Below are 55,987 nucleotides of genomic sequence, written 5' to 3'. Positions count from 1 at the left end.
CGGGGGCGGGTGGGGCTGCCTCCTCGGCCACGGCGGGGTCAGGCGCTGAGCAGGACCACGACGGCGAGGAGCAGCGAGACGCCGACGACGGCGGCGGTCATCAGCAGGCCCAGGCCGAAGGCGGGCAGGGGGCGGCCGGTGCGCATCGCGCGCTCGACGCGCGCCCAGCGGGCCAGCGCGACCGCGGTGGTCAGCCCGCCGAGCAGCACCAGCACCACGACGAGGGTCAGCCGCAGCCACGTCGGCTCCGGCACCCCCAGCGACGACAGCGCCACGCCGCCGGCGAGCAGGGCCAGCGAGGTGCGCACCCAGGCGAGGAAGGTGCGCTCGTTGGCGAGCACGTAGCGAGGGTCGGGCTCCTGGCCCTCGCCGTAGACCCACGCGGGGCGGCGCGGGCGCTCCTGCCCACGGGGGCTCTCGCCGGGAGCGGGGGAGGCGGACGCGGGCACGCGACCATCGTGCCGCACGACCGCGGGCGCGGGAGGGTCGGCGGCGGGCGGTAGCGTCCGGCCATGACCGCAGGCCTCCCCCCGACCTCCGAGTTCGACACGCAGACCGCCGTCACGGCGCAGGGCGAGGGGCGCTACGCCGCCGACCTCGCCGCCGGGTGGAAGGTCGGGGGCGGCCTCAACGGCGGCTACCTGCTGGCCACCCTCGGCACCGCCGTGCGCGCCGAGCTGGCCGAGCGCGGCAAGCCCGACCCGCTGGTCATCAGCGCCTACTACCTCTCCGCCGCGACCGCGGGGCCGGCCGAGGCCCAGGTCGGCGTACGCCGCGACGGCGGCCGCGTCGCCACCGTCGCCGCCGACCTCGTGCAGGACGGGCAGACCCGCATCACCGCGCTGGCCACCTTCGGCGACCTCGCCCGCGCCGCCGACGACGTGCGCACCACCGCCGTCGAGCCCGAGCTCCCGCCGCTGGAGCAGTGCGTGCGCAACACCGACGCCCCGCCCGAGGTGCGCGCGATGGCGCCGCTGATGGAGCGCTTCGACATGCGCTTCGCCCCCGAGAGCGCCGGCTGGGCGGTCGGTGCGCCGAGCCGCCGCGGGGAGATCGCCGCGTGGTTCCGCCTGCACGACGACCGCGAGCCCGACCCGCTCTCGCTGCTGCTCGTCGTCGACGCCCTGCCGCCGGTCACCTTCGACCTCGGGCTCATGGGCTGGGCCCCCACCGTCGAGCTCACCGCCCACGTGCGGGCCCGGCCCGCCCCCGGCTGGCTCAAGGTGCGCCACGCCACCCGCAACCTCGCGGGGGGCATGTTCGAGGAGGACTGCGAGGTCTGGGACTCCTCCGGGCGCCTCGTGGCCCAGGCGCGCCAGCTGGCGATGGTGCCGCGCGGGGCCTGAGCCGCCTGCGGGCGCGGGCGTCAGCGGGGCACGCGCAGCTCGCAGATCCAGCGGCGGCGGGGGTGCTCGGTGACGGTCCACAGCCGGTCGTCGGCGGGGGTGTCGCCGGGCCAGACCGCCAGGTCCTCCGGACCCATCGGGGTCGCCCAGCGTCGGGGCCGCCACGGGTCGGCGGCGTCGGGGGAGGCGCCGGTGACCAGGGTGCCGGGGGTCCAGGGGCCGTGGGAGGTCGTCACGTGCCAGCGCCCGCGCGAGACCACCGCGCCCTGCATGCCGGCCACCCCGCTGTCGTGCACCGACAGTGGCCGGGCGCGGCCGTCGTCACCGACCACGGGGGCGCCCTCGGGGGTGAGGGCGAAGCGGGCCAGGCGGCGGGTCCGGCGGCCCCGGGCGTACTCGCCGACCACCAGCTCCGGGCCGGTCCCGGGTGCGGCGGACGACGACGCGGGTGACGCGGGGGAGGCGTCGACGGAGAGGAACGAGTAGCGCAGCGGCTCGACGCCCTCGCCCGAGCCGGCGGCGTGGCCGCGCCGCACGGGCAGCACCCAGCGGTGGCCGAAGGTCTCCGCGCGGCGACCGGCCGGCACCTCGACGACGTCGTCGACCCGGGCGCTCCAGAAGCCCTTCGCGGTGGCCGCGACGTGCAGCCACGACCCCACCCACGCGATGCCGCCCGCGTGCACCTGCAGCGGCTTCCACGCCCCGTCGGCCTGCGCGCGCACCAGCAGGACGTGGTCGTAGCGGCGCGCCTCGAGGTCGACGACGCTGATCCGCGAGCCCTGGTTGCCCGGCGGCGTGGGCTCGCCCGGCATCGTCTTGGCGTACCAGCTGACCATCAGCACCCGCCCCGGCACCGGTGCCTCGGCCGCCCCCGCCGCGGCGTCGGCCGACGAGGTCACCCCTTGCGGCCACCAGCGGGGGTCGCGCCGGTCGGGCCCCTGCCACGTCCACGAGCGGCGCGCCGCGAGACCCGGCGACAGGGTCCGCCGCAGCCGCCGGCCCTCGCGGGGCAGAGCCGCCACCAGCCCCGCGAGACCCGCGCGCCGCCCGCCGTACGACGAGACGAACGCGTCGATCGCGGGGCCCGCGTCGCGGCCCGGGGTGAGCCAGAGGTCGGGGTCGGTCACGGGGTCCTCCTGGTCGACGGGCGGGGCTCCAGCCTGGCAGGTCGTCCTGGTCGGGCTGCCCGGGACGGGTGGTCGAGGAGGAGGAGCGCCAGCGACGAGCATCTCGCGATCACCGTCGGGCCGGTGGTTGAGGAGGGAGGAGCGCCAGCGACGAGCGTCTCGAAACCACTGTCCCCGGGCGGACGTGGTTTCGAGACGGTCGCTGGCGCTCCCTCCTCAACCACCGGGGCTGGGGCTCCCTCCTCGACCACCGGGGCTGGGGCTCCCTCCTCGACCACCGGGGCTGGGGCTCCCTCCTCGACCACCGGGGCTGGGGCTCCCTCCTCGACCACCGGGGCTGGGGCTCCCTCCTCGACCACCGTCGGGGTGAGAGCGGGCGGAGCGGGTGGCGACGGCGACACCGAGCACGGCCACGACCAGGCCGACGAGCTCGCGGGCGTCGAGGGTGTCGCCGAAGCAGAGCCAGGCCATCACGGCGGTGACGGGGGGCATGAGGAAGAAGACGCTGGCCGAGGCGCCGGCGCCGCCACGGCGCACGACGGCGCCGAGCAGCAGCAGGCCGACGATGGAGTTGACGACGCCGAGCCAGGCCACGGTGGCGACCGCGACGACGGGGTCGTGCACCGGGCGGGTGCCCTCGAGCAGCAGCCCGAGCACCACCAGCGGCACGGCGCACACCGCGAACTGCACCACCGCCGCCCACACCGGGTCGATCGACTCGCCGGGCGGCGTGGCGCCCGCCTCGGCCGCGCCCGCCTCCTCGAGGGAGTCGGAGGGGCGGGGGGACGCGGGGGTGGTGGCCGTCCAGCGCTGGCCGAGGGTGCCGAGGCAGAGGCTGAGGGTGCTGAGCACGCCGAGGGTGAGGCCGACCGCCCCGCCGGCCTCCTCGACGTCGGGGCCGAGGATCGTCACGACGCCGGCGACGCCCACCACCAGGCCGACGACCTGCACACGGGTGACCCGCTCGCGCAGCAGCACCCCGGCGAGCACGACGGTGAGCACGGGGGAGAGCGAGTGCATCAGCGCGCCGAGGGTGGCGCCGAGGCCGACGTCGAAGGCGAGGTACATGAAGACGAACTGCAGCCCGTTCATCATCAGCCCCACCGCGCCCAGCCGCACGAGCACGCCCCGCGGCAGCCGCATCGGCCCGCGGCGCCACCGCGCCCAGGCCCCCAGCAGCAGCGTGGCCACCACGAAGCGCAGCGCCAGCAGCGTGATCGGCTCCACCGCCTCGACGCCGAGCGGGCCGGCGATGTAGCCCGAGGACCACACGACCACGAAGGCCGCCGCCGGCACGAGCGGCACCTGCGGGTGGGCCGGGCCCGGGGCGTGCGCGGCGCCGGCCGGCTGCGCCGCCGACGGGGCGGGCGCGCGACGAGGTCCCCGAGACAGCATGGGCCCACCCTGCACCACCGGTGCGCGGGAGACCTAGAGTCGCGCTCGTGGACGGGCAGCGGGAGCGGCTGGTGGTGGGCGCGGCGCTCGTGCGCGGCGGGCGGGTGCTGGCCGCGCGGCGTACGGCTCCGCCGGAGGCGGCGGGACGCTGGGAGCTGCCGGGCGGCAAGGTCGAGGCCGACGAGACCCCGGGCGACGCGCTGGTGCGCGAGGTCGCCGAGGAGCTGGGCTGCGAGGTCGAGGTGGTGGCGTGGCTGCGACCGCTGACGGGGCCGGCGACGGGGCCCGCAGCGGGCGCCGCCGGGGCGACCGCCGACGGGGTGGCGGTGCGGCCCGGGCTGACGTTGCGGGTGGCCACGGCGCGGCTGGTGCGCGGCGAGCCCGAGCCGGGCGAGCACGACCTGCTGGCCTGGGTCGGCCCCGACGAGCTCGACGACCTCGACTGGCTCGAGCCCGACCGGCCCTTCCTGCCCGAGCTGCGCCACGTGCTGCTCACCGCGCCGGTGGCCTCGGCGCGCGCGGTGTTCTTCTCCGACGACGACGCCCGCGCCGTGGAGCGCCGGCTGCGCGCCGACGGCTACGACGCCCACGTCGAGCGCGAGCGCCTGGCCGGGGAGGACGACGACGAGGACCACCCCTGGGCCGTGGTCACCGACGCCCCCGCCTTCGTGCTCGACGTGCTCTGCGACGAGCACGACGGCTGGCTCGACGAGGGCCTCGACGCCCCCGACGCGCCGCCCGCGCCGCCGCTGGACCTGCCGAGCGCGCCGAGGCGGATCAAAAAGCCGCAGTGAGGTGTTGGGGCCACTGACCGGCCGGTGCGCCGGTCGCGGTGCACGGCGGCGGGACCCTCGCGGCCGGGCACCCTCCGCCCCTGTCGGACCTCGTCCCTAGGATCCTCGCCATGCCCGCAGCGCCCGCCCACGCCTCCCAGCAGCCGCCCGCCGCCACGCCCGCCGAGCAGCGGCTGCTCCTCGTGCACGCCCACCCCGACGACGAGACGATCGGCCAGGGCGCCACGATGGCGCAGTACGCCGCGCAGGGCCGCTCGGTCACCCTCGTCACCTGCACCGCCGGCGAGATGGGCGAGATCCTCGTGCCCGAGCTCGAGCACCTCGCCGCCGACAAGGAGGACCGCCTCGGCGAGCACCGCCGCGGCGAGATCGCCGACGCGATGGCCGCCCTCGGCGTCACCGACCACCGCTGGCTCGGCGGCTTCGGGCACTACCGCGACTCCGGCATGCAGTGGCACGCCGACGGCCACGCCGTCGCCGCCGACGACGTGCACGACAACGCCTTCTCCCGCGCCGACCTCACCGAGGCCGCCACCCTGCTGGTGGAGGTGATCCGCGAGGTGCGCCCGCAGGTGCTGGTGACCTACGACGAGTTCGGGGGCTACGGCCACCCCGACCACATCCAGGCCCACCGCGTCGCGATGTACGCCGCGCAGCTCGCGGCCGTGCCGTCCTACCGCCCCGACCTCGGGGCGGCGTGGGACATCGCCAAGGTCTACTGGGGCGCCATGTCGGAGAGCCGCATGCGCGCGGGTCTGCGCGCCCTGCGCGACGCCGGCGACACCACCTCCTTCGAGGGCATGGACCCCGACGGCCCGCTGCCGCACTTCGTGACCGCCGACGACGACCTCTCCTGCGCCGTCGACGCCCAGGACCACGTCGAGCGCAAGATGGACGCCCTGCGGGCCTACCCCACGCAGGTCACCCTCGACGGTCCCTTCTTCGCGCTGTCCAACAACGTCGGCGCCGCCGCCTGGGGCGTCGAGTTCTACCGTCTGGTCAAGGGCGCGCTGGGCCCGGTCGGCGACGACGGGCTCGAGAGCGACCTCTTCGCCGGGCTCGCCGGCGACGCGGGCTGACCCCGCCCGTGGTGGCCGAGGCGCCGGCGCACCCCGGGGCGCCGGGGCGAGCGGCCCGACCGGGGCCGGTCGGGCTGGTGCTGCGCGTGCTCGCGGCCGCGCTGCTGGCCGCGGTGGGCGCGGCCACCGCGACCGCCGTCGTGCTGGTGCACCCGCTGTGGTGGGGCCTGCTGCTCGGCGCGGCCGCGACCCTGGCCACGGCGTGGGCGCTGCCGCGGTCGTGGTGGGCGCGCCCGCCGTGGGCGCTGGGCTGGGTGGTCGTGCTCGGCGTCGTGCTGCAGAGCTCCCCGGGGTCGGGCTACCTCGTGGCCCAGGACGTCGCGGGCTACCTGCTGCTCGGCCTCGGGCTGGTCGTCGTGGTCGTCGTCGTCTCCGACGTGACCACCCTGGTGCTCCGTCCGCGGGGCGCCGGACCCGATGACCGGCCCGGTGACCAGCCCGGTGACCGGACCTGTGCTCGGCCCCCGGCCGGCGCCGCCGCGGACGACCTCGCGCCGCCGGCGTAGGGCCGGGGATCCCGACCCGGCGCGGGCCCTTCCTTAGGATGGGGGTCGTGAGCCCGCGAGACGACGCCAAGCCGCCCCGCCCCGACCGCGAGGGGAGCGGGGGCAAGGTCGTCGCCGCGGTCATCGGCGGGCTGGCGCTGCTCGCCGGCGGCGGCTACGCCGCACTGGCCCTCACCGCCGGCGACAAGGTGCCGCGCGGCACGGCCGTCTCGGGCGTCGACATCGGCGGGCGCACCCAGGCCGACGCGGTCGCCGCCCTCGAGGAGGGCCTCGCCGAGCGCGAGAGCGGCCGGCTGCGGGTCTCGGTGGCCGGCTCCGACGCCGAGCCGCTGCGTCTCAGCCCCGCCGACGCGGGGCTCTCGGTCGACCACCTCGCCTCGGTCGAGGCCGCGGGCGGCGAGCGCACCTGGGACCCCCGCCGCCTGTGGGACTACTACACCGGCGGCGACGACCTCGAGGCCGTCGTCGACGTCGACCCCGCCGCGCTCGACGCGCTGGTGACCCGCCTCGACGACGAGGCCGGTGCTCCCGCGGTCGACGGCGAGGTCGTCTTCGGTCCCGCGGGCGTCAGCACCGTCTCCCCGCAGCAGGGCCGCGCCCTCGACGCCGAGGAGGTCCGCGAGGCGCTGGAGGCGGCGTACGTCGCCGAGCGCCGCGCCGACCGCCGCGTCGAGCTGGAGCCGGTCGTGGTGGAGCCCGACATCGACGCCGCCGACGTGCAGGCCGGCCTCGACGACTTCGCTAACCCCGCGCTGTCGGCCTCGGTCGTGCTGCGCTTCGACGGCACGCCGCTGCGGCTGCAGCCGGCCGACTACCGCGAGGCGCTCTCGATGGAGCCCGTCGACGGGGAGCTCGAGCCGCGCGTCGACACCGAGGCGCTGAGCGCGCTGGTCGACTCGATGACCACCACCGACGACCCCGTCGACGCCACCGTCGCGCTGGTCGACGGCCGCCCGCAGGTCGTGCCGGGCCGCCCCGGGGTCTCCTACGACCCCGACGACGTCGCCGCCGACTTCCTCGACGTGCTGACGCGCCGCGAGGGCAGGCGGGAGGTCGACGTCGAGGCCACCGTGGCCCGGCCCGACTTCACCACGAAGGACGCCCGGGCGCTGGGGATCCGCGAGCGGGTGTCGTCGTTCACGACGTACTTCCCCTACGCGGAGTACCGCAACGTCAACATCGGCCGCGCCGCGGAGATCGTCGACGGCACGGTCGTGAAGCCGGGCGAGACCTTCTCCCTCAACGACATCGTGGGTGAGCGCACGGTCGAGAACGGCTTCACCACCGGCACCATCATCAGCGACGGCGTCTTCGTCGAGGACCTCGGCGGCGGTGTCTCGCAGATGGCGACCACGACCTACAACGCCGCCTTCTTCGCCGGCCTCGAGGACGTCGAGCACAAGGCGCACTCGGTCTACATCGACCGCTACCCCGTGGGCCGCGAGGCCACCGTCGTGTGGGGCGCGGTCGACCTGCGCTTCCGCAACGACACCGACCACGGCGTGCTGGTCGACACCGCCTTCTCCGACAGCACGCCGTCGTCGCAGGGCGTGCTGACGGTCTCGATCTGGTCGACGAAGACCTGGGACATCACCACCCGGACCTCCGAGCGCTACGACTACACCGCCCCGGCCACGCAGACCCTGCGCACCGAGAACTGCCTGCCCAACACCGGCTACTCCGGCTTCTCGGTCGACGTGTGGCGCTACTTCCGTCGCCCCGGGGAGGAGCAGCTGGTCAAGCAGGAGAAGATCCACACCGACTACATCCCCTCCGACACCATCATCTGCCGCCCGCCGGCGGGCGCCGGGCGCGGCTGACCCGCGCTTCCTGCCACGGGGCCGGCCTGGGTCCGGCCTGGGTCCGGCCAGGGCCCCGACCTCAGGCCGGGGAGACGCGGAGCCGGTCGCGACCCACGTCGTGGCGACGGCCGCGCGAGTCGGTGGCCCGGGCGAGCAGGGTGTGCACGCCGGGGGCCTCGGGCACCCAGGGGTGCTCCCACTCGACGGGACCGGCCGGCTCGTTGGGCCCGGTGAGGGTGGCCTCGTGCCAGCTCTCGCCGCCGTCGGTGCTGACCTCGACGATGGCCACGGTGGCGTCGTGCACGCACGCCGTGCCCCGCAGCACGCACATCCGCCCCTCCTGCGCCTCGACCGCGGTGTCGATCGCCACGCGGGGGTCGAGGGGCTGGCAGCCAGACGGCTGGGGGAGGCCGGCGTCGGTCATCATGCGCGTAACCATACTGACCTAGGTGAGTTAGGCGAACTACTGGCTCGGCGTGTCCGGCGCGCACCCGGGCCCGTCGGAGCCGACGAGGTCGGCCGCTCTAGCCTGGGCGCGTGCTGCTCCACCTGCGCGTGACCGCGCCCGCCGACCTGACCGAGTCGGTCTGCCAGACCCTCTGCCGCCACGACTGGATCACCAACGTGACCCTCCAGCGCGGCGTGGTGCTCGAGCCCGCCGGCGACCTCGTCGAGGCCGACGTGGCGCGGGAGAAGGCCGGACCGGTGATCCGCGAGCTGACCCGTCTGGGGCTGCGCGAGCGCGGCGGGATCGTGGTGACCTCGCCCACCGGCACGCCCTTCGACGCCGCCGACCGGCTCGAGCGCGCCGCCCCGGGCCACCCCGACGACGCCGTGATCTGGGAGTCGGTCGAGGCGGCCGCGGAGGCGGGCGCCGTGCCCACGGTGTCCTTCCACGTCTTCCTCGTGCTGGCGGTCGTGCTGGCCGCGGTCGCGGTGATCACCGACTCCGCGGTGCTGGTCATCGGGGCGATGGTGGTCGGCCCGGAGTTCAGCGCGATCGCGGCCACCTGCGCCGGGCTGCTGCTGGGTCGCTGGGGGCTCGTCGGCCGCGGACTCCGGCTGCTCGTGCTGTCGTTCCTGCTCGCCATCGTGGTCGTGACGCTGCTGGCGGTGCTGGCCCGGGCGACCGGGCTGGTGACGCTCGAGGAGGTCGTGCGCGAGCGGCCCAACACCGGCTTCATCTGGCACCCCGACCGCTGGTCCTTCATCGTCGCCCTGGTCGCCGGCGCCGCCGGCGCCCTCGCGCTGGCCATCGAGAAGACCGCCACCATGGTCGGGGTGTTCATCAGCGTCACCACCGTGCCGGCCGCCGGCAACCTCGCCCTCGGCCTGGCCTTCCTCGACGGCGGCGAGATCCGCGGGTCGCTGGCCCAGCTGGGGCTCAACGTCGCCGGCATGATCATCGCCGGCACCCTGGTGCTGGTGGTGATGCGGCTGTGGTGGACGCCGATCACCGTGGCCAGCGAGCGGCTCTTCCGCCGGCTGTCGTGACCGGGCTCAGGTCCCGCTGCCCGGGCCGCCGCCGGTGAAGCCGTCGCCCGGCCACGCGGCGACCCCGGGGGGCACGAGGTAGCGCGTGAGGTGGTGGGGGAGCAGGCCCAGGCCGTCGTAGAGGGCGAGGGCGGGCTCGTTGTCGGTCTCGACGTGCAGCCACACAGTGCTCGCCCCGCGCTCGGCGCCCCACTCCAGCAGCGCGTCCATCACCTCGCCGGCCAGGCCCTGGCGGCGGTGCTCGAGGCGGACCTTGAGCGCGTGCAGCCCCAGCCAGTCGCCGTCGAGGATGGCGCGGCCCTCGGCGATGCGGCCCGCCGAGGTCGCGACCACCGCGAGCGCCCGGTCGCCGGTGACCTCCACGTGGGTGCGGTCGACGGCGGGGGCGAGGCCGCGCCGGCGCCGGCGTACGGCGGCCAGCGAGCCGAGCCGGAACTCGACCTCCCCGTGCGGCAGCAGCCGCCAGCCCGCGGCGAGCGCGTCGGCCTCGACCGGGCCGTCGGCCTCGACCTGCAGCAGCGGTGGCCGGTCGCGCTCGGCGTAGAAGGCCTCGACCCGGGTCAGGGCCTCGGCCACCGGCACGCCGGGGTCGCCCACGGCCAGGCAGGAGTTGGCGCGCTTGAAGGGCCTCCCCACCGGCATCGGGTCGGTGCGGGCCACCCAGTCGCCCAGGTCGCGGCGCTCGACGTCGGGGAAGGCCGAGAAGGAGTGGCCCTCGGCCTCGCGGGCCGAGACCCGCTGGCGCACCGACGCGCGAGGTGGCACCGGCTTGCCCGAGACGATGTCGCGCAGCGCGATCTCGACCGGCTCGCCCCGCTCCGGGGCGATCGTGCAGGTCTCGGCGCCCCAGGCCGTGCACGTGCCGAGCAGGTCGGTGAAGGCCGGGCCGCCCGTGGGGCCGGTCTCGGGCTCGTCGCCCGAGGCGCCGCCGCCGCGCACGATCCGCCTCACCACGACCCGCGTGCCCACGACGTGCGGACCCAAGCGGTGGGCGGGGGCGGCGTCGGGCACGCCGGGATACTAGGCTGTGGGAGTCCATCAGCACCCCCAGGCCCCGGCCTGGATCTCCACTCCCAGGAGGATCCCGGTGACCTACGTCATCTCCCAGCCGTGTGTCGACGTCAAGGACCGCGCCTGCGTGGACGAGTGCCCCGTCGACTGCATCTACGAGGGCAAGCGGATGCTCTACATCCACCCCGACGAGTGCGTCGACTGCGGTGCGTGCGAGCCGGTCTGCCCGGTCGAGGCGATCTTCTACGAGGACGACACGCCGGAGGAGTGGAAGGACTACTACGACGCCAACGTGAAGTTCTTCGACGAGCTCGGCTCGCCCGGCGGCGCCGCGAAGATGGGGGAGATCGACCACGACCACCCCTTCATCGCCGCCCTCCCCCCGCAGAACCAGGACCACTGAGCGACACGGCCGGGCCGGGCGCGCGGGGCACCGTCTCCGCGCGCCTGCCCGACTTCCCCTGGGACGCCCTCACCGGGCACGCCGCCCGGGCGCGCGCCCACCCCGACGGCGTCGTCGACCTCTCCATCGGCACGCCCGTCGACCCGACCCCCGAGGTCGTGCGCCGCGCCCTGGCCGGCGCGACCGACTCGCCGGGCTACCCGACCACCGTCGGCCTCGAGCGCACCCGCCAGGCCGTCGTGGACTGGCTGGCGCGCCGCCACGGCGTGAGCGGCCTCGGGGCCGACCAGGTGCTGCCGTCGATCGGCTCCAAGGAGCTCATCGGCGCGCTGCCGCTGCACCTGGGCCTGGGCGCCGGCGACCTCATCGCCTACCCCGCGCTGGCCTACCCGACCTACGAGGTCGGCGCCGCCCTCGTCGGGGCCCGCGCCGTGGCCACCGACTCGCTGACCTCGCTGGGCCCCGAGACGCCGGCGCTGGTCTGGCTGAACTCGCCGTCCAACCCCTCGGGGCGGGTGCTGCCGCCCGAGCACCTGCGCAAGGTCGTCGACTGGTGCCGCGAGCGCGGCGCCCTGCTGGTCTCCGACGAGTGCTACCTCGAGTGCGCCTGGGAGACCACCCCGGTCTCGGTGCTCCACCCCGACGTCAACGGCGGCTCGCTCGAGGGGATCCTCGCGGTCCACTCGCTGTCGAAGCGCTCCAACCTCGCGGGCTACCGCGCCGCCTTCGTCGCCGGCGACACCGCGGTCGTCGCCGAGCTGCTCGCCGTGCGCAAGAACCTCGGCCTCATCATGCCCGGCCCGGTGCAGGTCGCGATGGCCGCGGCCCTCGACGACGACGACCACGTCGTGGCCCAGCACGCCGTCTACGCCGCCCGCCGCGCCCGGCTGCGCGAGGCGCTGCTGCACGCCGGCTTCCGCGTCGACCACTCCGAGGCCTCGCTCTACCTCTGGTCGACCCGTGACGAGGACTGCTGGGACACCGTGTCCTGGCTCGCCGAGCGCGGCATCCTCGTGGCGCCCGGGGCCTTCTACGGCGTCGCCGGTCGCCAGCACGTGCGCGTCGCCTTCACCGCCACCGACGAGCGGGTCGACGCCGCCGTCGAGCGCCTCACCCGCTGACCCGGCGGCGGGCGACCTGTCGCCATGGCGGCCTCCACGGCCCCGTCGCCGCAGCGCCGGCACGGCAGCCCGGGCGCCGGGCCTCGTCGGAGCAGACCTGTCGCGTGCCAGGGGGAGGGGCACGGTCGTGCCCCTCCCCCCAGCACGGAGGAAGCACCAACCGAGGGGGTCGTCGCCGACCGGGGCCCGGGTCCCGGGGCCGGTTCCGGGGTCGGCCGGGACGAGGAGCCTCCTCAGTCGTCGGGGGCCTCGAGATCGCCCAGCCGCGGCACGGCGAGCAGGCCGGTGAGCAGCGCTCCCAGCACGCTGGCGGCCAGCCCGACGGCGGCCAGACGGAGCGCCCAGCCCGTGCCGGCGACCTCGGCGAGGACCCCGCCCAGGGTGGCGCCCAGCGGACTGCCGCCCCACGCGATGAGTCGGGCGGTGGTGTTGACCCGCGACTGCAGCGGCTCGGGGGTCAGCACCTGGCGGGTGACGATCCCGTTCACGATGAGGGACGTGGTGGCGAGGTGGAAGAGCGCCACCGCGACCAGTGCCGGCGCCAGCGAGGCGCTCCACGACAGCGCCAGCAGCATCACCAGCGCGAGCGCGAAGCCACCGGTGGTGATGACACCCACGCCCAGGCGACGCTGCAGCCGGGGCAGGGCCAGGCTGGCCACGAAGGTGCCGGCCGCCGCAGCGGAGTAGAGCCAGCCCAGCTGCGGCGCGTCGTCGGCGAGCCCGAGCTGCTCGACCCCGACGACGACCAGGAGCCCGGTGGTGGCCCCGCCCGCCAGGCTGGCGCCGATCCCGAGCAGCGTGAGGCGGCGTACGACGGGCTGCTGCCACAGGTGCCGCAGGCCCTCGCCGATCTCACGACGCAGGCTGGGGCCGGGCCCGTCGGCAGCGAGGTCGGCGGGGGTGTCGCCGCTGCCGGGCGCCGAGGCGCGGCGGTCCTCGCTGCCGGGCCAGCGCAGGCGGGCGAGCACGGCGCCGGAGAGGAGGTAGGCCGCGGCGTCGACGCCGAGCACCCACGCAGGATCGACGACGGTGACGAGCACGCCGGCGACCGCGGGGCCGACCAGGGCGATGGCCGTGCCGACGCTCACCAGCGTCGAGGTCGCCGAGGCGACGCGGGCGCGCCCGACCATCTGCGGCACGACCCCGAAGGACGCGGCGTCGGAGAAGACGAAGAGAGAGGCCAGCGTGGCCCCGACCGCGAGCAGGTGGGGGAAGGTCAGTGCGTCGAGGGCCTGGGCGAGAGGCACGGTGGCCATCGCCAGGCCGCTGCCGACCGCGGTCACCACCATGACCCGCCGCCGGTGCCAGCGGTCGACGAGGGCGCCCGCGGGCAGGCCCACGACGAGGTAGGGGAGGGTCTCGACCGCGGTCATCGCCGCGGTGAGCGCCGCGCTGCCGGTGAGGCGGTAGACGAGCACGGGCATCGCCACCAGCGTGAGCGCGTTGCCGACGAGGGCGACGCTGCGCGCGAGCAGGAAGAGCCGGTAGGCCGGCACGGCCCACGCGCTGTCCTCGCGGTCCCGCCCGACGGACGCTGTGGCGCTCACAGGCTCGGCGGGGGCAGCAGCAGCAGGGAGGCCGGGTCGTCGGGGTCCACGACGCCGGTGGAGGACCCGGATGACCCGGATGACCCGGCGGACTCGGGGAGCCCGGGGCGCAGCGTGCGCGCGACCTGGCGCCACCGGGGCAGGCCGAGGTAGGTGAAGGCCGCCGGGGCGTTGGGCACCAGGCCTCGGGCGCAGACGCGCACGACCCGCAGCGGGGTGAGCGCGACGTCGGGGGTGGTGAGGTCGACGACGACGACCTCGTGCCCGCCGGCGCGCAGCGCGGCCCGCAGGTCGGCCTCGTCGGGGTGGGGCAGGTCGTGCACCGACACCGTCCGCCCGGGGTGGGTGAAGCGGGGCAGCAGCCGCTCCTGAACCCGCGGGTCGAGCCAGACCTGGGCCTGGGCCCCGAGGTCGCGCACGCGGCTGCAGTGCTCGCCAACCAGGTCGAGGTAGTCGCGCTGCGGGCGGTGGGGGAAGTAGAGCCCGGAGGACAGCACGCCGGCCTCCATCGCCCCGAAGACCCAGCCGTCGGCCTCGAGCATGCCGCGGGTGAAGACCCAGCTGTGGATGGCCTCGAGCACGGCCTTGGTGGCGGTCTCGACCGGGTCGAGCTTGGCCGAGAAGCCGCCCGCGACGATCCCGGTCTCGCGGTCGTGGACGACCGCGGCGACCACGGGCACCCCGAGGTCGGTGGGCAGCGCGAGCAGGTGGGCCTCGAGCCGGCCTCCGGCGAGGTGCTCGCGCAGGCCGGGCACGGAGTCGACGTCGATGCCCGGCGCGGGTCGACGCAGGTGCCACCACAGCGAGAGCGCGTCACGCTCGACGAGCTCGAGCAGGCCGCGGCGGGTGGCGTCGGCGAGGTCCTGGCCGGTGGCGATGCCTGCGTAGTTGAGCGGGTGCAGCCACGGCTCGCGACGACGCTCGCCGCTGCGCCAGTTGAGGTGCACCCACGAGGCGGGCACGAGCAAGGGCCCCTCGTCGCCGACCCCCTCGGCCCAGGCGATCTCGACGTCGTCGGTGAAGGGAGTGAAGGGGAAGCCGGGGGTCGCGTGCTGCCAGTCGGCGAAGAAGCGCAGGTCGTCCGGCCCCAGCAGCCGGTGGCCCTCGGCCCGCAGGGTCGCGGCGCTGGCGCGGCGCAGGCCGTGGGGCACGTGGTTGCCGCAGTAGCGCTCGACGGCCTCGCCGATCGCGGCGATGCGCGCCCCGGCGGGGTCGGCGAAGGTGGTGCCGAGTGAGACCAGGTCGTTGGGCCACGCGCCGGCCCCGAGGGCCCGGGCGTCGGCGACCTCGGCGGTCAGGCCGACGTAGGCCGGGGGCATCCCGTCGAGACGGTCGACGGGGTGCAGGCCGCGGACCAGGCCGCAGACGGGGTCGACGAGGTCGTCGACGGACAGCAGGCTCATGCGGGGACCTCCAGGTCGATGCTGTGCACCCGGCGCCGCAGGACACGGGTGGTGGCGCCGGCGAGGGCGTCCTCCCCGGTCTGCAGGTCGCGGGCGTGGCGGGGGAAGGAGTGGGCGGAGACGACCAGCACGAGGCGGTCGACGTCGTCGGCGGGCACCGCCACCGGACCCAGCCGCACCCGCGGCCCGACGGCCGCGCCGTGGGCCACCTCGAGCAGTCGCACGCCCGGGTCGGTCGCGGGGTCGGTCGCGGGGTCGGCCTCGGGGTCGGTGGTGGCGGTCGTCGGGTCGGTGGTCGGGTCGGTGGTCGGGTCGGTGGTCGGGTCGGTGGCGGGAGGTGCCGGGGGTGCGGTGGGTGGCGTGGGTGCCGGGGATGCCGCGGCTCCGTGGGCGGGGGCCGGGGCGGGCGTGCGCTCGCGCAGGGCGAGGGACACGCACCAGTGCTCCTGCTCCGGGTCGGCGCCGGCGGTGGTCGCGCCGGTGGTGGTGGCGCCGTCGGGCGTGGCGGCACCGGCGTGCACGGTGACGGCGACCTCGCCGACCAGGCCGCGGGGCCCGCCGAGCCCGGCGGGCAGGGCGAGGACCAGTCGGTCGACCCGGCCGGCCGGCAGCACGCGGCTGCCGAGCGGCGGGGAGGGGTGCGGGTCCTCGGGGTCGGCGGGGAAGGAGCCGCCCCGCAGTCGCACCGACCGCGCGGGCGTCGGCCACGACGCGAGCTCGTCGACGCCGCCGCGGGCGTCGACCAGGTGGACCCCCGCGGGGCGGTGGGCGCGCCGGTCCTCGCGCGCGGGGTCGGGCAGGACCGCGTCGAGCCAGTCGAGGGTGCGTCGGGCGCGCGCGGAGCCGCGCAGGTCGTGGGCCCACGGACCGAGCACCAGCAGGGAGGGGCCGCCCCAGGCGCCTGCGACGTCGACGGCGTCCTGGGCGAAGAAGTCGCGGAGCCCGCCGATGACGAGCAGCGGCGCCCCCAGGGCGCCGAGCGCCGCGAGCCGGTCGTCGTCGCGCCGGGCCGCGACGACGCGCGACCACGACGGCAGCGCGACCCCCGCGGCCCGTGCGGCGGCGTCGAGGTCGCGCACGGGGAGGTGGCGGGCGAGGTGCCGCAGCGTGACGTCAGCGGCCGGAGGCTCCCCGCCCCGGCGGTGGGCGTGCTCGCTCCACCACCCCAACCGCGACTCCAGGCAGAGCACGCCGTCGCGGGTGCGCGCGGTCTCGCCCAGGCCCAGCGCCGGCACGGCCAGCGACACCCCCGCGAGCGCCGCGCCGCGGTCCGCGACGGCTCGGGCGGTCTCGACCGCGCAGTGGGCGGCGTACGACGCCCCGTGCAGCACGACCGGCGCCTCCCACCGCCGGCCTACCCAGTCGAGCAGCCGCAGCCCGTCGGCGGCCTCGCCGGCGTAGGGCGTGAAGTCGCCGTCGGAGCCGTGGCGCCCACGGACGTCCTGCACCACCAGGGCCAGGCCGTGCGCTGCCCAGCCCGCGCCCTCGGCCCGGTGGGCCTCGGCGCCGTAGGGGGTGCGGACCACCAGCACGGCGCGGGGCGCGCCCGCCGGTCGCCACGCCCACGTGGCGAGGCCGCCCAGGTCGTGGCGGGACTCCAGGGGCGCCGCGTCCTCCTCGGGCCGCGCCGGGAGCGGGGTCGGGCGACTCACGCCGAGGCGGCCGGCACCGGCAGCACCGGGTGCTGGGTGACGCGCAGGGCGGTCAGGTCGACGCGGGTGAGGAGCAGGTCCTGCCGGTCGGCGGCGGGGGTGCCCCCGAGGAGGCGGGCCCGCTCCGCGCGGCGCAGCAGCTCCAGGGCCAGCGTGGTCGCGGCGAGCTCGACCGCGCGCGGCGAGGGACGGTGGGGGTCGTCGCCGGCGAGGCCGGTGGCCGGGACGGGCTCCGGGGCGGGGGTGACCGGGCGTCGGCGCGACGTGGCCCGGCAGCGGGCGGCGGCGTCGACCGCGGGCACCGCGGCCGGGGCGAGCAGGAGGTGGTCGGCCTCGGGCCAGCAGGTCAGCAGCGGCTCGACCCGGCCCGGCGGGGGGCGGAGGCCCCCGGTCGGGCGGGCCGGCGGCGGACCGGTGAGGATGCGCAGCTCGATCGTGTCGCCGGTGCCGGCGCCGGTGCCGTCGCCGCCGGCGCCGTCGGCGGGGGTGTGGGCGGTGCCCGGGGCGCCCGACGGCGCGACCCGGGCGCCCGCGCGGCGCAGGGCGGCGCGGGTCGCGGCGCCGAGCTCCGCGAGCCAGGCGCTCCGGTCGGACCCGGCGGTCGGGGCCGGGGCGGGGCGACCCGCGGGGCCACCGCCGTCGGCTCCCTGCCGCCCGGCGACGGCCTCGCCGGGTGCGGCGGGGTCCTCGACGGCGACCGTGACGGCCACCGCGGGCTCCAGCGGCGGTGCCGAGGCGTGGCCCGCGGCCACCAGCGCGGCGAGCGCGGAGCGTGCGGTGGCGCTCGCCGGCACGACGCCCTCGCGCAGCGCGCGCAGGAGGCGGTCGGTCTCGGCGGCCGGGAGCCGGACGTCGTGGCGCTCGCCGTCGGCGGTCTCGAGCACCCACGCCCCGTCGTCGTGACGGAAGGACGTGCCGGGCCGCAGCTGCCGCGTCGTACGGACCCGACCGGCGGGTGCGGACGCCGGTGTCGGCGCGGGGGCGGACGCCGGTGTCGGCGCGGGGGCGGACGCCGGGGGGAGGGTGTGGGCGGGGGGCGTGCTCACGAGGTGGTGCCTCTCCGGTCGGAGGGCCCCGGGGGAGACGGGGCCGCGGGTGGGGCCGGGACGCCCCCGCCCACCCGTGGGAGGGGCGGACGGGGGCGCGTGCGTGGCCGGTGGTCCCGCGCCGCTGGCGCGGGACGGTGGGTCAGTTGTCGCCGGCCTCGGCGGTCTCGACCTCGTCGAAGGGGTTCTCGACGAGCGCGTTGCTGTGGGTCGCCGAGTGGGTGGCGAGGGCGACGCGGGCCTGCTGGGGGGTGAAGAACTCGTTCATGGACTCTCCTTGCTCGGTGAGCATCGGGCTCGATGAGCGGTCGGGGGGTGCGACCCCGGACGGGGCCGCGCAGGAATCGAAGCAGAACTGAGAATGATTCTCAACTGCGGGTTCACGACTCGAGCTCGGCGAGGGCCTGGTCGAGCACGATCCCGAGCGACACCGTGCCGCGTCCGGTGGCCCAGACGGGAGCGTCGACCTCGACCACGCGGTCGCTCTGCGCCGCGCTCAGGCGCCGCCACAGCGGGTCGGCGGCCAGTCGGTCGGCCAGGGGCTCGGTGTCGTCGCCGGCGGAGAAGGTCTGGGCGAAGACGACGTCGGGGTCCTCGGCGGCGATCTGCTCCACCGCGACGGTGGCGAAGGGGTCGTCGCCGGCCGGCCAGGGGTAGTCGCTGATCTCGTCGAGCAGCGAGCCCACCGGGGTGGCCACGGTGTCGACGCCGAGGCTGCCCGGCTCGCCGAATATCGACAGGGTCGTCAGGTCGCTCGGCTCGGCGGCGGCCTCCTCGACCCGTGCGGTGAACTCCTCGGCCGCCGCGTCGGCGGCCTGTGAGGTGCCCGTCAGCTCGCCGACCGTGCGCAGCACCTCCACCGAGTCCTGCCACGACCGGGGCTCGACGAGCATCAGTGGCGCGATCTGCTCGACCGCCTCGCGCAGGCCGTCCTGGGCCCCGGCCAGGCCGATGACCAGGTCGGGGGTGGCGAGCGCGATGTCCTCGACGTTCTCCTCGCCGAAGCCCCCGGTGATCTCGCGCATGTCGGCGTCGGGCCCGGCGTAGCGCTCGTCGAACGCGAGGGCGTCGCGGTAGGCCACCGGGGTCAGCCCGACCTCGGTGAGGGCGTCGACGCAGATCATCGTCAGGCAGGCCACGCGGGTCGCGGGCTGCGCGAGCTCGATGGCGGCCCCCGTGTCGTCGGTGGCGCTCACGGGGCCGCTGTCGACGCTCGCCGTGTCGCCGGCGCCCGGGTCCTGGGCGGCGTCGGTGCTGGTGCCCGGGTCGCTGCTGCACGCCGAGGCCAGGGCCGCCGCGGCGAGCACGGTCAGCGCGGCGAGGGGCCGCGTGCGGCGGCGCGCGGTGACGCCGCGCGGGCCCCGGCCGAGGGTGGCGGCGGTGTCGGCGAGGGTGGCGGTGGGGGCGTCTCGGTGGGGGACGGGTTTGCGCACGGGTGCTCCTGGGGTCGATAGTTGGATGCAAATGATAACCATTCCCAAGTGGACCGACGGTCCGGTCCCACGGACGACCACGGCGCGGCGTCGTCCGCCCTCCCGGGCTCTGCCCCGGGCCGTCGCGCTCACGGTCGCGCTGCTCGCACTGGTCGGGGTGGCCGCGCTCAGCCTCGGGGAGCCGACCCTCGGCCCGGTGCGTGCGCTCGGGGCGCTGCTCGACGCGGGCGACCCCGCCCACGTCGTCGTGGCCGACGTGCGGCTGCCGCGCGCGCTGCTCGGCGCCGGGTGCGGCGCCGCGCTCGCGGTCTCCGGGCTGCTGCTGCAGGACTCCCTGCGCAACCCGGTGGCCGGGCCCGAGCTGCTCGGCGTCTCGGCCGGGGCCGCGGTCGTCATGACGGCGGTGGTGGTGCTGGGGCTGCAGGTGCCGCTGGCCCTCGCGCCGTACGCCGCGCTGCTGGGGGCGCTCGTCGCCGGGGCGATGGTGCTCCTCGCGATCGGGGCGACGCGCGACCCCGAGCACGTCCTGCTGGTGGGCGCCGCGGTCTCGGCCGCCGGCGCGGGGCTCGTCGTCGCGCTCGTGGGGCTCGGCACCGAGGGCGACGTCGTGCTGCTCTTCCGCTACCTGCTCGGCAGCCTGGCCGCCCGCGGCTGGCCCCACCTCGAGGCCGTCGCCCCGTGGATCGGCCTCGGGCTGCTCGCCGCCGCCCTGCTCCGCAGTCGCGTGGCCACGCTGGCGCTGGGAGACGAGGTCGCCACGGGGCTCGGCGTGCCGGTCGTGCGCACCCGCGTGCTCGCCCTGGTCGTCGCCGCGCTGCTCGCGGCGGCCAGCGCGGCCGTCTGCGGCCCGGTGGCCTACGTCGCGCTGCTCGCGCCCCACGTCGCGCGGCGGCTGGTGGGCACCGGCACGCGCCGCACCTTCTGGGTGGCCCCGCTGGTCGGGGCCGCACTGCTGGTCGCCGCCGACCTCGTGTGCCGGCTGGTGCTCTACCCCGTCGAGGTGCCCGTCGGCGTCGCCACCACCCTCGTCGGCGTACCCGCCCTGCTGCTGGCGCTGGCCGGGCGGAGGGGCCGGTGAGCGCGCTGCGGGAGCCGACGACGGACGGCGCGGAGCGTGAGGGACGCCGCCGCCCCGGCCGCCCCGGCGGGCGCAGCGGGGGCGGCGGTGCTCGCCGGCCCGGTGGCCTCGGCGCGCCCGCCGGGGTGCTGGCCGTCGCGTCGGCGGTCGCCCTGGCCGTGGCGGCGCTCGTGACGGCCCACCTGCTCGTCGGACGCTCGGAGGTGCCGGCCCGCGAGGTGCTGCGCGCGCTCACGGGCGGGTCCGGCGAGCCCGCCTACGACCTCATCGTGCTCCGCTTCCGGCTGCCGCGCGTGCTGGTGGGCCTCGGCGCGGGCGCGCTGCTCGCGCTCTCGGGGGTGCTGGTGCAGTCGGTGGTGCGCAACCCGCTGGCCGAGCCGGCGACCACCGGCATCGGCGCCGGGGCGGCCCTGGCCGTCGTGGTGTCGCTGGTGCTGGTGCCGGGCCACGGCGCGACCTACGCCGTCGCCCTCGGCGGCGCGCTGCTCGCGGGGTTGCTGCTGTGGCTGCTGGGGCGCCGCTCGCTGGCCGTCACCGGGATCCTGCTGGGTGCCGTGCTGTCGGCCCTGACCTCGATGGTGCTGGTCGTCGACTCCCAGCCGATGGGCACGGTGCTGCGCTGGCTGGTGGGGTCGCTCAACGCCCGCACGAGCGGCGACTGGGCGGCGCTGTGGCCCTGGCTGCTGGTGCTGCCGCTGCTCGGCTGGCTGCTCGCCCCGGTGATGAACGTCCTGGCCCTCGGCGACGTCGCCACCACCACCCTCGGGCTGCGCCCGGCCCTGGCGCGCGGCGCCGTGCTGGCCGTGGCCGTGGCCGCCGCGGCCGCGGCGATCGCCGCGGCGGGCGCGGTGGCCTTCGTCGGCCTCGTCGCACCCCACGTCGCACGGCTGCTCGTGGGCAGCGACCACCGCCTGCTGGTGCCGGTGGCCACAGCCCTCGGCGCCCTGCTGCTCTCGACCTCCGACCTGCTCGCCTTCGCCGTCTCCCTCGACCTGCCCCTCGGTGGGCGCTCGGTGGCCGGCGTGCCGGTCGGCGCCGTCACCGCCCTGCTCGGGGCGCCGCTGCTCGTCCGACTCGTCCGCCAGGAGCGCCGATGACCGCCTCGACCCCGCGTCCTCCCACCCCGCCCTCCGCCGCCCCGTCGATCGCCCCGTCAGCCGCGTCGTCGGCCGCGTCGGCCGTGTCGGCGGACGGCGCACCACCCCCGGCCCCGGGGCCCTCGCTCGAAGCGGTCGACCTGAGCGTCGGCTACCGACGCGACGACGTCCTCAGCGGGCTGAGCCTGGCGGTGGAGCCCGGCACGGTGACGGCGCTGGTCGGCCCCAACGGCTCGGGCAAGTCGACGCTGCTGACCACCCTGGCGCGGGTGCAGCGTCCGCGGGCCGGTGAGGTGCGGCTGCGCGGCCGGGCGCTGGGCGACTGGTCGAGCGTGGAGGTCGCCCGGCAGCTGGCCCTGCTGCCGCAGAGCGCGGTCGCCCCGGCCGGGGCCACGGTGCGCGAGCTCGTCGAGCAGGGCCGCTACCCCCAGCTGGGGCCGTGGGCGATGCTGCGGCGCCGCGACGACGCGGCGATGGAGCGCGCCCTGTCGCTGGCCGGGGTGGGTGCGCTGGCCGACCGGCGGCTCGACTCGCTCTCGGGCGGGGAGCGGCAGCGGGCCTGGATCGCCATGGCGCTGGCGCAGGAGACCGACCTGCTGCTGCTCGACGAGCCCACGACCTACCTCGACGTGCGCCACCAGATCGACCTCATGGACCTCGTCGGCCGGCTGCGCGACGAGCACGCGATGACGGTGGTGATGGTGCTCCACGACCTCAACCAGGCCGCGCGCTACGCCGACCGCGTGGTCGCGCTGCGCGGGGGACGCATCATCGCCGACGGCCCGCCGGCCGCCGTCGTCACCGCCGAGGTCCTGCGCGAGGTCTTCGAGGTCGAGGCCCGCGTCGTCGAGGACCCCGTCACCGGCCGACCGCTCTTCCTCGCGCTCTGAGGGACCACCGGCTCGACGTCACCGCTCGGCGTCACCGCTCGGCGTCACCGCTCGACGTCACCGCTCGACGTCACCGCTCGACGGCGGAGCCGAGGGCGAAGGCGACGGCGGGGAAGACGCCCGGGAGGTCGTCGAGGCCCAGCAGCGCGCTCGTCGCGTCGTCGTCGAAGCCCATCACCGCACAGCACGGCAGGCCCAGCGCGGCGGAGGTCAGGTAGAGGTTCTGCAGCGCCACGCCGGCGTCGACGTGCACGGTGCGGTAGTGCCTCGCGGGGTAGCGGGTCATCGCGACGTCGAGGCGTGCCACCAGCACGACGAGCACCGTGGCGCGCCGCGCGAGCTCCGGCTGGTCGAGGGCGCGCTCGAGCCACGCGGTCGGGTCACCGGCCCTGACGGTCTCCAGGCGGGCCGGAGTCTCGCGCAGCTCCACGCGGTGCACCCCGCGCGGCAGCTCGCCCTCGCCCCGCACGACCAGCCACGGGTCCACCGACGCGAGCCCGCCGGCCGACGGAGCGGTGCTCGCCGTGTGGGTGCCCCCGTCGGGGAGCGGGATCTCGCGCTGCGGCCCGAGCGCCCAGCGCAGCAGGGTCGCCAGGTCGAGGGCCGTCGGCTGCCCGGCGCCGAAGGAGTACGACGAGCGCCGCCGGGCCAGCAGCGCGCCGAGGCCGGGGCCGGCCGGGAGGTCGGCGGCCGGCGGCAGCGGGTGGGTCCCCGACGCCGCGGGCGGGGCGTGGGGCCCCGCGCCCCGCGGGTCGACGCGTCCCCCGGTGGCGGTGCGGGACAGCTCGTCGTGGAGTCGGCGTACGGCCCGGAGGGTGGGGGCGCGGTCGGACGACGGGTCGGTCGGGGGCTGCGCGGCGCTCACGCTCAGTCGAGGACGTCGACGTGCACGTGGTCGCGGTGCTCCAGGATCGCGGCGGTCTCGGGGGAGCGGCCGGAGGTGTCGGGGGTGTAGTCGCGCCACCCCTCGTCGGCGCGCCCGGAGGTCCAGATCTTCGCGTCGTAGATGACGGTGGCGACGTCGAGGCGCTCGGCCTGCGCGACGAGGTACTGCGCCACCGCCCAGCCGCGCACCAGGTTGGTCGGGTTCACCGGGCGGTAGAACAGGTCGACGGCGCGGCCCTCGTAGTGCGCCGAGCCCTCCATGTGGCCGGTGCTGACCCCGCCGGGGGCGAAGCCGCCGACGGCCTGGCGGCCGAAGTGGCGGTCGACGTCGCGGCGCACCCGCTCGGCGCGGGCGACCAGGCCGTTGTCGCCGAGGGTGTCGGAGGCGGGCTCGGCGGAGTCGTCGCTCTCGCAGGTGAAGGCGGCCGGCGAGTTGCCGGTCAGCGCCGAGGCGATGACGCGGGCGTCGTCCTCGTGGTCGGCGTAGGCATCGGGGAAGGCCGAGCGCTGCACGGCCTGGGCGGCGACGGTGATCTCCATCGACTCGTAGCCGTCGACCTCCTCGAGCTCGTCGTAGAAGGCGTTGGTGGCGTAGGTCGGGTCGAGGATCTGCTCCACGGTGCCCCAGCCCTGCGAGGGGCGCTGCTGGAAGAGGCCGACGGAGTCGCGGTCGCCGTAGTCGATGTTGACGATCTTCGACTCCTGGTAGGCCGTGGCCAGGGCGATCGACGCGGCGCGGGCGGGCATGCCGCGGCGCACGGCGGTCGCGACGATGAGCGAGGCGTTCTCGGCCTGCTCCACGCTCAGCTCGACCGAGCGGCCGTCGACGGTGGCGACGCAGGTGTCGCCGTCGAGCGACGGCGCCACCTCCTGGTAGACGCCGTAGCCGACGGCCCCCACGACCCCCAGCGCGGCCACGGCGGAGCCCGCGGCGATCACGGAGGTCCTCATGGGTCGATTCTCCTGGGACCGGCCAAGAACCACCTGAGAACGCGCCGGTCGGCGGCTGTGGGTCCTCGACCGCGCCTCAGTTGGCGTGCAGGTCGGCGTTGAGCGCGATGCCCTGCCCGGTGCGGGCGACGGCCTCGACGGCGCCGGAGACGGAGTTGCGGCGGAAGAGCACGTTGTCGGAGCCGGAGAGCTCGAGGGCCTTCACCACGCGGGGCTCGCCGGCCTCGTCGCGCTCGCCGACCAGGGTCACCTTGGTGCCGGCGGTGACGTAGCAGCCGGCCTCGACCACGCAGTCGTCGCCGAGCGAGATGCCGATGCCGGCATTGGCGCCGAGCAGGCAGCGCTCGCCCAGCGAGATGACCTGGGTGCCGCCGCCGGAGAGCGTGCCCATGATCGAGGCGCCGCCGCCGACGTCGGAGCCGTCGCCGACCACCACGCCGGCGGAGATGCGGCCCTCGACCATGCTGGCGCCGAGCGTGCCGGCGTTGAAGTTCACGAAGCCCTCGTGCATGACGGTGGTGCCCTCGGCGAGGTGGGCGCCCAGTCGCACGCGGTCGGCGTCGGCGATGCGCACGCCGGCGGGCACGACGTAGTCGACCAGGCGCGGGAACTTGTCGATCCCGAAGACGGTGACGTGCTGGCCGCGGGCCTTCAGCCGGGCGCGGGTCAGCTCGAAGCCCTGCACGGCGCAGGGACCGGCGGAGGTCCACACGACGTTGGCCAGGTGGCCGAAGACGCCGGCCATCGAGATCGTGTGGGGGCGCACCAGGCGGGAGGACAGCAGGTGCAGACGCAGCCAGACGTCCTCGGTGGAGGTCGGCTCGGCCTGCAGGTCGGCGATCTCGACCAGGCGCACCTCACGGCGCACGCCACGGGCCTCGTCGCCGCCGACCAGGTCGGTGAGCTCGCGCGGGGCGGTCGCGTCGGCCGGGGTGTCACCGAGGCGGGGCTCGGGGAACCACACGTCCAGCACGGTGTCGTCGCTCGTCACGGTCGCCAGGCCGTGGGCCCAGGCGCGGGTCGGGGTGGCGGTCGGGTCGTTGGCCTCAGTCACGGCGGCAAGCCTAGGCGGGCCCGCCCCGCGGCTCGTCCGCGGTCCACGACCCCGGACGGCAGCGCCCGCCACCGCGGGCGAGGCGCGCTGCCACCCGCCCCGACCCCGATCCTGGGGAGGCGGTGTGGTGCTCGCCGCCGTGGGGCTTAACCTGGAGACGTCCGGCGGGGGGTCGGACGAGCCGGCGCTTCGGGGGGAGCCATGAGCGAGCAGCACGCCGCGGCGTCCGCGAGGGCGACACCGTCCACCACAGCCGGCGCAGGCGGGTCCGCCGCCTCGCTCCCGTCGGCCCTGCCGGGCCGCACCCACCTGCTGCCCGAGATCGCCGACGCCGTGCACAGCTCCGGGGTGCTCGTGCTGCGCGGGCGACCGGGCACCGGGGTCTCGGCGGCCCTGGCCACCGTGGTGCCCCTGGCCGCGGCCACCGGCGTCCGCTGCCTCGCCACGGCCGCCGACCGCTGGGCCGCCGACGACGTGGGCGTGCTCGACACCCTCCTCGGCGAGCTCGACGGCCGCCCCGCGCTGGTGCGTCCCGCCGACGCCGACGAGGTGAGCCGCCGCCTCGCCGGCCGCGGCGTCTGCGCCCTGCCCGGCCCGGGCGGGATCGCCCCCGGCTCCCCGGTCGTGCTCGTGGTCGACGACGCCCACCTGCTCGGCCCCACCGCCCAGTCGCTGCTCGCGGTCGCGGCGCGGGAGTCCGGCGTCGCCGTCGTCGTCGGCGCCCACGGTGCCGTGCCCGCGCTCGAGGACGTCCCCGGCGCGCGCGTCCTCGACCTGCCCGGCCTCGACCGGGCCGCGGTCGCCGAGGTGGTGTCGCGGGCGCTGGGGGAGCAGGTCGAGCCGGGCTCCTCGCTGGCCGCCGGCTACGCCCGCGCCAGCGGCGGCGAGCCCGGTCGCCTGACGGCGCTGCTCGACCTGCCCGACGCCCGCGCGGCCCTCGACCTCGTGCGCTGGGCGCCCGACCCGTCGCAGACCGCGATCCGTCTCGAGGACGTGCTGCCCGTCGTCGTCGGCGGGGTCGTGGCCGGGGGCGGCGACCGCGACCTGGACGCCTGGGCCGTGCTCGCGCTGGCCGGGGCGGGCGCGCCGAGGGGGCTGCTCGACCACGCCCTGGGGGCGGGCTGGCAGAGCGCCGGGGTCGCGGCCGGCCTGCTGCGCGAGGGACCCGAGGGGGTCGCCTACCGTCACGACGCCGTGCGGCGCCTGGTCGAGCAGACCGTGCCGCCCGCGGTGCGCGCCGGCCTGCTGCACCGTCTCGCCGTGGCCGCGCTCGAGTCCGGCTGCCCGCCGCGGGTCTGCGCGCGGCTGCTCCTCGCCGCCGGCCCCGTCGACGTCGAGCTGGCGGTGCGCACCGCCGAGGACGCCGCGGCCCACCTGCGCGACGCCGGTGAGCGCGCCGAGGCCCGCGCCCTGCTGACCCGTGTGCTCGAGCTGCCGGTCACCGAGCCCGCCGCCCGCTGACCCGGCAGGACGACGGCGGGTCCGGGTGGACCCCGGTCGCCCCGGTCGCCCGGGTCGAGGCCGCGCCGGGGGCTGCCGCGCGTGACCATCGCCACCGGGCGTCGTTGGGCGGGTGATCCCGTCTCCCCCCGAGAGGCCGCTCCCGTGCGCCGTACGCCGCTCCGCCCGTCCAACGCCCGGCTGCGCCCGGCCGTCGCCCTCGCCGCGGCGGCCCTCGCCTTCGTGAGCGCCCTGACCGGCGTGGAGGCCCTCACGGTCGGGCCGGTCGGGGCGGCCGGTGCCGGTGCGCCGGGGCCCGACCTGCGACCCACGCGCGCGCAGGTGCTCGAGGCCCTCGACTGCACCGGTGACCTCACCCGCGGCCGCACTCCGGTGCTCCTCCTGCACGGCACGACGTCGAGCGCCGAGGCCAACTGGTCGTGGAACTGGGACCGCGCCCTCGACGCCCGCGACCGCGCGCACTGCGACCTGCAGTCGCCCGACAGCGCCAACGCCGACATCCAGGTCAACGGTGAGTACGTCGTGCGCGCGATCCGCCTCATGCACCGCCGCGCCGGGCGCGACATCAGCATCGTGGGCCACAGCCAGGGCGGCATGGTCGGCCGCTGGGCGCTGAAGTACTGGCCCGACACCCGCGGCATGGTCGACGACTACGTCGGGCTCTCCTCCTCCCACCACGGCACCGAGGTCTTCGGCGCCGTCTGCGAGACCCTCGGGCGCTGCACCCCGGCCAACTGGCAGCAGCTGGCCGGCTCCGACTTCCTCACCGCCCTCAACCGCGGACGCGAGACCTACGACCGGGTCGACTACACCGCGATCAGCACGCGCTACGACGAGGTCGTCGTGCCCAGCACCTCGGCCAACCTCGCCCCCGGGAGCAACGTCACCAACGTCGCGGTGCAGGACCTCTGCCCGACCGAGGTCGTCGACCACTTCGGCATGGCCTACGACAACGCCGCCTGGCTGATCGGCCTCGACGCCCTGGAGCACCGCGGGCCGGCCCGGCTCGACCGCGTGCCCACCGCGACCTGCGGCCAGCCGCTGATGCCCGACGTCGACCCCGTCACCTTCCCGGCCGAGGTGGCCGCGGCCCTCGCGCAGACCGCGCGGTCGAGCGCCACCTCGCCGATGGTCACCGCCGAGCCGCCGCTGGCGCCCTACGCCCGCTGACCCCGGGCCCCGTGGCCCGGCCCGGCTCCGTGGGCCCGGCTCAGTGGGCCCGGCTCAGTGGGAGCCGAGCTGTCCGGTGAGCCGCTCGTGGCGCTCGGCGCTGGCCTCGTTGAGCCCCACGATGTCGGCGCGCTTGCCCTTCGCGGCGTACTTGGTGGTGATGGCGTCGAGGGAGGCCACGGTGGAGGCGTCCCACACGTGCGACTCGCTGAGGTCGATGACGACGCGCGCGGGGTCGCCGACGTAGTCGAACTGGCGGTAGAGGTCGTTGCTGGAGGCGAAGAAGAGCGCCCCGGTGACGCGGTAGACCGCGGTCTCCTCGCCGTCGCTGCCCACGGTGAGCTCGCGGTCGACCTCGGTGAGGTGGGCGACGCGGCGGGCGAAGAGGGTCGTCGCGACGAGCACGCCGACGACGACGCCGATGGCGAGGTTGTGGGTGGCCACGGTGACCGCGACGGTCGCCACCATCACGGCGGTCTCCGAGCGCGGCATGCGCCGCAGCGTCTGCGGGCGCACCGAGTGCCAGTCGAAGGTGCCGACCGAGACCATGACCATCACCGCGACCAGCGCGGCCATCGGGATGATCGAGACCACGTCGCCGAGACCGACCACGAGGACCAGCAGGAAGACGCCGGCGAGGAAGGTGGAGATGCGGGTGCGGGCGCCGGAGGCCTTCACGTTGATCATCGTCTGGCCGATCATCGCGCAGCCGCCCATGCCGCCGAAGAAGCCCGTGATGACGTTGGCGGTGCCCTGGCCCCACGACTCACGGGTCTTGTCGGAGTGGGTGTCGGTGAGGTCGTCGACGAGCTTCGCGGTCATCAGCGACTCCAGCAGCCCGACCAGCGCCATCGCCAGGGCGTAGGGGGCGATGATCTGCAGCGTCTCCAGCGACAGCGGCACGTCGGGCACGAAGAGCGCGGGCAGGGAGTCGGGCAGCTCGCCCTCGTCGCCCACGTCGGGCACCGACAGCGCGGCCAGCACGGTGAAGCCGGTGAGCGCGACGATCGCGACCAGCGGAGCGGGCACGACCGTCGTGACGCGCGGCAGGCCGACCATGACGGCGATGCCGACGGCCACCATCGGGTAGACCAGCCACGGCACGTCGACGAGGTAGGGCACCTGCGCCAGGAAGATGAGGATGGCCAGGGCGTTGACGAAGCCGACCATGACCGAGCGCGGGATGAAGCGCATCAGCCGGCCGAAGCCGGCCAGGCCGAGCACGACCTGCAGCACGCCGCCGAGCAGCACGGTGGCGATGAGGTAGTCGTAGCCGTGCTCGCGCATCACCGGGGCGATGACCAGGGCGACGGCCCCGGTGGCCGCGGAGATCATCGCCGGGCGCCCGCCGAGGAAGGCGATGGAGACGGCCATGGTGAAGGAGGCGAAGAGGCCGACCTGCGGGTCGACGCCGGCGATGATCGAGAACGAGATCGCCTCGGGGATCAGCGCCAGGGCCACCACGAGGCCGGCCAGCACCTCGGTGCGCAGCAGCGCGGGGGAGCGCAGCGCCTCGCGGACGCCGGGCTGGCGGGGCGGCGGCGTGGCGTCGGGGCGGGAGTCCGGCACGTCGGCCGGCAGGGAGGGGGTCGTGGTCACGAGGCTCCGTTCGGGGGCAGGGCACACCGGCACTCCCTGGTCCGCCGCGGCGTGCGCGGGCGGTCTGGGGCGTCGATGGACGGGATGGGAGGGTGGTGCGCGCCGGGCGCGCTGCCGGCGTCGTCGCCGGCGGAAGTCTGAGCACAACCCTACCCTTACGTGAGGGTAGAGTTGCAATCGCTCCCGCTCGACGCCTGAGTGAGCACACCCACCGACCGAGGAGACCCAGGTGAGCGAGGAGACCGCCGGCCCCGCGGCCGACCCGTCCGACCCGATCCCGGAGACGCGCGCCATGCACATCGGTGAGGTCGCCACCCGCACCGACCTGTCGCTGCGCAGCCTGCGCCACTGGGACGAGGTGGGCCTGCTGCGCCCCTCCGGCCGCACCGACGGCGGCTTCCGGCTCTACACCGAGCGCGACGTCGAGCGGATCCTGCTCATCCGCCGCATGAAGCCGCTCGGCTTCAGTCTCGAGGAGATGGGCGCCGCCCTGGCCGACCTCGACCTGCTCGCCGAGGAGGGCCCCGGCCCCGACACGGGCCCCGGCGCCCCGCGAGCCGCGGCCCGCGAGCGGCTCGCCGCCGTGCAGGCCGAGGCGGCCGCCCGCCGCGAGAAGCTCGTGCGGCAGCTCGCCATGGCCGACGAGTTCCTCGACCTCCTCGGCCGCCACCTCCCCTGACGACCCACCCCGCCGGGGCCGGACGACGAAGGACCGGGCCCGTCACGCAGCGACGGGCCCGGTCCGGCCGGGGGGCGCCCGGAGGGCGCGGGGGTGCGGTCAGTCGTCGTCGTTGTCGGTCTCGGTGCCGCTGACGTCGCCGGAGACGGCGTCGATGCGCACGGTCTGCTCGGTGGTGCCGTCCTGCACCTGGACCTCCCACTCGGCCGCGCCGTTCTCCAGGTCGAGGTCGACGTCCTCGACCACGCCGCCGGCGACCTCGCCGCGGGCGGCCTCGACGGCCTGGCGGTAGTCGACCTGCACGTCGTTCAGCAGCTGCTGGCGCTCGGCGAGGTCGTCCTGGTCGTCGGCGTCGTCCTGGTCGACGTCGGGGCCGCGCTCGACCGAGGAGCCGTCGGCGGAGACGACCACGTCGTTCTCGACGCCCTGACCGTCGACGACGGTGATCTCCCAGCCGCCGGCGTCGTCGCGGTCGATGGAGAAGAGCGTGCTGCCCTGCACCGAGCCGACGGCGGTCGCCGCGGCGGCGAGGAGCGCGCGCTCGTCGCCGGAGCCGCCGGCCGAGCCGCCGGTCGAGGCGTCGTCGGAGGCGTCGTCGGAGGAGCCGGTCGACGGCGAGGCCGAGGCGGTCTCGGTGACGGTGGCGGTGGGCGCCGGGGCGGTGACGTCGTCGTTGTCGTCGTCGGAGTCGCCGCAGGCGGCGAGGCCGAGGGCCAGCGGGACGACGGCCGCGACGGCGAGGCTGCGGCGCAGGCGACGCCCGGGGGTGCGGCCGGTGAGGGTGGCGGTCGTGGTGCGGACGGTCTTCGTCATGGTCGTCTCCTGGATCGGGGTGGTCTTCCTCGAGGTCTCCTCGAGCACAGGCACCACTCTGCGGCGGTGCGCACCAACGCGGCTCCAAGGGAAGGTCAAGGCGACGCTAAGACGCGCGCCGGCCCCCGCCGGCCCCCGCCGGACCACCGCGGGAGCCGAGCGGTGCGACGTACGGCGGGGGCGACGGGGAACCGGTTGGCCGGGGACGGGCCCGGCTGGCTACCCTGGGAGCACAGGCGCTCGAGCCGTCATCAGCGGCGAGCCTCCGGAAGAACGGGCCGCGCGGTCCCCGACCGCGCGACCTCACTAGACCCGGACGGGTAGGCCCGTCACAGCCCGCAACGAGCGGCCCCGCCCGACGCACGCGCCCACCGGCGCGCACGGCGCGGCAGGGCAAGCGAGGTGGTACCGCGGTCCCCGTCAGGGAGTCGTCCTCGTGGTGAGGCAGCCCACGACCCGACGCACCGCAGGAGATGACCCCGATGACCTATCCCCAGGTCTCCACGGCCGGCCAGGCCGCCGTCCCGTCCGCGCCGCGCTTCCCCGAGATCGAGGAGAAGGTGCTGGCCTACTGGGCCGCCGACGGCACCTTCCAGGCCTCGGTGGAGCAGCGCAGCGCCGGCGACGACGGCTCGGGGGAGTTCGTCTTCTACGACGGCCCGCCCTTCGCCAACGGGCTGCCGCACTACGGCCACCTGCTCACCGGCTACGTCAAGGACCTCGTGCCGCGCTACCAGACGATGCGCGGCAAGCGCGTCGAGCGCCGCTTCGGCTGGGACACCCACGGCCTGCCCGCCGAGCTCGAGGCGATGCGGCTCAACGGCATCAAGACCACCGACGAGATCGTCGAGATGGGCATCGACAGGTTCAACGACGCGTGTCGCGAGTCGGTGATGAAGTACACCGGCGAGTGGCGCGACTACGTCACCCGCCAGGCGCGCTGGGTCGACTTCGACCACGACTACCGCACGATGAACCCCGACTACATGGAGTCGGTCATCTGGGCCTTCAAGAGCCTGCACGACAAGGGCCTGGTCTACGAGGGCTTCCGCGTGCTGCCCTACTGCTGGAACGACGAGACGCCGCTGTCGAACCACGAGCTGCGCATGGACGACGACGTCTACCAGAACCGCCAGGACCCCGCGGTCACCGTCGGCTACACCGTCCACGCCCGCGAGGGCGTCGAGGGCGACGCCGAGCTCGACGGCGCGAAGGTGCTCATCTGGACCACCACCCCGTGGACCCTGCCCTCCAACCTCGCCGTCATGGTCGGCTCCGACATCGACTACGTCGTCGTCGAGGCGCCCGTGCCCGGCACCGAGGCGACCGCGCGCTACCTGCTGGCCGAGGCCCGCCTGGGCGCCTACGCCCGCGAGCTCGGTGACGAGCCGGTCGTGCTCGCCCGCCGCCGCGGCGCCGACCTGGTCGGCCTCACCTACACCCCGCCCTTCTCCTACTACGCCGACCACGACCGCGCCTTCCGGGTCGTGGCCGCCGACGACGCCGTCACGACCACCGACGGCACCGGCGTGGTCCACACCGCCGGCGCCTTCGGCGAGGTCGACAAGGAGGTCACCGACCGCGAGGGCATCGAGGCGGTCATGCCGGTGGGCAAGGACGGTCGCTTCACCGCGCCGGTGACCGAGTACGCCGGCATGCAGGTCTTCGACGCCAACCCCCACGTGATCGACCACCTGCGCGCGGCCACCCGCGGCGCCACCGGCGAGGAGGCCGGCGCGGTCACCGCCGGCACCGTCCTGCTGCGCCGCGAGACCTACGACCACTCCTACCCGCACTGCTGGCGCTGCCGCGAGCCCCTCATCTACAAGGGCGTCTCGTCGTGGTTCGTCGAGGTCACCGCGATCAAGGAGCGGATGCTGGAGCTCAACCAGCAGATCCGCTGGGTGCCCGAGCACATCCAGGACGGCCAGTTCGGCCGGTGGCTGGAGAACGCCCGCGACTGGTCGATCACCCGCAACCGGTTCTGGGGCTCCCCGGTGCCGGTGTGGAAGAGCGACGACCCGGCCTACCCCCGCCTCGACGTCTACGGCTCCTTCGCCGAGCTCGAGCGCGACTTCGGCGACCTGCCCCGCAACGCCGACGGCGAGCGCGACCTGCACCGCCCCTGGGTCGACGAGCTGACCCGCCCCAACCCCGACGACCCGCGCCCCGAGGGCGAGCGCTCCACCATGCGCCGCGTCACCGACGTGCTCGACGTGTGGTTCGACTCGGGCTCGATGTCCTACGCCCAGGTGCACTACCCCTTCGAGAACGCCGACTGGTTCGACGGCACCGCCGCGGCCAAGGGCCACTTCCCGGGCGACTTCATCGTGGAGTACATCGGCCAGACCCGCGGCTGGTTCTACACCCTCCACGTCCTGGCCACCGCGCTCTTCGACAAGCCCGCCTTCTCGGCCTGCGTCAGCCACGGCATCGTCCTGGGCTCCGACGGCAACAAGATGAGCAAGTCGCTGCGCAACTACCCCGACGTGCGCGAGGTCTTCGACCGCGACGGCGCCGACGCCATGCGCTGGTTCCTCATGTCGAGCCCGATCCTGCGCGGCGGCAACCTCGTGGTCACCGAGCAGGGCATCCGCGACTCGGTGCGCCAGGTGATGATGCCGCTGTGGAACAGCTGGTACTTCTTCCAGCTCTACGCCAACGCCGCCGGCGAGGGCGGCTACACCGCGCAGCGCTCCACCGCCTCCACCGACCCGCTCGACCGCTACCTGCTGGCCAAGACCCGCCAGTACGTCGAGCAGATGACCGGCGCCCTCGACGACTACGCCGTCGCCGAGGCCTGCGACGTCACGCGCTCCTTCCTCGACGTGCTGACCAACTGGTACATCCGCCGCTCCCGCGAGCGCTTCTGGCAGGGCGACGCCGCGGCCTTCGACACCCTCCACACCGTGCTGGAGGTCGTCTGCCGCACGACCGCCCCGCTGCTCCCGCTCACCACCGAGGAGATCTGGCGCGGGCTGACCGGTGGCCGCTCGGTGCACCTCACCGACTGGCCGACGCCCGAGGAGCTGCCCGCCGACGACGCGCTGGTCGCGGCGATGGACCAGGTGCGCGACGCCTGCTCGGCCACCTCCGCGCTGCGCAAGGCCGGCCAGCTGCGCAACCGGCTGCCGCTGCCGGCCCTCACCGTGGTCGTGGCCGACCCCGCGCTGCTCGCCGGCTTCGAGTCGATCCTCGCCGACGAGGTCAACGTCAAGACCGTGCGGCTGCTGGGCGCCGACGCGCCCGAGGCGGCGTCGTACGGCGTGTCGCAGCGGCTCACCGTCAACGCGCGCGCGGCCGGGCCCCGGCTCGGGCGCGAGGTGCAGGTCGCGATCAAGGGCTCGAAGTCGGGCGACTGGTCGGTGGCCGAGGACGGCACCGTCACCGCGGGCGGTCTCGCGCTGGTCGAGGGGGAGTACACCCTGGAGACCGTCGCCGGCGCCGCCGACGACACCACCGCGGTGGGCCTGCTGCCCCGCGGCGGCGGCTTCGTGGTGCTCGACACCGCCGTCACCCCCGAGCTCGCGGCCGAGGGCCTGGCGCGCGACCTGGTGCGCGCGGTGCAGCAGGCGCGCCGCGACGCCGGCCTGGACGTCTCCGACCGGATCGCGCTGACCCTCACCGGCGGCCCGGCCGTGCGCGGGGCCGCCGCCACCCACGAGGCCCTCATCGCGCGGGAGACCCTGGCCACGTCGTTCTCGGTGGTCGACCCCGACCAGGGCGGCACGCCCACCGGGGCCACCGAGGTGGTGGTCGGCGACGGCGAGAAGGCCGGCGTGCACGTCGCCCGCGCCTGAGCCCGGCCGGGGCCGGGGAGCCACGGGCCGGTGACCCCGGCCCGTGGCCGGCCCGTGGCAGGGTGGGCCCATGGTGCTCGCGACGTGGAAGGACCTGTGCCTCGACGCGGTCGACGTGGAGGCGCAGTCACGCTTCTGGGCGGCGGTGACGGGCCTGGAGGAGCGCGACGACCCCACGCACCGCCACCTGGTCGGCCCCACGCCGCGCCACACGATCTGGGTCAACGCCGTCGACCGGCCCCACGTGACGAAGAACCGACTGCACCTCGACCTCGACTCCGGCCCCGTCGAGGAGCTCGTCGCACTGGGCGCGCGCGTGCTCTCGCGGCCCGCCGACACCGGCTTCGCGTGGCACGTGATGGCCGACCCCGAGGGCAACGAGTTCTGCGCCTTCGAGCGCGACGAGCCGCCGGCGGTGCGCCTGCACGGCATCGGGGTCGACTGCGTCGACCCGGGCCGCGTGGCCCGCTGGTGGGCGGACGTCCTCGGGGCCGAGGCCGTGCTTGACGAGGGCGGCTGGTGGACCGTGGCCGGCGTGGCCGCCGACGAGCGGATGACGCTGGACTTCAACGCGGTGCCCGAGCCCCGCACGGTGCCGCACCGGGTGCACTGGGACGTCACCGGCGACGTCGAGGCCCTGCTCGCCGCGGGCGCGCACCGGCGGTGGGAGACCGAGCACTGGTCGGTGCTCGGCGACCCCGAGGGCAATGAGTTCTGCGTGTTCGCACCCGAGTCCTGAGCGGGACCGCTCAGCCGTCGGCGAGCTCGACCTTCGTGGCCGCGATCCGCTCGAGCAGCTGCTCGAGGGCCTCCTCGAACTCGGTGGCCGAGTGGTCCTGGGCGAGGTCGGCGCGCAGCCGCGCCACCGTCGGGTGCAGCCGCAGCGCCTCGTTGTCCTCCTCGCCGTCGTCGACGACGTCGAGGGGGCCGATGTCGGCGCCGTGCGAGGCGACCTCGAGCAGCAGGTTGCCCAGCAGGAAACTGGTGAACGAGCGGTAGGCCGCCACCGCGGCCGCGTCGCTGAAGCCCTCGGAGGTCAGCCCGGCCAGGAACGACTCCACCCAGTCCAGGCTGCGCAGCGGCGGGCGCAGCCACGGCGCCTCGGGCGGGCGCGAGGCCACGAGCGGGAAGGCCTGGATGTGGGCGAGCGCCACGCGCCGCACCCCGTGGGCCATGCGCTGCAGAAAGTCCTGCCAGCCGTTGTCGGGGGTGCTGAGCACCTCGGGATCGGCGTACATGCCGGAGATGAGCGACTCGACGACGGCGTCGAGCAGGTCCTCCTTGCCCGGCACGTAGCGGTAGAGCGACATCGCCTCGACGCCCAGGCGCTTGCCCAGACGGCGCATCGAGAGTCCGCCGGGGCCGACCTCCTCGAGGAAGACCAGCGCCTCGGAGACGATCCGGTCGCGATCGAGCGGCACGCGGGCCGAGGGGGGTGCGCCGCCGGCCACGATGGCCGCGTCGGCGTCGGGCAGCGGGGGCTCCGCGCCGTCGCCGGGGGCAGGGCCGACCGCGGCCGCGTCGGTGACGGGCCGGTCGTGGTCGGGGTGCTCGGCGGGCGACATGGGGGTGCTCCTCGGCTGGGGGTTCCACGGTAGCGACGACCGCGGTGACGCCGTCGTCCGGGCCGACCCTCCGGCACGCGGTGGCGTGGGCGGGAGGGTGGGCCCGGACGACGGGGTGGAGCACGCGACCGGGGGGAGTCGCGGGGACGGTGCGGGGGCTGTGGTCAGCCGGGGTCGGCCGGGGTCAGCCGGGGTCGGCCGGGTCAGCGACCGAGACCGGCGCGGTCGACCTTGCGGTGGAAGTGCATGCCGGCCAGGCCGCCGAGCAGCGCGCCGACCAGGCTGACGACGACGACGCCGACGAGCACGGCGATGGCCTGCAGGGTGAGGTCGCCCGCGTCGACCGGGATGCGCGGGAAGGAGTTGACGTCGCCCAGCACGTCGTACTGCGAGCCGGCGACGGCGCCCAGGACGCCCACGACGATCGCGGCCACGACGGCCCAGGCCCACACGGCGAAGCCCTGCTTCATGCCGTCGAAGCGCGCCATGCGGCCGGCGACGTAGCCGCCGGAGTAGTAGGAGAGGAAGACGACGACCAGCACCAGGATGACGCCGGCCCAGCCGATCTCCTCGGCCTGCAGGCCGTTGCCGGTCGCCGCGTCGGCGACCTCGGAGGCGCTGGAGACCAGGCCCACGCCGGCGCCGGCGGCGGCGACGAGGGCGGTCAGCAGCACGGCCATGCCGGTGGCGGTGAGCCAGCCGAAGAAGGCGACGAAGGGCTTGATGCCCCCGAAGCGCTCGCGCTCGCGGTCGACGACGTCGCGGCGCGACTCGGTCGGGGTCGCGTCGTGGTTGTGGTCGTGCCCGGACCCGAGGGGTGAGGTGGCGGTCATGGCGTCCTGCTTTCGTCGAAGTGGTGACCGGGCCGCCCGTTTGACCGGGGGGCTACGGTGAAACTGACTTACGACGTAAGTCAACCGGAGCGGCCGCCGTGGCTGCTCACCCCGAAGGCCCGACCTGGGCCACAGACGAAGGAGTAGCCATGGGTATCGCCGACAAGGCCAAGAACGCCGCTCAGGACGCCGCCGGCAAGCTCAAGGAGGCCGTGGGCGACGTCACCAACAACGAGAAGCTCGAGGCCGAGGGCAAGAAGGACCAGGCCGCGGCCTCGGCCAAGAAGACCGGCGAGGGTGTCAAGGACGCCTTCAAGGGCTGACGTGGGCAAGCCCAAGCGCACGATCTTCCAGCTGCTCGGCTGGCTGGTCTGGAAGCTGCTGGCCCTCTTCGGGGTCAAGTTCGCCAAGGACAAGCTCAAGCAGGGCGAGCGCGGTCGCTGAGGTCCCCGAGACCTCCGCGACCGAGCGCCGCTCGCGCGCAGCCACCACGACCCCCGACTGCCGTCGGGGGTCGTGGTGCGTCCGGACACCGCCCGGTCGTCCGGCGTACGCCGGGGCGTCGCGCGCCGCCCGGGCCCGGCGCGCGCCCCGGCTGGTTGACTAGCGCCATGCCGCAGACGCCCGTGACGACCCCCGTGCTCGACCTGACCGCCGACGCGGTCACCCTCACCCGCCAGCTGTGCGACATCGAGTCGGTCAGCCTGGGCGAGCGCGACATCGCCGACGCGGTGGAGGAGGCGCTGCGGGCCCTGCCCCACCTGGAGGTGGTGCGCCGCGGCCACACGGTGGTGGCGCGCACCGACCTGGGCCTGGGCGACCGCGTCGTGATCGCGGGCCACCTCGACACCGTGCCGGTCAACGACAACATGCCCAGCCGTCTCGACGAGGCCACCGGCCTGCTGCACGGCCTCGGCACCTGCGACATGAAGGGCGGCGACGCCGTCATCCTGCGCCTGGCCGCCACCGTGACCGCGCCGGTGCGCGACGTGACCTACGTGCTCTACGAGGCCGAGGAGATCGACGCCGAGTTCAACGGCCTCCACAAGCTCTCCCAGTCGGACCCCGAGCTGATGACCGGCGACTTCGCGATCCTCATGGAGCCCTCCGACGCCGTGGTCGAGGCCGGCTGCCAGGGCACGCTGCGCGTCGAGGTCCGCACCCGCGGGGAGCGCGCCCACTCCGCGCGCAGCTGGAAGGGCGTCAACGCCATCCACGGCGCCGCCGACGTGCTGGCCCGCCTCGCCGGCTACGAGGCGCGACGCCCGGTCATCGACGGCCTGGAGTACCACGAGGGGCTCAACGCGGTCTTCATCCGCGGCGGGGTCGCGGGCAACGTGCTGCCCGACGAGTGCGTCGTCGAGGTCAACTTCCGCTTCGCGCCCGACCGCTCCGAGGCCGAGGCCGAGGCCTTCGTGCGCGACTTCTTCGACGGCTACGACGTCACCCTCACCGACACCGCCCCCGGCGCGCTGCCCGGGCTCGACCAGCCCGCCGCCAAGGCCTTCCTCGAGGCCGTCGGCGGCGTGGCCAACCCCAAGTTCGGCTGGACCGACGTCGCCCGCTTCAGCGCCCTGGGCGTGCCGGCGGTCAACTACGGACCCGGCGACCCGCTCCTGGCCCACAAGCAGGAGGAGCACGTGCCGGTCGAGCAGGTGCTGCGCTGCGAGCGACAGCTCGCCGCCTGGCTGCGCGGGGAGCAGGGCGGGGAGCAGGACGCGTGAGGCACAAGTTCAAGGGTCCGGTCATCCAGCGCCGCGACCAGGTCGACGGCTCCACCACCGACCAGCGCCTGCTCGACTCCCGCGGGCCCTCCGACTGGGTCCACACCGACCCGTGGCGAGTGCTGCGCATCCAGGCGGAGTTCGTGGAGGGCTTCGGGGCGCTGGCCGAGCTCGGCCCGGCGATCGGCGTCTTCGGCTCCGCCCGCACCCCGCTCGACCACCCCTCCTACGCCCAGGGCGAGGAGCTGGGCCGTCGCCTGGTCGACGCGGGCTTCGCCGTGATGACCGGCGGCGGGCCCGGCGCCATGGAGGCCGCCAACAAGGGCGCGAGCGAGGCCGGCGGCCTCAGCGTCGGGCTCGGCATCGAGCTGCCCTTCGAGTCCGGCCTCAACGAGTGGGTCGACATCGGGGTCAACTTCCGCTACTTCTTCGCCCGCAAGACGATGTTCGTCAAGTACGCCCAGGGCTTCGTCGTCCTGCCCGGCGGCCTCGGCACCCTCGACGAGCTCTTCGAGGCCCTCACGCTCGTGCAGACCCAGAAGGTCACCCGCTTCCCCGTCGTGCTGCTCGGCGTCGACTACTGGTCGGGGCTGCTGGCCTGGCTGCGCGACACCGTGCTCGCCGACGGCAAGATCTCCACCGCCGACCTCGACATGATGGTGCTCACCGACGACCTCGACGAGGCCGTCGACCTCATGGTGCGTGCCCGAGAGGAGCGTGCGTCGTGATGTGGTTCCTCGCCGTCCTCGGCGTGCTCCTCCTGGGCGGGATCGCCGTGGTCGCCTCGGGCCGCGGCACCCCGCTCGCCCCGGCCTACGACGACCGGCCCGACGCCCTCGTGCCCGCGGCCGGACCGCTGCGCCCCGACGACCTGCGACGCGTGCGCTTCTCCCTGGCCCTGCGCGGCTACCGCATGGACGAGGTCGACGCCCTGCTCGCCCGGCTCGCAGACCAGCTCGCCGACCAGCTCGCCGACCAGCGCGACGGGGCCGGCGGGGCCGGTGGGACCGCCGCGGGTGAGGTCGCTGCCGCGGAGGCAGAGGGGCCCGCCGACGGCGACGCTGCTGCGCCGTACGACGGCGACGCTGCTGCGCCGTACGACGGCGGTGGCCACGACCGGGCCGCGGGCGGTCGTGGCGACGCCCCACAGCCGTAGGGCACACTCTCCCGCGTGCTCGAACCGGTCGTCTACGTCCTGACCGCCCTCGCGGCGCTCGTCGTCGTGCTGACCAGGCTGCGGCTCGGAGGGGCCGCAGGAGGGGGCGGGCGCCACGTCGTGCCGCGCCGGCTGCTCACCGTGCACCTGCTCGCCGGGATCCTCGCACTGGTCGTGTGGACGGTCTTCCTGGTCTCGCCCGACGACTCCGCGCCCGGCAGCGCACTGGTCGGGGTCGTCGCGCTCGGCTTCTGGTGGGTCGTGGCCGGCGCCGGGCTGCTGCTGCTGGCCCGCTGGCTGCCCAGCAAGGGGCGCCACGCGGGGGAGGGCACCTCCGACGCGTGGGCAGGAGGACCGTGGCTCTCCCTGCTGGCCCACCTCGGCATGGCCGCGGGGGTCGTCGTGTTCACCTACGCCTACGTCAGCTCCGCGGTCTGAGGCCGCCCCCGGCCGGCGTCGCGGGAGGACCGGCTCGCCGCGCGGAGGCCCGCGCGGGGGCGCACGAGGACGGTCGCGAGCGGCGTCCGCGAGCGCGCGGCCGTGACCAACCACGAGGCGGTGCTCCCGGTCGGAGGGTCCATGGGGGATAATGGTCACGCACGACCGGGACGCACCCGCGACCCCGGCGCGCACACCTGAGTTCACGACATGTGGGGAAGAGGTGCCGGATGGCGGCGATGAAGCCGCGGACGGGCGACGGTCCGCTGGAGGTCACCAAGGAAGGACGCGGCATCGTCATGCGCGTCCCGCTCGAGGGTGGTGGCCGACTGGTGGTCGAGCTCAACGCCGAGGAGGCCGGGAATCTCGGCGACGCCCTCAAGGACGTCGTCGGCTGATCGGCTGATGCCCCCCACGACGGCTCCGACAGCGGGTCACACCCTCCCCACCCAGGTCACCCCGCCGGGGTTCGCGCTCAGCGACCTCGGCCCCCACGCGATCCTCGGCGTCGACGTGGTCGCCCTCCCGGTCCTGCAGGCCGACGAGGACGACCGCGACGCCGGCGAGCGCCGTGCGGACGACCCCGGGCCCCGGCTGCTGCTGGGTCCGGGCGCCGAGGAGCTCTCCGAGCTGCTCGGCGTCGACCTGATCGCCCTGCTGGAGGCCGAGAGGGCCACCGGCAGGGCAGGGGAGATCACCCGTCTGCCGGTGCCGCTGGGGGGCCCCGACAACGCCGAGCTCCGCTCGGTCCTGCTCGTCGGCACCGGCAAGCAGAGCCCCACCGACCTGCGCCGCGCCGGCGCGGCGCTCGCCCGGGCGACCAAGGGTCGCTCGGCCGTGGCCACCTCCGTGCCGGCCGTCGCCGACTCCGCGGGCCTCGAGGCCTTCGTGGTCGGCCTGATGCTGGGCTCCTTCGTCTTCCACTGGAAGTCCGAGCCGCCCGCTCAGGGCCCCGTCGAGAGGGTGGTCCTCACCGACCTGCCCGACTCCGAGGCCCATGTGCTCGCCCGCGCCATCGCCGTCGGCGGCGCCGGGTGGCGCGCCCGGCTCCTGGCCACCGTGCCCTCCAACCTCAAGAGCCCCGCCTGGCTCGCCGACCAGGCCGTCGCCGCGGCCGAGGAGGCCGGCCTCGCCGTACGCGTCTGGGACGAGCGCGAGCTCGTCGCCGAGGGCTTCGGCGGCATCGTCGGCGTCGGTCAGGCCTCGGCCACGCCGCCGCGGCTGATCCGGCTCGACTACACCCCCGACGGCGCGTCGCGCCGCACCCCGACCGTGGTGCTCGTCGGCAAGGGCATCACCTTCGACACCGGTGGCCTCTCGATCAAGCCCGGCGAGGCCATGACGACGATGAAGCGCGACATGACCGGCGGTGCCGTCGTGATCGCCACCATGGCCGCGCTCGGCGCCGTCGGCTGCCCGGTCAGGGTGGTCGGCCTCGTGCCCGCCGCCGAGAACGCCGTCTCCGGCGACTCCGTGCGACCCGGCGACGTGCTGCGCCACTGGGGCGGACGTACCTCCGAGGTCACCAACACCGACGCCGAGGGCCGCCTGGTCATGGCCGACGCCCTCGCCTACGCCGCCGCCGAGATCGAGCCCGCCGCCATGGTCGACGTCGCCACCCTCACCGGGGCGATGAAGGTCGCGCTCGGGCAGCGCACGGGCGGCTACTTCGCCAACGACGACGCCCTCGCCGGTGCGCTCGAGGACGCCGCCGAGTCGGCGGGCGAGCCCTTCTGGCGCTTCCCGCTCGCCGAGGTCTACGAGGAGAAGATCGCCTCCAAGGTCGCCGACGCCGACAACGCGGGCGGCGGGCCGGGCGCCATCACCGCCGCGCTCTTCCTCCAGCACTTCGTCGGCGACGTGCCGTGGGCCCACCTCGACATCGCCTCCGCCGGTGACGCCCCCTCCGACTTCCACGAGTGGACCGCGGGCCCCACCGGCTTCGGTGCCCGCACCCTGCTGGCCTGGCTGGGCGGCGACGACCCGCTCGCCGGGGTGCGCGGGGCCTGAGGCCCGCCCGGGGGCTGCACGCCCCCGGCGACCGGCGGCGCTGGTGCATGCGGTCGGGCCCGTCGCGGGCTCCGACCGGCGCAGGATCGGCGCAGGACCGGCGCGCGCGCCCGGGGTGCGCGCGGGCCCGGCCGGCCCGCGGGGTCGGGGGCGCGGGCGGTCGGGCGCCAGCGGCGTACGGGTCGGTCAGACCGCGGCGGGGTCCCAGACCTTCTTGGCGCACAGCAGGCCGTCGCCGACCGGCAGCAGCACCGAGAGCAGGCCCTCGTGGGCGGCGATCTCGCGGCCCAGCTCGCGGATGGCGACGGTCTCGGAGTCGCGCTGGGCGGGATCGGCGACCTTGTCGTGCCACAGGGCGTTGTCGAAGGCCACCACGCCGCCGGGGCGCAGCAGGCGGAGGGCCTCGGCGAGGTAGGCGGAGTACTCCGACTTGTCGCCGTCGCAGAAGACGAGGTCGTAGTGGCCGTCGGTGAGCCGGGGGAGCACGTCGAGGGCGGAGCCGGAGATGGTGCGGGCCCGCTGGCTGGGGATGCCGGCCTCGGAGAAGCCCTGGCGCGCCAGGCGCTGGTGCTCGGCCTCGATGTCGACGGTGGTCAGCACACCGTCGGAGCGCATGCCCCGCAGCAGCCACAGGCCCGAGACGCCCGTGCCGGTGCCGATCTCGACGACCGCGCGCGCGTCGAGCACCGAGGCCAGGAAGCGCAGGGCCGCGCCGCCGCCGGGGCTGATGGCGACCACGCCGACCTCCTCGGCGCGGGCGCGCGCGGCGGAGACCACCTCGTCCTCGGCGACGTGGGCCTCGGCGTAGGACCAGCTCGCTGCGGTGATCGGGGTGGTGATGACGGCCTCCTGAGGGACGGTCCGGCGGGGCGGGTGCCCCGCGCGGCACGGTGGGGGTGCCCAACCTATCGCCTGCGGTGCGGGTGGTGCGACGCCCCGCGCGCGGGCCCGCCCCGGCCGGTCCCGCCGCCCGGCCCGCCGTACCCGCCGGCCCCGCCGCCCGCACCACCGGCACCACCCGTCACAGCTGTCGGCCCGGACCCGCACCTGTCGGCCCACGCGTCGGCCGACAGGTGCGGGTTTCGCCAGCCGGCTAGTGAAACCCGCGCCGGGAACGCCCAGCCCCCCGAGCGCGTTGAGCAGGACGAGGCACGAAGCGCACCGGCTCACAGGGTTTCCTCAGACAGGGTCCCTACGGTGTGGGGGAGGACGCGATGCTGCTCAGGTCGAAGGGGACCGCGATGGAGGCTCGACAGGTCGACGACACGGTCGTCGGGTCCGACACGCCGCCGGAGGTGCCGAGTTGGGACGAGGTCGTCGAGCGCCACTCCGACCGCGTCTACCGCCTGGCCTACCGCCTCACCGGCAACCGCCACGACGCCGAGGACCTCACCCAGGAGGTCTTCGTGCGGGTCTTCCGCTCGCTGGACTCCTACACCCCCGGCACCTTCGAGGGCTGGCTGCACCGCATCACCACCAACCTCTTCCTCGACCAGGCGCGTCGCAAGCAGCGGATCCGCTTCGACGCCCTCTCCGACGAGCGGGCCGACCGGCTCACCAGCAGCTCCCCGGCCCCCGACGCGGCCTTCGCCGACCAGCAGTTCGACGACGACATCGAGCGGGCCCTGGCCACGCTGCCCCCCGACTTCCGCGCCGCGGTCGTGCTCTGCGACGTCGAGGGCCTGTCCTACGACGAGATCGCCCAGATCCTCGACGCCAAGCTCGGCACCGTGCGCTCCCGCATCCACCGCGGCCGCGCCATGCTCCGCACCGCCCTGTCCCACCGCGCCCCCTCGGCCGGCCGCCTGCGCTACTCCGGTCCGGCCGCCGACGCGCCGCCGGTCGCGGTGCAGGTCTCCGGCGGGGCGCAGCGGTGATCGGGCACCTCGGCCCCCGCGTCAGCGCCCTCCTCGACGGCCAGCTGTCGGGCGAGGAGGAGGAGCGCGCCTGGGCCCACGTGCACAGCTGCCACTCCTGCCGCGACCTCGTCGAGCGCGAGGGCTGGATCAAGACCCGGCTCTCGGGACTGTCCGGCGACCCGGCCGGCTCGGCGCCGTCGGCGCTCAAGGGCTCCATCCTCGGCGTCCCTCCGTACGCCGGGCCCGGACCGGCCGCGTCGCTGGGCGCCATCGGCGCCGACCACGCCGCGGGCGTCGCCCCGCGCGGCTGGTCGCACCCGCCCGCCCGGTCGCGTCGTGCCCCGGCCGTCGTCGCGCTGGGTGGCGGCGCCCTCGGGGCGGCCGTGCTCGGGGTGCTCGCCCTGGGCGTCGCGCCCGCCACGGCGCCCACCGGCGACCGGCGTCCGCCGGCGGCCTCGATCGACCGGCCGGTCGACACCGCGTCCCCGTCGACCTCCTCGCCGCGCTCCGCCGATCCTGCGCCCGCCACCGTGGCCTCGATCGCCTCCGCCGGGCTCGGCCCGGTGGTCGGACCCGCCCTGGGCTGGTCGGTGGCCAGCGCCGTCGACCCCGACCGGCGCTGACCCGCACCGAGCCCGACCCGCACCGCTCCCGACCGGCGCCGACCCGCGCCCGGCCGGACGCCGACGCGGCCGGCCGCGGAGGTGGTCCACCCCTCCGGGCCTGCAGCGGTTGCGGGCCACCGGTCATGATGGTGCGGTGAACGACGAGCACCAGCACGGCCAGGCCGACGGCGAGCCCACGCAGCCGGTGGGTCCGCTGCCTCCTGCGGCCGCGCACGACCCGGCGGGGTCCTGGCAGGCGCCGGCGCCCCACGACGCTCCCGCCGACCGGTCGACCCCGCCCTCCTGGGTGCCTCCGCAGCAGCAGCCGGCGCCCTACCGCGAGCCGTGGGGCGGCTACCCCGCGCCCGGCACGACGCCCTTCCCCGTGGGGGGCTTCGCGGGCCAGCCGGCCCAGCCCGGCGCTCACCCGGGCCAGCCCCACGCGCGCCACGCGACGACCAAGGGACGTGTGAGCGGCTGGGTGTGGCCCGTGGTCGCCGTGCTCGCGCTGGTGGTGGGCGTGCTCGGCGGCGTGGCCGGCAGCGTCGGCTACGAGAACCTGCGCTCCGACGACACCCCCGGCACCGTCGCCGACGGCCTCGCCGGCGTCGACACGGTCACCGAGGCCCCGCTGGCCGCCGAGGACGGCACGGTCGCGGCGGTCGCCGACGCCCTGCTGCCGAGCACGGTGCAGATCGTCGCGGAGTTCGAGGGCCAGGACGGCGGCGCCACCGGGTCGGGCTTCGTGCTCGACCGGCAGGGTCACATCGTCACCAACAACCACGTCGTGGCCGACGCCGCCGACGACGGCGGTCCGATCGAGATCGTCGACCAGGACGGCAACCGCTACGACGCCACCGTCGTCGGCCGCAGCCCCGTCTACGACCTGGCCGTCCTCGTCAGCGAGGAGGCCACCGGGCTCGAGCCCGCCTCGCTCGGCGCGTCCGGCAAGCTCCGCGTGGGCGAGACCGTCGTGGCCTTCGGCTCCCCGCTGGGCCTCAGCTCCACCGTGACCGCGGGCATCGTCAGCGCCCTGCAGCGCCCCGTGACGACCGGCCAGTCGGCCGACCAGTCCTCCTACATCAACGCCGTGCAGACCGACGCCGCCATCAACCCCGGCAACTCCGGCGGGCCGCTGGTCAACCTGCTCGGCCAGGTCGTCGGCGTCAACTCCGCCATCGCCACCACCGGCGGCGGCCTGGGCGGGGAGTCGGGCAACATCGGCGTGGGCTTCGCGATCCCCGTCGAGCAGGTGCGCATCACCGCCGACCAGATCCTGCGCACGGGCGAGGCGAGCTACCCCGTCATCGGCGCCGAGGTGCAGACCGGCGGGCAGGGCGGCGACGGCGCCGAGATCAGCCGGGTCGTGGCCGACGGCGCCGCGGCCGAGGCCGGCCTGGAGGAGGGCGACGTGGTCACCGCGGTCGACGGCGAGCGCGTCACCGACGGCATCGCCCTCATCGTCAGCATCCGCTCGAACCAGCCCGGCGAGACCATCGAGCTCACCGTGCAGCGCGGCGGCGAGGAGCGGCAGGTCGACGTCGTGCTGCGCTCCGAGGTCGGCTGAGCCCGGAGGCGTCGGGCGCCTGGCGGCGCCCGGCCAGGCACCACCGCTAGGGCTCGGGGCGCTCGGCGGCCTCGACGTAGGGGTGCTCGTCGACGAACGTGCGGGTCTCGGCGTACATCCGCTCGATGAACTGCTCCAGCTGCTCCGACTCCACGCGCCACTGGCCGCGGCCGCCGATCTTGATCGCCGGCAGGTCGCCGCGGCGCACCAGCGCGTAGACCTGGGCGCTGGAGGTGTTGAGCACCTCGGCCACGTCGGCGAGAGTGAGGAAGCGAGGCGACGCCATGACCCCATCGTCGCACCTGCCTCCGACGCGCGGCACGAGCGGTGGTCCGGACCTGTGGAGAGACGATGTCTGTCTCCGGCGTCGCTGGGCATGATGGCGCCGTGGCCAGGAAACTCGGGAGCACTCCGTCACCACCCCAGCCGTCGGCGGCCCTCGCGCCGCCCGCCGCGCAGCGCACGCGGTCACCGGGATGGCGCGACCCGCGGCTGTGGATCGGGGTGGCCATCGTGGCGGGCTCCGTCGTGCTCGGTGCGCGCCTGCTGGCCGCGGCCGACGAGACGGTCGCGGTCTGGGCGGCCGCCGACGACCTCGGCCCGGGTGAGCGGATCGACGCCGGCGACCTCGAGGCGCAGCGGGTGCGCTTCGCCGACGACACCGACCTCGCGCGCTACTGGAGCGCCGACGAGGAGCTGCCGGGCGACCTGACCCTGGTGCGGGGGGTCGGGGCGGGGGAGCTGCTGCCGCGCGGGGCCACCGGTCCGGCCGGGGAGGCCGACCTGCGCGTCGTGCCCGTCGCGGTCGACCCCGGGCTCGTGCCGAGCGGGGTCGGGCCCGGCGTCGTCGTCGACATCTACGTGCTCGACGGTGCCGGCGCGCTCGCGGAGGGCGACGCGGGCGCGGCGGGAGCGGCCGACGCCGAGGAGAGCCGCATCGAGGGCCTCTCGGTGGTGGGCGTGGCCGCCGACTCCGAGGGCTTCGCCGCCTCGGGCCAGCAGCGTCTCGACCTCGCGATGAGCCCCGAGCAGGCCGACCGGTACTTCGCCCTGCTGGCCTCGCTGGGCGACCCGGTCGTGACCGTGCTGCTGGGGGGCTGACCCGTGCCTGACCGCACCGCCGTCGTGCTGGTCGTCGCCTCCGGGGCGGCGTGGGAGTCCCCGGCGCTCCAGCACCTCAACGCCCGCCCCGGCGTGGTCGTGCTCAAGCGCTGCGTCGACGTCGACGACCTGCTCGCCTCGGCCGCCGCCGGTCAGGCCGACGTCGCCGTGCTCGGCCTGGACTCCCCGGGCCTCGACCTGGCCGCCGTCGACCACCTGCGCCGCCACGGCGTGCGGCCGGTCGCCGTCGTGCCCTCCGCGCTCTCCCCGGAGGCGGCCCGGCTGCGGGCCTCGCGCATCGCGATCTCCTCGATCGTGCCGGAGACCCGCCTCGACTCCCTGCCCGAGGCGGTCACCGCGCCCGAGGAGCCGCCGCCCACACGCCCGGCCGGCGGCGGCGCCCCGGTCGCCGCGACCCCCACCGCGCCGCGTCCCGCTCCGCCGGAGCCCGAGTCGGCGCGCGACCGGCCCGCCGCGGCCCCCGCGTCCCCGTCGGTGCCCGGCCGCGTGGTCACGGTGTGGGGCCCCGCCGGCGCCCCGGGTCGTACGACGATCGCCGCCGGTCTCGCGGCGGTCCTGGCCGGGCGCGGCGCGCGCACGGTGCTGGTCGACGCCGACCCCCAGGGAGGGGCGGTGGCCCAGCAGCTGGGCATCCTCGACGAGGTCTCGGGCCTGCTCGCCGCGGCGCGTCTGGCCTCGGCGGGCATGGTCGAGGAGCGGTTCGCCAGCGTGCAGCGCTCCCTGGGGCCGCACCTCTCGGTGGTGACGGGCCTGCCGCGTGCCGACCGCTGGGCCGAGGTGAGGGCCGGCGCCCTGGAGCACCTGCTGGAGGTCGGGAGGGAGCAGGCGCAGGTGGTGGTCGACACCGGGTCGAGCCTCGAGGGCGATCTCGGTGCGGAGCTGTCGGGGCGACCGGGGCGCAACCACCTCACCCTGGCCGCCGTCGACGTGGCCGACACCCTCGTGGTGGTGGGCACGCCCGACCCCGTGGGCCTCTCCCGGCTGGCCCGCGGCCTGGCCGAGCTCCACGAGCACACCGGGGGGCGCCCCGTCCACGTCGTGGTCAACCGGATGCGGGCGACCCTCGGCTGGAGCGAGAAGGACGTGGCGGCGATGGTGGCCGGCTTCGGCCGGGTGGAGGGCCTGCACTTCCTGCCCGACGACCGGGCCGGGGTCGACCGCGCCCTCGTCGCGGGTCGCACGCTCACCGAGTCGGGGGACACCCCGCTCGTGCGCGCCCTGGCGCCGCTCGCCGACGCCCTCGTCCCCGACGTGGCGCGCGAGCACGCCGTGGCCCGCTCGAGCCGGGGCACGCGGGCGCGCCGACGCGCCCGGTGAGCACCGGGCGCGACCCGGCGACCGGTGCGTCCACCGATGCGGTGCTCCGCAGCGCCCTCAGCGCCCGCAGCTCCCTCAGCGAGGGCGGAGGGTGAGCACCTGCGCCGCGCGGCCCACGGGTCCGTGGAGGTCGTGCAGCACGCTGCTGGTCAGCCCGACGCCGTCGGGGCCGAAGACGACCGTGGTGTCGAGGCCCAGCCACACCGGGTCGCCGTCGGCGACCTGCGGCTCGCGCACGAGGTGCACGGTGAGGTCGAGGTTGGGGAAGGCCCACTCCTGCGGCGAGGTGCGCACCGCCAGCCCGTTGGCGGTGTCGACGAGGCCGAGCAGCCGCGCCAGGGCGCTCGCGGGCTCACCGGCCACGAGCGCGGCCGTGGTGGAGATCCACGACCGGCCCCGGCCGGGCTCGACCTCCCCGGCGGCGCGCACGTCGAGGCCGGCGATGTAGCCGCCCGGCCAGACGTCGGTCATGGCTCGCGTCGGCAGGTCGTGGGGCGGTGGGAGCGGCTCCCCGGCCCCGCCGGCGACGACCGAGGTGTCGCGGGTGGCCAGCCGCCACACCCGGGCGCGGGCCGCCGCCCGGCCGGCGCTGCGCAGGGTGGCCTCGACCAGCTCGATGGTGCGGCCCGGGCGCAGCACCTCGACGTCGACCTGCACCTCCTCGGGCCCGATGACCCCGAGGATGTCGACCGACACCCGGCTCACCGTCATCGCCCGCGCGCCGCCGGCAGGAGCGGCGGTGTCGGCAGGGGCGGCGGCCCGGGCGGCGGCGTCGCGCTCGACCTCGTGCACCAGCAGGCCCACGAAGGGGCTGATGTGCTGCTCCGCGGTCGACCACGCGCCGCCGGTGAGGTCGGTGGGCAGGAAGCGGCCCCCGCCGAGCCGGTCGAAGAACCGGTCGGGGCGCTCCACGGCGCGGCTCACGCCGCGAAGAGGAGGTAGAGGCCGCCGGCGGTGAAGGCGACCATGACGAAGAGCAGCGGCAGCTGCCCGGTGAGCTGGTGGCGTCGCGGCAGCAGCTTGATGGCCCGGTCGTGGGCCGCCACCACGCCCAGCACGTGGCCCAGCACGACCGCGGCGACCTTGGTGTTGGCCAGCAGCGTGGGGTGGTTGGAGAGCCAGTAGTTCGGCGTCCAGCTGCCGGTGCCGAGCAGGTCGGAGCCGTTGCTCAGCGGGTCGCTGGCCTGGATGAGGGTCTGCTGGCCGTACTCCACCCAGTAGGACAGGTAGTGGGCGATGATGTAGCCGACGATGATCGGGACCACCGAGTGGGCGAACAGCATCGGCAGCGCCCGCCGCGACCGGCCCTCCTCGACGCCGGTGGTCATCGTGCCGAGGGCGAAGAGCCCCCCGACCCCGGCGCAGAAGACGACCAGGCCGATGTTGTTGGCCACGTCGGGCGCCCAGGAGCGGGAGTCGATCCACGCGGTGTTCTGCAGGAACGAGACCCAGCGCAGGGAGTCGCGGAAGGAGTCGAAGGCGGTGGACCCGAAGAGCACCGCCACCACGGCCACCAGCCCCGGACGCGGCACGAGGGAGTCGAGGTTGGCCAGCGGGCTGCGCAGCAGCACCATCCCGTCGCGCCGACCCCACACCGAGAGCTTGGCGACGAGGCTGGAGTAGACCTCGAAGGGGTCGGCGCGCTCGTACCAGACGTTGCCGAAGACCGCCCCGCCGACGAGCATGGCCGCGACGTAGACCGCCGCCCACAGCCGCACCGGCCCCAGCTCGGTGGAGTAGGGGTAGACCAGCTCGAGCCACACGAAGGCGAAGAGACCGATCGCCGCCGGCCAGTAGCCGAGCCGCTCGGGGTAGCGCAGCAGGCCGACCTCGGGGTCGCCGCCGGAGATCTTCGCCAGCGCCAGGTTGATCGTGCGGGCCGGGCTGATGGCCTTGAAGACCGGGCCCAGCAGCACCGAGGCGGGCACGATCCCCACCCACAGCCACACGTAGAACATGCCGAAGAAGGGGTTGAGCAGCAGGTCGCGGCCGAAGACCGCGGCGAGCGCCCCCCAGCCGAAGACCGCGAGACCCGCGACGCGCAGGGCCACGCGCCACGGCACGGAGTCGACCACGCGCGTGAGCAGCGGCAGCGGCCGGCCGCTCGTGGCGGCGTCGTAGCGCGGGCTGCGCCACGCCACCGCGAGCACGGTGAAGGAGACCGTCAGCGCCGCCACGGCGCCGGCGATGGCCAGCTCCGGGGAGATGGGCAGGTCCTTGGCGCCGCCGATGCCGTGCGCCTGGGTGACCCGGTCGTCGGTGACGCCGGCGGCGAGGGCCGCCTGGAGGCCGGCGTGCAGGCCGGTCAGGCCCGCCACGGTCAGGAGACCTCGAGCTGCAGGATGGTCAGCCCGAGGTCGTGGGACTCGACCTCGACCACGCCGGGCTGCTCGAAGGTGAGCTCGAGGTCGGTGGTGCCCTCGTCGTACTCCAGCTCCTGCTCGGGGGTGGAGTGCACGTGGATCTCGCCCGGGGCGTCGGCGGTGATCTCGAGGGTGACGGTCTCGTCGAGGGAGACGGGCAGGCGCTGGGCCTCGGGGGAGACGGTGTCGCCCTCGATGGTGATCGGGACGACGGTGCCGGCCGGCTCCTCGGAGCCTTCCGAGGCGGAGCCGGAGGGCGAGGCGCCCGAGCCCTCGGTGGCGCCGGTCGTCGCGCTCGACGTCGCCGCACCGGTGGTGTCGTCGGAGACCGTCTCGGCGTCCCCGCAGCCGCTGGCGAGCAGCAGGAGGCAGGTGAGGGCAGCGGACGAGGCCAGCAGACGCATGGTGCGGGTTCCTTCGCAGACGGGGACGTGGCGGACCGGGGGGAGGGCGGCCGGGGGCCGGCCGTGGTCGTCGGCCCGGTGGTGCACGGGCCTCTGACAGAATCGCACGACGAGCAACTCCGGGGAGAGCCGGGCCGGTGGGTTCAGCAGCCCCTCAGCGCGGTCTCAGCGGGTCCTCAGCCCGCCCCCGGCCGGGGGCACCGAGGGCCCGGGTCGGCCCCGGTCCCGCCCGCCCCGTCCCGGTGGAGGGACCCCCGTCAGCACAGAGAGGCACCGATGAGTGAGCGTCTGCGGTCGCGGGACCTCGCGTTCCTGACCGAGGAGTCGTTGACCACCCCGAGGCACAACGCGACGGTCGAGATCTTCGAGCCGGGCGACTCGGGCTTCGACTACGACCGGCTGGTGGAGCTCATCGCCGACCGGATCTCGTTCGTCCCGCGCTACCGCCAGCGCGTGCAGAGCGTGCCGGGCTGGCTGGCCAACCCGGTGTGGGTCGACGACGAGCGCTTCGACCTGGGCTACCACGTACGCCGCTCCGCGCTGCCCCGCCCCGGCTCGCTCGACCAGCTGCGCGAGCTGGTCGCCCGCATCGTGTCGCGCCCGCTCGACCGCAGCCGCCCGCTGTGGGAGGTCTACTTCGTGGAGGGCCTCTCCGGTGGCCGGGTGGCCCTGCTCTACAAGTCCCACCAGGCGCTGGTGGACGGCGTCGGCACGGTCGACCTGGCCCAGGTGCTGCTCGACTCCTCCGCGGAGCCGAAGTCGCTGGGCCACGACGACTGGGCGCCGGAGCCCCGCCGCTCCACCCCGGGCCTGGTGGCGGAGGCGCTCGGTGACTCCCTGCGCGACCGCGCGACGGTGGTCGACACCCTGCGCAGCAGCACCGGCGCCCTGACCCGCACCGCCACCGGTGCGGCCGAGCGCGCCGGCCGTGTCGTCGGCGGGCTGACCGGGCGGGGCCAGGCCCCGGAGACCCCGCTGGCCGGCCGGCTCTCCCAGCAGCGCCGCGTGGTCTCGGTGACCACCCAGCTCGCCGACTACCGCCGCATCCGCGACGTGCACGGCGGCACGGTCAACGACGTCATCCTGGCCACGGTCGCCGGCGGCCTGCGGGCGTGGCTGATGACCCGGGGCGCCTCGCTGGGGTCGCTGAGCCAGGTGCGCGCCGTCGTGCCGGTCTCGGTCATCGACCACGAGCTCGAGGCGACCTCCCTCGGCAGCCAGATCGCGCCCCACCTGGTGCAGCTGCCCCTGGGCGAGGCCAGTCCCGTCGTGCGGCTGCACCAGCTGAGCTACTCCTTCCTCTCCCACCAGGAGACCGGCCGCAGCGTCGCCGCCAACCGGCTGGCCGGGATCGCGGGCTTCGCCCCGTCGACCTTCCACGCCATCGGCAGCCGTGTGGCCGCGGCCGAGACCCGCCGGGGTGCGCAGCTCACGATCACCAACGTGCCGGGCCCGCAGTCGCCGCTTTACGCCGCGGGCGCCCGCATGCAGGCGACCTATCCCGTGCCGCCGCTGCCGCCGGGCCAGACCCTCGCCTTCGGCGTGACCTCCTACGACGGCGGCGTCTACTACGGCATCACCGCCGACCGCGACAAGGTCCCCGACGCCGAGGTCCTCGGCCAGTGCCTCTCCGAGGCCCTCGACGAGCTGCTCGACACCGTCACCGGTGCCCGCTCGCGGGTGCCACGGGGTCGCCGTCGCGGCGGCGCCGGCACGACGGCCCCCCGGTCGGCCCGCAGGGTCACCCGGCCCGCGAGCAGCCGCCCCACCGGCGGCGCGACCCCGCCCACCAGACCGTCCGCCGGCCCGCTCGACGGCCCGCCCGACGGCCCCGCGGGGGAGGAGTCGTGAGCCCGCGCTCCGGCGCCATCCGCGCCTACGTGCCGCTCACGTCCTCCTCGCTCGCCGCCCTCGTCGCCGCGGGCCGCCTCGAGGGCCCGCTGCGCGCCCACGCGGTGACCGAGGCGCTGCGCGCGGAGTGGCCCGACGGCGACGAGGAGGGCTGGGAGTACGCCGCCCTCATGGCCGCCGCCGCCACGTCGCGCACGCTGCTCACCCCCGCCGACCGGCCGCGCCGCGTGGTGCTCGCCGTCGACGTGCCCGCGGTCGAGCCCGTCGCCGGCGACGACCCGACGCTGGTCGACGTCGCCGCCGACGTGCCCTGGCGCACCGTCGCCTCGGCCCACGTCGACCCGGTCGACGACGCGCCGGACGACGACGACCTCGCGTGGTACGCCACCCAGGAGATCGCCCACCTGCTCTGACCCCCGCGGGGGGAGGGGGCCGGGACTCGGAGCCCGGGGCACGGCCTCGTTAGAGTCGCGCCCATGGACGCCCTCACCTTCCCGCCGGCACCCGTCAACGAGCCCAACCTCACCTACGCGCCCGGATCGGCGGAGCGCGAGGCGCTCCAGGCCGAGATCGCGCGGCTGGAGTCGCAGCAGCGCGACCTGCCCGCCCACATCGGCGGCGAGGCGCGCCCCGGCGGCGGGGCCGAGATCCGCGTCGTGCAGCCCCACGACCACCAGCACGTGCTGGGCGTGACCCGCAACAGCACCCGCGCCGACGCCGAGGCCGCGATCACCGCCGCCCAGGACGCCGCTCCCGCCTGGCGCGCGATGGCCTTCGACGAGCGCTGCGCGGTGATCCTCAAGGCCGCCGACCTGCTCGCCGGTCCGTGGCGCCAGCGCATCAACGCCGCCACCGTGCTGGGGCAGTCGAAGACCGCCTTCCAGGCCGAGATCGACAGCGCCTGCGAGCTCATCGACTTCTGGCGCTTCAACGTGCACTACGCCAAGCAGATCCTCACCGACCAGCCCATCGCCAACTCCCCGGGCATCTGGAACCGCACCGACCACCGCCCCCTCGAGGGCTTCGTCTACGCGATCACCCCCTTCAACTTCACCGCCATCGCCGGCAACCTGCCGACCGCGCCGGCGCTGATGGGCAACACCGTGCTGTGGAAGCCCTCGCCGACCCAGCAGCTGGCGGCGTCGCTGACCATGGAGCTGCTCGAGGAGGCCGGCATGCCGCCGGGCGTCATCAACATGCTCCCCGGCGACGGCCTGGAGGTCTCCGAGGTGGCCCTGGCCCACCGCGACCTCGCCGGCATCCACTTCACCGGCTCGACCCCCACCTTCCAGCACCTGTGGCGCACGGTGGGGGAGAACATCGCGGGCTACCGCTCCTACCCCCGCATCGTCGGCGAGACCGGCGGCAAGGACTTCGTGGTCGCCCACCCCTCGGCCGACCCCGACGTGCTGCGCACCGCGCTAATCCGCGGCTCCTTCGAGTTCCAGGGCCAGAAGTGCTCGGCGGCCTCGCGCGCCTACGTCGCCCGCTCGGTGTGGGACCGGATCAAGGACGACCTGGTGGCCGAGGTCGAGGCGATCAGCGTCGGCGACCCCACCGACTTCTCCCACTTCATGGGCGCCGTCATCGACGACCGGGCCTTCGCCAAGCACCGCGCCGCCATCGCCCGCGCCCAGGAGACCCCGCACCTCACGGTGATCGCCGGCGGCCAGACCGACGACTCCACCGGGTGGTTCGTGCGTCCCACGGTCGTGGAGTCGACCGACCCCACCGACGAGATGTTCTCGACCGAGTACTTCGGCCCCATCCTCGTCGTGCACGTCTACGACGACGCCGACTTCGAGTCGGTCGTGCACCAGATGGAGTCCTTCGCCCCCTACGCCCTCACCGGCGCGATCATCTCCCAGGACCGCGCGGCCATCGCCTGGGCCCGCGAGGAGCTGCGCTTCGCGGCCGGCAACTTCTACGTCAACGACAAGCCCACCGGCGCGGTGGTGGGCCAGCAGCCCTTCGGCGGCGGGCGCGCCAGCGGCACCAACGACAAGGCCGGCGCCGCGGTCAACCTGCTGCGCTGGACCTCGCCGCGCTCGATCAAGGAGACCTTCGTGCCGCCGACCGACTACCGCTACCCCTACATGGGCTGAGCCCCGGCGCGCACGCCCGCAGACGCCACGAGGCCCCACCGGACGACCGGTGGGGCCTCGTGCTGCGTCGGGCCCTGGTGCGGGACCTGGGTCGACCCGCGGGGGAGTCGGAGGCTCAGGCCTCGAGGGCGGGGTAGTCGGTGTAGCCCTCGGCGCCGCCGCCGTAGAACGTGTCGGGGTTCGGCTCGTTCAGCGGGGCGTCGGTCTGCCAGCGGCGCGGCAGGTCGGGGTTGGCGATGAAGAGCCGGCCCACGGCCACGGCGTCGGCGAGGTCCTGGTCGAGGATGCGCTGCGCGTCCTCCTTGGTGGTGACGGTGCCGAAGCCGTCGTTGGCGATGACCACGCCGCCGAACTCCTTGCGCAGACCCTGGATCAGGTCGAGCTCGGGGTCGGCGAGGAAGCTCAGGTAGGCCAGGCCCAGCGGGGCGATGG

55 protein-coding genes (1 of these 55 only partly in view) are annotated in these 55,987 nt (G+C 75.9%); 31 read left to right on the top strand and 24 right to left on the bottom strand.

The window, feature by feature from the left end:
- Positions 1–38: 38 nt before the first annotated feature.
- Entirely contained in the window at positions 39–449 is a 411-nt protein-coding gene (locus tag IR170_RS20030; protein WP_056862263.1) for a YidH family protein, read from the bottom strand.
- A gap of 63 nt (positions 450–512) precedes the next feature.
- On the opposite strand from IR170_RS20030, the gene IR170_RS14805 reads away from it, so the two are divergent.
- Positions 513–1,346 (top strand): thioesterase family protein, encoded by an 834-nt coding sequence (locus tag IR170_RS14805; RefSeq protein WP_193665202.1) that lies wholly within the window; start codon positions 513–515, stop codon positions 1,344–1,346.
- A 20-nt stretch (positions 1,347–1,366) separates the two neighbouring features.
- On the opposite strand, the gene IR170_RS14800 is transcribed toward IR170_RS14805, so the two are convergent.
- On the bottom strand, positions 1,367–2,473 hold the full coding sequence (locus IR170_RS14800) for a hypothetical protein (protein WP_193665200.1): 1,107 nt from the start codon (positions 2,471–2,473) through the stop codon (positions 1,367–1,369).
- A gap of 216 nt (positions 2,474–2,689) precedes the next feature.
- Positions 2,690–3,868 carry a DMT family transporter gene (locus IR170_RS14795; protein ID WP_193665198.1) on the bottom strand — a complete coding sequence of 393 codons (1,179 nt, stop codon included), beginning with the start codon at positions 3,866–3,868 and terminating at the stop codon, positions 2,690–2,692.
- A gap of 47 nt (positions 3,869–3,915) precedes the next feature.
- Between IR170_RS14795 and IR170_RS14790 the strand changes: the two genes are divergently transcribed.
- From IR170_RS14790 to IR170_RS14775, 4 genes are all read left to right on the top strand, one after another.
- Positions 3,916–4,662, top strand: coding sequence for a (deoxy)nucleoside triphosphate pyrophosphohydrolase (locus tag IR170_RS14790; protein WP_319805106.1), 747 nt, complete (start codon positions 3,916–3,918; stop codon positions 4,660–4,662).
- Positions 4,663–4,772: 110 nt separating this feature from the next.
- Positions 4,773–5,741: an N-acetyl-1-D-myo-inositol-2-amino-2-deoxy-alpha-D-glucopyranoside deacetylase gene (mshB, locus tag IR170_RS14785; RefSeq protein WP_056862268.1), complete on the top strand. Its 969-nt coding sequence runs from the start codon at positions 4,773–4,775 to the stop codon at positions 5,739–5,741.
- 77 nt (positions 5,742–5,818) lie between these two features.
- Positions 5,819–6,247, top strand: a complete 429-nt coding sequence (locus IR170_RS14780; protein WP_193665195.1) for a hypothetical protein — start codon at positions 5,819–5,821, stop codon at positions 6,245–6,247.
- Positions 6,248–6,294: 47 nt separating this feature from the next.
- Positions 6,295–8,067: a VanW family protein gene (locus IR170_RS14775; protein ID WP_193665193.1), complete on the top strand. Its 1,773-nt coding sequence runs from the start codon at positions 6,295–6,297 to the stop codon at positions 8,065–8,067.
- A gap of 61 nt (positions 8,068–8,128) precedes the next feature.
- On the opposite strand, the gene IR170_RS14770 is transcribed toward IR170_RS14775, so the two are convergent.
- On the bottom strand, positions 8,129–8,476 hold the full coding sequence (locus IR170_RS14770; RefSeq protein WP_056904673.1) for a molybdopterin-binding protein: 348 nt from the start codon (positions 8,474–8,476) through the stop codon (positions 8,129–8,131).
- A gap of 110 nt (positions 8,477–8,586) precedes the next feature.
- Here IR170_RS14770 and IR170_RS14765 point away from each other — a divergent pair, with 110 nt between their 5' ends.
- A complete protein-coding gene (locus IR170_RS14765; protein ID WP_193665191.1) occupies positions 8,587–9,543 on the top strand; it encodes a DUF389 domain-containing protein in 957 nt (318 codons plus the stop codon).
- Positions 9,544–9,549: 6 nt separating this feature from the next.
- On the opposite strand, the gene IR170_RS20415 is transcribed toward IR170_RS14765, so the two are convergent.
- Complete coding sequence (locus IR170_RS20415) at positions 9,550–10,554, bottom strand: GNAT family N-acetyltransferase (RefSeq protein WP_193665189.1); 1,005 nt, start codon at positions 10,552–10,554, stop codon at positions 9,550–9,552.
- A gap of 76 nt (positions 10,555–10,630) precedes the next feature.
- Between IR170_RS20415 and fdxA the strand changes: the two genes are divergently transcribed.
- Positions 10,631–10,957, top strand: a complete 327-nt coding sequence (fdxA, locus tag IR170_RS14755; RefSeq protein WP_056862274.1) for a ferredoxin — start codon at positions 10,631–10,633, stop codon at positions 10,955–10,957.
- Positions 10,954–12,078 (top strand): succinyldiaminopimelate transaminase, encoded by a 1,125-nt coding sequence (gene dapC / locus IR170_RS14750; RefSeq protein ID WP_227489386.1) that lies wholly within the window; start codon positions 10,954–10,956, stop codon positions 12,076–12,078. The genes fdxA and dapC overlap by 4 nt, the downstream gene beginning before the upstream one ends.
- Positions 12,079–12,311: 233 nt before the next feature.
- On the opposite strand, the gene IR170_RS14745 is transcribed toward dapC, so the two are convergent.
- The 6 genes from IR170_RS14745 to IR170_RS20410 all read right to left on the bottom strand — a co-directional run bounded on the left by IR170_RS14745 (position 12,312) and on the right by IR170_RS20410 (position 19,159).
- The gene (locus tag IR170_RS14745) at positions 12,312–13,625 is read right to left on the bottom strand and encodes an MFS transporter (protein ID WP_193665187.1); all 1,314 of its coding nucleotides are present in this window, start codon (positions 13,623–13,625) and stop codon (positions 12,312–12,314) included.
- Entirely contained in the window at positions 13,622–15,028 is a 1,407-nt protein-coding gene (locus IR170_RS14740) for a YcaO-like family protein (protein ID WP_227489296.1), read from the bottom strand. The genes IR170_RS14745 and IR170_RS14740 overlap by 4 nt, the downstream gene beginning before the upstream one ends.
- Positions 15,025–16,680 carry a CocE/NonD family hydrolase gene (locus IR170_RS20025; RefSeq protein ID WP_193665185.1) on the bottom strand — a complete coding sequence of 552 codons (1,656 nt, stop codon included), beginning with the start codon at positions 16,678–16,680 and terminating at the stop codon, positions 15,025–15,027. Before IR170_RS20025 ends, IR170_RS14740 begins: the two co-directional genes overlap by 4 nt.
- Positions 16,677–17,726, bottom strand: a complete 1,050-nt coding sequence (locus IR170_RS14730; RefSeq protein WP_193665182.1) for a hypothetical protein — start codon at positions 17,724–17,726, stop codon at positions 16,677–16,679. The genes IR170_RS20025 and IR170_RS14730 overlap by 4 nt, the downstream gene beginning before the upstream one ends.
- A gap of 142 nt (positions 17,727–17,868) precedes the next feature.
- On the bottom strand, positions 17,869–17,994 hold the full coding sequence (amiA, locus tag IR170_RS20020) for a streptamidine family RiPP (RefSeq protein ID WP_264674829.1): 126 nt from the start codon (positions 17,992–17,994) through the stop codon (positions 17,869–17,871).
- 112 nt (positions 17,995–18,106) lie between these two features.
- Positions 18,107–19,159, bottom strand: a complete 1,053-nt coding sequence (locus IR170_RS20410) for an ABC transporter substrate-binding protein (protein WP_193665180.1) — start codon at positions 19,157–19,159, stop codon at positions 18,107–18,109.
- Between the two features lie 31 nt (positions 19,160–19,190).
- Between IR170_RS20410 and IR170_RS14720 the strand changes: the two genes are divergently transcribed.
- The 3 genes from IR170_RS14720 to IR170_RS14710 are packed head-to-tail and all read left to right on the top strand — an operon-like array spanning position 19,191 to position 22,224.
- Positions 19,191–20,237 (top strand): FecCD family ABC transporter permease, encoded by a 1,047-nt coding sequence (locus IR170_RS14720; protein WP_193665178.1) that lies wholly within the window; start codon positions 19,191–19,193, stop codon positions 20,235–20,237.
- Positions 20,234–21,334: a FecCD family ABC transporter permease gene (locus IR170_RS14715; protein WP_193665176.1), complete on the top strand. Its 1,101-nt coding sequence runs from the start codon at positions 20,234–20,236 to the stop codon at positions 21,332–21,334. The genes IR170_RS14720 and IR170_RS14715 overlap by 4 nt, the downstream gene beginning before the upstream one ends.
- Positions 21,331–22,224, top strand: a complete 894-nt coding sequence (locus tag IR170_RS14710) for an ABC transporter ATP-binding protein (RefSeq protein ID WP_193665174.1) — start codon at positions 21,331–21,333, stop codon at positions 22,222–22,224. Before IR170_RS14715 ends, IR170_RS14710 begins: the two co-directional genes overlap by 4 nt.
- Before the next feature lie 70 nt (positions 22,225–22,294).
- Here IR170_RS14710 and IR170_RS14705 read toward each other — a convergent pair whose 3' ends face one another.
- The 3 genes from IR170_RS14705 to dapD all read right to left on the bottom strand — a co-directional run bounded on the left by IR170_RS14705 (position 22,295) and on the right by dapD (position 25,114).
- Positions 22,295–23,089, bottom strand: a complete 795-nt coding sequence (locus tag IR170_RS14705; RefSeq protein WP_193665169.1) for a SagB family peptide dehydrogenase — start codon at positions 23,087–23,089, stop codon at positions 22,295–22,297.
- Between the two features lie 2 nt (positions 23,090–23,091).
- Entirely contained in the window at positions 23,092–24,060 is a 969-nt protein-coding gene (locus IR170_RS14700; RefSeq protein WP_056862275.1) for a hypothetical protein, read from the bottom strand.
- A gap of 76 nt (positions 24,061–24,136) precedes the next feature.
- Entirely contained in the window at positions 24,137–25,114 is a 978-nt protein-coding gene (gene dapD, locus IR170_RS14695; RefSeq protein WP_193665167.1) for a 2,3,4,5-tetrahydropyridine-2,6-dicarboxylate N-succinyltransferase, read from the bottom strand.
- Positions 25,115–25,315: 201 nt separating this feature from the next.
- On the opposite strand from dapD, the gene IR170_RS14690 reads away from it, so the two are divergent.
- Both IR170_RS14690 and IR170_RS14685 read left to right on the top strand, forming a co-directional pair.
- Positions 25,316–26,575, top strand: a complete 1,260-nt coding sequence (locus IR170_RS14690; RefSeq protein ID WP_193665165.1) for a hypothetical protein — start codon at positions 25,316–25,318, stop codon at positions 26,573–26,575.
- A 144-nt stretch (positions 26,576–26,719) separates the two neighbouring features.
- Complete coding sequence (locus IR170_RS14685; protein WP_193665163.1) at positions 26,720–27,745, top strand: esterase/lipase family protein; 1,026 nt, start codon at positions 26,720–26,722, stop codon at positions 27,743–27,745.
- Between the two features lie 54 nt (positions 27,746–27,799).
- Here the strand turns inward: IR170_RS14685 and IR170_RS14680 are convergent, their stop codons facing one another.
- On the bottom strand, positions 27,800–29,344 hold the full coding sequence (locus IR170_RS14680; protein ID WP_319805105.1) for a SulP family inorganic anion transporter: 1,545 nt from the start codon (positions 29,342–29,344) through the stop codon (positions 27,800–27,802).
- A 229-nt stretch (positions 29,345–29,573) separates the two neighbouring features.
- Here IR170_RS14680 and IR170_RS14675 point away from each other — a divergent pair, with 229 nt between their 5' ends.
- Positions 29,574–30,023: a MerR family transcriptional regulator gene (locus IR170_RS14675; RefSeq protein WP_319805104.1), complete on the top strand. Its 450-nt coding sequence runs from the start codon at positions 29,574–29,576 to the stop codon at positions 30,021–30,023.
- Positions 30,024–30,122: 99 nt separating this feature from the next.
- On the opposite strand, the gene IR170_RS20015 is transcribed toward IR170_RS14675, so the two are convergent.
- Positions 30,123–30,836, bottom strand: coding sequence for a PepSY domain-containing protein (locus IR170_RS20015; protein WP_193665161.1), 714 nt, complete (start codon positions 30,834–30,836; stop codon positions 30,123–30,125).
- Positions 30,837–31,318: 482 nt separating this feature from the next.
- Here IR170_RS20015 and ileS point away from each other — a divergent pair, with 482 nt between their 5' ends.
- Positions 31,319–34,636 (top strand): isoleucine--tRNA ligase, encoded by a 3,318-nt coding sequence (gene ileS, locus IR170_RS14665; protein ID WP_193665159.1) that lies wholly within the window; start codon positions 31,319–31,321, stop codon positions 34,634–34,636.
- Positions 34,637–34,706: 70 nt separating this feature from the next.
- Positions 34,707–35,375: a VOC family protein gene (locus tag IR170_RS14660; RefSeq protein ID WP_193665157.1), complete on the top strand. Its 669-nt coding sequence runs from the start codon at positions 34,707–34,709 to the stop codon at positions 35,373–35,375.
- 10 nt (positions 35,376–35,385) lie between these two features.
- Here IR170_RS14660 and IR170_RS14655 read toward each other — a convergent pair whose 3' ends face one another.
- The gene (locus tag IR170_RS14655) at positions 35,386–36,201 is read right to left on the bottom strand and encodes a TetR/AcrR family transcriptional regulator C-terminal domain-containing protein (RefSeq protein ID WP_193665155.1); all 816 of its coding nucleotides are present in this window, start codon (positions 36,199–36,201) and stop codon (positions 35,386–35,388) included.
- A gap of 203 nt (positions 36,202–36,404) precedes the next feature.
- Positions 36,405–37,034: a hypothetical protein gene (locus tag IR170_RS14650; RefSeq protein WP_193665153.1), complete on the bottom strand. Its 630-nt coding sequence runs from the start codon at positions 37,032–37,034 to the stop codon at positions 36,405–36,407.
- 149 nt (positions 37,035–37,183) lie between these two features.
- On the opposite strand from IR170_RS14650, the gene IR170_RS14645 reads away from it, so the two are divergent.
- The 7 genes from IR170_RS14645 (at position 37,184) to IR170_RS14615 (ending at position 42,362) form a co-directional block, all read left to right on the top strand.
- Entirely contained in the window at positions 37,184–37,357 is a 174-nt protein-coding gene (locus IR170_RS14645; protein WP_193665151.1) for a CsbD family protein, read from the top strand.
- 288 nt (positions 37,358–37,645) lie between these two features.
- On the top strand, positions 37,646–38,758 hold the full coding sequence (dapE, locus tag IR170_RS14640; RefSeq protein WP_056862283.1) for a succinyl-diaminopimelate desuccinylase: 1,113 nt from the start codon (positions 37,646–37,648) through the stop codon (positions 38,756–38,758).
- The gene (locus IR170_RS14635) at positions 38,755–39,486 is read left to right on the top strand and encodes an LOG family protein (RefSeq protein WP_319805103.1); all 732 of its coding nucleotides are present in this window, start codon (positions 38,755–38,757) and stop codon (positions 39,484–39,486) included. The genes dapE and IR170_RS14635 overlap by 4 nt, the downstream gene beginning before the upstream one ends.
- Positions 39,486–39,914, top strand: a complete 429-nt coding sequence (locus tag IR170_RS14630; protein WP_193665149.1) for a DivIVA domain-containing protein — start codon at positions 39,486–39,488, stop codon at positions 39,912–39,914. Before IR170_RS14635 ends, IR170_RS14630 begins: the two co-directional genes overlap by 1 nt.
- Positions 39,915–39,929: 15 nt before the next feature.
- Entirely contained in the window at positions 39,930–40,352 is a 423-nt protein-coding gene (locus IR170_RS14625; protein ID WP_193665147.1) for a hypothetical protein, read from the top strand.
- Between the two features lie 230 nt (positions 40,353–40,582).
- A complete protein-coding gene (locus IR170_RS14620; RefSeq protein WP_082499897.1) occupies positions 40,583–40,750 on the top strand; it encodes a DUF3117 domain-containing protein in 168 nt (55 codons plus the stop codon).
- Positions 40,751–40,757: 7 nt separating this feature from the next.
- Entirely contained in the window at positions 40,758–42,362 is a 1,605-nt protein-coding gene (locus IR170_RS14615; protein ID WP_193665145.1) for a leucyl aminopeptidase family protein, read from the top strand.
- Between the two features lie 186 nt (positions 42,363–42,548).
- On the opposite strand, the gene IR170_RS14610 is transcribed toward IR170_RS14615, so the two are convergent.
- The gene (locus tag IR170_RS14610) at positions 42,549–43,190 is read right to left on the bottom strand and encodes an O-methyltransferase (RefSeq protein WP_406603384.1); all 642 of its coding nucleotides are present in this window, start codon (positions 43,188–43,190) and stop codon (positions 42,549–42,551) included.
- A gap of 413 nt (positions 43,191–43,603) precedes the next feature.
- Between IR170_RS14610 and sigE the strand changes: the two genes are divergently transcribed.
- The 3 genes from sigE (at position 43,604) to IR170_RS14595 (ending at position 46,393) form a co-directional block, all read left to right on the top strand.
- On the top strand, positions 43,604–44,239 hold the full coding sequence (gene sigE, locus IR170_RS14605; RefSeq protein ID WP_193665143.1) for an RNA polymerase sigma factor SigE: 636 nt from the start codon (positions 43,604–43,606) through the stop codon (positions 44,237–44,239).
- Positions 44,236–44,844, top strand: a complete 609-nt coding sequence (locus IR170_RS14600) for a zf-HC2 domain-containing protein (protein WP_193665140.1) — start codon at positions 44,236–44,238, stop codon at positions 44,842–44,844. Before sigE ends, IR170_RS14600 begins: the two co-directional genes overlap by 4 nt.
- 136 nt (positions 44,845–44,980) lie before the next feature.
- Positions 44,981–46,393, top strand: a complete 1,413-nt coding sequence (locus IR170_RS14595) for a S1C family serine protease (RefSeq protein ID WP_193665138.1) — start codon at positions 44,981–44,983, stop codon at positions 46,391–46,393.
- 46 nt (positions 46,394–46,439) lie between these two features.
- Here the strand turns inward: IR170_RS14595 and IR170_RS14590 are convergent, their stop codons facing one another.
- Positions 46,440–46,679 (bottom strand): helix-turn-helix domain-containing protein, encoded by a 240-nt coding sequence (locus tag IR170_RS14590; RefSeq protein ID WP_056862290.1) that lies wholly within the window; start codon positions 46,677–46,679, stop codon positions 46,440–46,442.
- 218 nt (positions 46,680–46,897) lie between these two features.
- Between IR170_RS14590 and IR170_RS14585 the strand changes: the two genes are divergently transcribed.
- Both IR170_RS14585 and IR170_RS14580 read left to right on the top strand, forming a co-directional pair.
- The gene (locus IR170_RS14585) at positions 46,898–47,494 is read left to right on the top strand and encodes a hypothetical protein (RefSeq protein ID WP_193665135.1); all 597 of its coding nucleotides are present in this window, start codon (positions 46,898–46,900) and stop codon (positions 47,492–47,494) included.
- A 3-nt stretch (positions 47,495–47,497) separates the two neighbouring features.
- Complete coding sequence (locus tag IR170_RS14580; RefSeq protein WP_193665133.1) at positions 47,498–48,832, top strand: AAA family ATPase; 1,335 nt, start codon at positions 47,498–47,500, stop codon at positions 48,830–48,832.
- A gap of 75 nt (positions 48,833–48,907) precedes the next feature.
- Here IR170_RS14580 and IR170_RS14575 read toward each other — a convergent pair whose 3' ends face one another.
- Genes IR170_RS14575 through IR170_RS14565 form a run of 3 tightly spaced genes read right to left on the bottom strand, consistent with a single transcriptional unit; the run spans position 48,908 to position 51,599 of the window.
- Positions 48,908–49,756 (bottom strand): thioesterase family protein, encoded by an 849-nt coding sequence (locus IR170_RS14575; protein WP_319805102.1) that lies wholly within the window; start codon positions 49,754–49,756, stop codon positions 48,908–48,910.
- Positions 49,753–51,150 (bottom strand): hypothetical protein, encoded by a 1,398-nt coding sequence (locus tag IR170_RS14570; protein ID WP_319805101.1) that lies wholly within the window; start codon positions 51,148–51,150, stop codon positions 49,753–49,755. The genes IR170_RS14575 and IR170_RS14570 overlap by 4 nt, the downstream gene beginning before the upstream one ends.
- 2 nt (positions 51,151–51,152) lie before the next feature.
- Positions 51,153–51,599: a hypothetical protein gene (locus IR170_RS14565; protein ID WP_193665131.1), complete on the bottom strand. Its 447-nt coding sequence runs from the start codon at positions 51,597–51,599 to the stop codon at positions 51,153–51,155.
- Between the two features lie 276 nt (positions 51,600–51,875).
- Here IR170_RS14565 and IR170_RS14560 point away from each other — a divergent pair, with 276 nt between their 5' ends.
- From IR170_RS14560 to pruA, 3 genes are all read left to right on the top strand, one after another.
- Positions 51,876–53,450 carry a WS/DGAT/MGAT family O-acyltransferase gene (locus tag IR170_RS14560; RefSeq protein WP_193665129.1) on the top strand — a complete coding sequence of 525 codons (1,575 nt, stop codon included), beginning with the start codon at positions 51,876–51,878 and terminating at the stop codon, positions 53,448–53,450.
- Positions 53,447–53,863, top strand: coding sequence for a DUF6912 family protein (locus IR170_RS14555; RefSeq protein ID WP_227489294.1), 417 nt, complete (start codon positions 53,447–53,449; stop codon positions 53,861–53,863). The genes IR170_RS14560 and IR170_RS14555 overlap by 4 nt, the downstream gene beginning before the upstream one ends.
- Positions 53,864–53,926: 63 nt before the next feature.
- Positions 53,927–55,555: an L-glutamate gamma-semialdehyde dehydrogenase gene (pruA, locus tag IR170_RS14550; RefSeq protein ID WP_193665127.1), complete on the top strand. Its 1,629-nt coding sequence runs from the start codon at positions 53,927–53,929 to the stop codon at positions 55,553–55,555.
- Positions 55,556–55,670: 115 nt separating this feature from the next.
- Here pruA and IR170_RS14545 read toward each other — a convergent pair whose 3' ends face one another.
- Positions 55,671–55,987: the 3' portion of an alkene reductase gene (locus IR170_RS14545; RefSeq protein WP_082499899.1), read on the bottom strand. It continues 754 nt past the right edge of the window; only the last 317 of its 1,071 coding nucleotides appear in the window; its start codon lies off the right edge, out of view — the gene reads right to left on this strand; it ends in the stop codon at positions 55,671–55,673.

Source organism: Nocardioides kribbensis (genome assembly GCF_015070375.1).
Taxonomy (GTDB): domain Bacteria; phylum Actinomycetota; class Actinomycetes; order Propionibacteriales; family Nocardioidaceae; genus Nocardioides; species Nocardioides kribbensis.
The sequence above is the reverse complement of the archived record's forward strand: the minus strand, read 5'-3'. Positions and strand labels throughout refer to the sequence as shown.

Bases quoted from the DNA above. Each gene is read 5' to 3' on its own strand.
- IR170_RS14805 (WP_193665202.1), top strand. From the start codon at position 513: ATGACCGCAGGCCTCCCCCCGACCTCCGAGTTCGACACGCAGACCGCC.
- IR170_RS14795 (WP_193665198.1), bottom strand. From the start codon at position 3,868: ATGCTGTCTCGGGGACCTCGTCGCGCGCCCGCCCCGTCGGCGGCGCAG.
- mshB (WP_056862268.1), top strand. From the start codon at position 4,773: ATGCCCGCAGCGCCCGCCCACGCCTCCCAGCAGCCGCCCGCCGCCACG.
- IR170_RS14770 (WP_056904673.1), bottom strand. From the start codon at position 8,476: ATGATGACCGACGCCGGCCTCCCCCAGCCGTCTGGCTGCCAGCCCCTC.
- IR170_RS14740 (WP_227489296.1), bottom strand. From the start codon at position 15,028: ATGAGCCTGCTGTCCGTCGACGACCTCGTCGACCCCGTCTGCGGCCTG.
- amiA (WP_264674829.1), bottom strand. From the start codon at position 17,994: ATGAACGAGTTCTTCACCCCCCAGCAGGCCCGCGTCGCCCTCGCCACC.
- IR170_RS14720 (WP_193665178.1), top strand. From the start codon at position 19,191: ATGATAACCATTCCCAAGTGGACCGACGGTCCGGTCCCACGGACGACC.
- IR170_RS14710 (WP_193665174.1), top strand. From the start codon at position 21,331: ATGACCGCCTCGACCCCGCGTCCTCCCACCCCGCCCTCCGCCGCCCCG.
- IR170_RS14700 (WP_056862275.1), bottom strand. From the start codon at position 24,060: ATGAGGACCTCCGTGATCGCCGCGGGCTCCGCCGTGGCCGCGCTGGGG.
- IR170_RS14690 (WP_193665165.1), top strand. From the start codon at position 25,316: ATGAGCGAGCAGCACGCCGCGGCGTCCGCGAGGGCGACACCGTCCACC.
- IR170_RS20015 (WP_193665161.1), bottom strand. From the start codon at position 30,836: ATGACGAAGACCGTCCGCACCACGACCGCCACCCTCACCGGCCGCACC.
- ileS (WP_193665159.1), top strand. From the start codon at position 31,319: ATGACCTATCCCCAGGTCTCCACGGCCGGCCAGGCCGCCGTCCCGTCC.
- IR170_RS14660 (WP_193665157.1), top strand. From the start codon at position 34,707: ATGGTGCTCGCGACGTGGAAGGACCTGTGCCTCGACGCGGTCGACGTG.
- IR170_RS14655 (WP_193665155.1), bottom strand. From the start codon at position 36,201: ATGTCGCCCGCCGAGCACCCCGACCACGACCGGCCCGTCACCGACGCG.
- IR170_RS14650 (WP_193665153.1), bottom strand. From the start codon at position 37,034: ATGACCGCCACCTCACCCCTCGGGTCCGGGCACGACCACAACCACGAC.
- IR170_RS14645 (WP_193665151.1), top strand. From the start codon at position 37,184: ATGGGTATCGCCGACAAGGCCAAGAACGCCGCTCAGGACGCCGCCGGC.
- dapE (WP_056862283.1), top strand. From the start codon at position 37,646: ATGCCGCAGACGCCCGTGACGACCCCCGTGCTCGACCTGACCGCCGAC.
- IR170_RS14630 (WP_193665149.1), top strand. From the start codon at position 39,486: ATGTGGTTCCTCGCCGTCCTCGGCGTGCTCCTCCTGGGCGGGATCGCC.
- IR170_RS14620 (WP_082499897.1), top strand. From the start codon at position 40,583: ATGGCGGCGATGAAGCCGCGGACGGGCGACGGTCCGCTGGAGGTCACC.
- IR170_RS14615 (WP_193665145.1), top strand. From the start codon at position 40,758: ATGCCCCCCACGACGGCTCCGACAGCGGGTCACACCCTCCCCACCCAG.
- sigE (WP_193665143.1), top strand. From the start codon at position 43,604: ATGGAGGCTCGACAGGTCGACGACACGGTCGTCGGGTCCGACACGCCG.
- IR170_RS14590 (WP_056862290.1), bottom strand. From the start codon at position 46,679: ATGGCGTCGCCTCGCTTCCTCACTCTCGCCGACGTGGCCGAGGTGCTC.
- IR170_RS14565 (WP_193665131.1), bottom strand. From the start codon at position 51,599: ATGCGTCTGCTGGCCTCGTCCGCTGCCCTCACCTGCCTCCTGCTGCTC.
- IR170_RS14560 (WP_193665129.1), top strand. From the start codon at position 51,876: ATGAGTGAGCGTCTGCGGTCGCGGGACCTCGCGTTCCTGACCGAGGAG.
- pruA (WP_193665127.1), top strand. From the start codon at position 53,927: ATGGACGCCCTCACCTTCCCGCCGGCACCCGTCAACGAGCCCAACCTC.